At 58.7% G+C, this 41,707-nt stretch carries 36 protein-coding genes and 6 pseudogenes; 27 read left to right on the top strand and 15 right to left on the bottom strand.

The genetic code is table 11. The annotated features are described in order from the left end of the window. Positions 1–987 precede the first annotated feature (987 nt). Both NKI54_RS31685 and NKI54_RS31680 read right to left on the bottom strand, forming a co-directional pair. Positions 988–2,136, bottom strand: a complete 1,149-nt coding sequence (locus NKI54_RS31685; protein WP_352693560.1) for an ImmA/IrrE family metallo-endopeptidase — start codon at positions 2,134–2,136, stop codon at positions 988–990. Continuing rightward, a complete protein-coding gene (locus NKI54_RS31680) occupies positions 2,133–2,432 on the bottom strand; it encodes a hypothetical protein (RefSeq protein WP_183465383.1) in 300 nt (99 codons plus the stop codon). Before NKI54_RS31680 ends, NKI54_RS31685 begins: the two co-directional genes overlap by 4 nt. Before the next feature lie 187 nt (positions 2,433–2,619). Here NKI54_RS31680 and NKI54_RS31675 point away from each other — a divergent pair, with 187 nt between their 5' ends. The 8 genes from NKI54_RS31675 to thyX all read left to right on the top strand — a co-directional run bounded on the left by NKI54_RS31675 (position 2,620) and on the right by thyX (position 10,993). Then, positions 2,620–2,916, top strand: coding sequence for a hypothetical protein (locus NKI54_RS31675; RefSeq protein ID WP_183465384.1), 297 nt, complete (start codon positions 2,620–2,622; stop codon positions 2,914–2,916). Positions 2,917–2,921: 5 nt separating this feature from the next. Next, entirely contained in the window at positions 2,922–3,377 is a 456-nt protein-coding gene (locus NKI54_RS31670) for a hypothetical protein (RefSeq protein WP_192250289.1), read from the top strand. A gap of 104 nt (positions 3,378–3,481) precedes the next feature. Next, the gene (locus tag NKI54_RS31665; protein WP_352693557.1) at positions 3,482–3,925 is read left to right on the top strand and encodes a Mov34/MPN/PAD-1 family protein; all 444 of its coding nucleotides are present in this window, start codon (positions 3,482–3,484) and stop codon (positions 3,923–3,925) included. Then, a complete protein-coding gene (locus NKI54_RS31660) occupies positions 3,895–5,256 on the top strand; it encodes a ThiF family adenylyltransferase (protein WP_352693555.1) in 1,362 nt (453 codons plus the stop codon). Before NKI54_RS31665 ends, NKI54_RS31660 begins: the two co-directional genes overlap by 31 nt. Before the next feature lie 330 nt (positions 5,257–5,586). After that, positions 5,587–6,855: a metallophosphoesterase family protein gene (locus NKI54_RS31655; protein WP_183465388.1), complete on the top strand. Its 1,269-nt coding sequence runs from the start codon at positions 5,587–5,589 to the stop codon at positions 6,853–6,855. After that, positions 6,856–8,955, top strand: coding sequence for an ORC-CDC6 family AAA ATPase (locus NKI54_RS31650; RefSeq protein WP_352693552.1), 2,100 nt, complete (start codon positions 6,856–6,858; stop codon positions 8,953–8,955). Continuing rightward, on the top strand, positions 8,948–9,976 hold the full coding sequence (locus NKI54_RS31645) for a hypothetical protein (RefSeq protein ID WP_352693550.1): 1,029 nt from the start codon (positions 8,948–8,950) through the stop codon (positions 9,974–9,976). Before NKI54_RS31650 ends, NKI54_RS31645 begins: the two co-directional genes overlap by 8 nt. A gap of 78 nt (positions 9,977–10,054) precedes the next feature. Then, positions 10,055–10,993 carry an FAD-dependent thymidylate synthase gene (gene thyX, locus NKI54_RS31640; protein WP_352693548.1) on the top strand — a complete coding sequence of 313 codons (939 nt, stop codon included), beginning with the start codon at positions 10,055–10,057 and terminating at the stop codon, positions 10,991–10,993. Between the two features lie 37 nt (positions 10,994–11,030). Here thyX and NKI54_RS31635 read toward each other — a convergent pair whose 3' ends face one another. From NKI54_RS31635 to NKI54_RS31620, 4 genes are all read right to left on the bottom strand, one after another. Beyond that, positions 11,031–11,267: an integrase core domain-containing protein gene (locus NKI54_RS31635; RefSeq protein WP_023680083.1), complete on the bottom strand. Its 237-nt coding sequence runs from the start codon at positions 11,265–11,267 to the stop codon at positions 11,031–11,033. A gap of 97 nt (positions 11,268–11,364) precedes the next feature. Beyond that, the gene (locus NKI54_RS31630; RefSeq protein WP_352592363.1) at positions 11,365–12,738 is read right to left on the bottom strand and encodes an IS30 family transposase; all 1,374 of its coding nucleotides are present in this window, start codon (positions 12,736–12,738) and stop codon (positions 11,365–11,367) included. After that, on the bottom strand, positions 12,653–13,312 hold the full coding sequence (locus NKI54_RS31625; RefSeq protein WP_352693566.1) for an IS3 family transposase: 660 nt from the start codon (positions 13,310–13,312) through the stop codon (positions 12,653–12,655). Before NKI54_RS31625 ends, NKI54_RS31630 begins: the two co-directional genes overlap by 86 nt. Beyond that, positions 13,291–13,641: a transposase gene (locus NKI54_RS31620; RefSeq protein ID WP_023680086.1), complete on the bottom strand. Its 351-nt coding sequence runs from the start codon at positions 13,639–13,641 to the stop codon at positions 13,291–13,293. The genes NKI54_RS31625 and NKI54_RS31620 overlap by 22 nt, the downstream gene beginning before the upstream one ends. A gap of 938 nt (positions 13,642–14,579) precedes the next feature. On the opposite strand from NKI54_RS31620, the gene NKI54_RS31615 reads away from it, so the two are divergent. The 3 genes from NKI54_RS31615 to NKI54_RS31605 all read left to right on the top strand — a co-directional run bounded on the left by NKI54_RS31615 (position 14,580) and on the right by NKI54_RS31605 (position 17,845). Beyond that, positions 14,580–15,089, top strand: a complete 510-nt coding sequence (locus NKI54_RS31615; RefSeq protein ID WP_352693546.1) for a helix-turn-helix domain-containing protein — start codon at positions 14,580–14,582, stop codon at positions 15,087–15,089. Between the two features lie 46 nt (positions 15,090–15,135). Beyond that, entirely contained in the window at positions 15,136–15,999 is an 864-nt protein-coding gene (locus tag NKI54_RS31610; RefSeq protein WP_352693544.1) for a DUF3800 domain-containing protein, read from the top strand. 193 nt (positions 16,000–16,192) lie between these two features. After that, entirely contained in the window at positions 16,193–17,845 is a 1,653-nt protein-coding gene (locus NKI54_RS31605; protein ID WP_352693542.1) for a hypothetical protein, read from the top strand. Positions 17,846–17,889: 44 nt separating this feature from the next. On the opposite strand, the gene NKI54_RS31600 is transcribed toward NKI54_RS31605, so the two are convergent. After that, positions 17,890–18,783, bottom strand: coding sequence for a pPIWI-associating nuclease domain-containing protein (locus NKI54_RS31600; protein WP_352693540.1), 894 nt, complete (start codon positions 18,781–18,783; stop codon positions 17,890–17,892). Between the two features lie 166 nt (positions 18,784–18,949). Here NKI54_RS31600 and NKI54_RS31595 point away from each other — a divergent pair, with 166 nt between their 5' ends. The 5 genes from NKI54_RS31595 (at position 18,950) to NKI54_RS31575 (ending at position 24,362) form a co-directional block, all read left to right on the top strand. Next, positions 18,950–19,525 carry a hypothetical protein gene (locus tag NKI54_RS31595; protein ID WP_352693538.1) on the top strand — a complete coding sequence of 192 codons (576 nt, stop codon included), beginning with the start codon at positions 18,950–18,952 and terminating at the stop codon, positions 19,523–19,525. A 23-nt stretch (positions 19,526–19,548) separates the two neighbouring features. Next, positions 19,549–20,907: a 7-cyano-7-deazaguanine synthase gene (locus NKI54_RS31590; protein WP_352693536.1), complete on the top strand. Its 1,359-nt coding sequence runs from the start codon at positions 19,549–19,551 to the stop codon at positions 20,905–20,907. Then, the gene (locus NKI54_RS31585; protein WP_352693534.1) at positions 20,891–22,081 is read left to right on the top strand and encodes an ImmA/IrrE family metallo-endopeptidase; all 1,191 of its coding nucleotides are present in this window, start codon (positions 20,891–20,893) and stop codon (positions 22,079–22,081) included. The genes NKI54_RS31590 and NKI54_RS31585 overlap by 17 nt, the downstream gene beginning before the upstream one ends. Further along, entirely contained in the window at positions 22,056–22,727 is a 672-nt protein-coding gene (locus NKI54_RS31580) for a PIN domain-containing protein (RefSeq protein WP_352693532.1), read from the top strand. The genes NKI54_RS31585 and NKI54_RS31580 overlap by 26 nt, the downstream gene beginning before the upstream one ends. A 327-nt stretch (positions 22,728–23,054) precedes the next feature. After that, complete coding sequence (locus NKI54_RS31575) at positions 23,055–24,362, top strand: IS256 family transposase (RefSeq protein ID WP_352693530.1); 1,308 nt, start codon at positions 23,055–23,057, stop codon at positions 24,360–24,362. A 153-nt stretch (positions 24,363–24,515) separates the two neighbouring features. Here the strand turns inward: NKI54_RS31575 and NKI54_RS31570 are convergent, their stop codons facing one another. Genes NKI54_RS31570 through NKI54_RS31555 form a run of 4 tightly spaced genes read right to left on the bottom strand, consistent with a single transcriptional unit; the run spans position 24,516 to position 27,207 of the window. After that, positions 24,516–25,064 (bottom strand): hypothetical protein, encoded by a 549-nt coding sequence (locus NKI54_RS31570; protein ID WP_352693528.1) that lies wholly within the window; start codon positions 25,062–25,064, stop codon positions 24,516–24,518. 51 nt (positions 25,065–25,115) lie between these two features. Then, the gene (locus tag NKI54_RS31565; protein ID WP_352693526.1) at positions 25,116–25,418 is read right to left on the bottom strand and encodes a hypothetical protein; all 303 of its coding nucleotides are present in this window, start codon (positions 25,416–25,418) and stop codon (positions 25,116–25,118) included. A 44-nt stretch (positions 25,419–25,462) separates the two neighbouring features. Continuing rightward, on the bottom strand, positions 25,463–26,185 hold the full coding sequence (gene scpB, locus NKI54_RS31560; protein ID WP_352693524.1) for an SMC-Scp complex subunit ScpB: 723 nt from the start codon (positions 26,183–26,185) through the stop codon (positions 25,463–25,465). A gap of 5 nt (positions 26,186–26,190) precedes the next feature. Beyond that, a complete protein-coding gene (locus NKI54_RS31555) occupies positions 26,191–27,207 on the bottom strand; it encodes a DUF1403 family protein (protein WP_352693564.1) in 1,017 nt (338 codons plus the stop codon). Between the two features lie 168 nt (positions 27,208–27,375). Here NKI54_RS31555 and NKI54_RS31550 point away from each other — a divergent pair, with 168 nt between their 5' ends. The 3 genes from NKI54_RS31550 to NKI54_RS31540 are packed head-to-tail and all read left to right on the top strand — an operon-like array spanning position 27,376 to position 29,149. Next, positions 27,376–27,633: a type II toxin-antitoxin system VapB family antitoxin gene (locus NKI54_RS31550; protein WP_352693522.1), complete on the top strand. Its 258-nt coding sequence runs from the start codon at positions 27,376–27,378 to the stop codon at positions 27,631–27,633. Further along, positions 27,633–28,019: a type II toxin-antitoxin system VapC family toxin gene (locus NKI54_RS31545; protein WP_352693520.1), complete on the top strand. Its 387-nt coding sequence runs from the start codon at positions 27,633–27,635 to the stop codon at positions 28,017–28,019. The genes NKI54_RS31550 and NKI54_RS31545 overlap by 1 nt, the downstream gene beginning before the upstream one ends. Then, entirely contained in the window at positions 28,016–29,149 is a 1,134-nt protein-coding gene (locus NKI54_RS31540; protein WP_352693518.1) for a site-specific integrase, read from the top strand. Before NKI54_RS31545 ends, NKI54_RS31540 begins: the two co-directional genes overlap by 4 nt. 254 nt (positions 29,150–29,403) lie before the next feature. Here the strand turns inward: NKI54_RS31540 and NKI54_RS31535 are convergent. Further along, positions 29,404–30,447, bottom strand: a pseudogene (locus tag NKI54_RS31535) (tannase/feruloyl esterase family alpha/beta hydrolase); the annotation flags it as partial. Here NKI54_RS31535 and NKI54_RS31530 point away from each other — a divergent pair. The 3 pseudogenes from NKI54_RS31530 to NKI54_RS31515 all read left to right on the top strand — a co-directional run. Further along, positions 30,420–30,614: pseudogene (locus NKI54_RS31530) on the top strand (leucine zipper domain-containing protein); the annotation flags it as partial. The pseudogenes NKI54_RS31535 and NKI54_RS31530 overlap by 28 nt on opposite strands. A gap of 30 nt (positions 30,615–30,644) precedes the next feature. Next, positions 30,645–31,249, top strand: a pseudogene (locus NKI54_RS31525) (Tn3 family transposase); the annotation flags it as partial. A 408-nt stretch (positions 31,250–31,657) separates the two neighbouring features. Further along, positions 31,658–31,912: pseudogene (locus NKI54_RS31515) on the top strand (IS481 family transposase); the annotation flags it as partial. Between the two features lie 3 nt (positions 31,913–31,915). On the opposite strand, the pseudogene NKI54_RS31510 reads toward NKI54_RS31515, so the two are convergent. Together NKI54_RS31510 and NKI54_RS31505 are read right to left on the bottom strand one after the other, a co-directional pair. After that, positions 31,916–32,413: pseudogene (locus NKI54_RS31510) on the bottom strand (transposase family protein); the annotation flags it as partial. Positions 32,414–32,601: 188 nt separating this feature from the next. Beyond that, a complete protein-coding gene (locus NKI54_RS31505; protein WP_352644029.1) occupies positions 32,602–32,805 on the bottom strand; it encodes a hypothetical protein in 204 nt (67 codons plus the stop codon). Between the two features lie 199 nt (positions 32,806–33,004). On the opposite strand from NKI54_RS31505, the pseudogene NKI54_RS31500 reads away from it, so the two are divergent. Beyond that, positions 33,005–34,165 (top strand): annotated as a pseudogene (locus NKI54_RS31500) (IS30 family transposase). A gap of 50 nt (positions 34,166–34,215) precedes the next feature. Here the strand turns inward: NKI54_RS31500 and tyrS are convergent. Further along, the gene (gene tyrS / locus NKI54_RS31495; RefSeq protein ID WP_352693516.1) at positions 34,216–35,475 is read right to left on the bottom strand and encodes a tyrosine--tRNA ligase; all 1,260 of its coding nucleotides are present in this window, start codon (positions 35,473–35,475) and stop codon (positions 34,216–34,218) included. Between the two features lie 387 nt (positions 35,476–35,862). Between tyrS and NKI54_RS31490 the strand changes: the two genes are divergently transcribed. The 4 genes from NKI54_RS31490 (at position 35,863) to NKI54_RS31475 (ending at position 41,307) form a co-directional block, all read left to right on the top strand. Next, a complete protein-coding gene (locus NKI54_RS31490; RefSeq protein ID WP_023679089.1) occupies positions 35,863–36,129 on the top strand; it encodes a type II toxin-antitoxin system prevent-host-death family antitoxin in 267 nt (88 codons plus the stop codon). Then, positions 36,126–36,548, top strand: coding sequence for a type II toxin-antitoxin system VapC family toxin (locus NKI54_RS31485; protein ID WP_352480554.1), 423 nt, complete (start codon positions 36,126–36,128; stop codon positions 36,546–36,548). Before NKI54_RS31490 ends, NKI54_RS31485 begins: the two co-directional genes overlap by 4 nt. Positions 36,549–37,472: 924 nt before the next feature. After that, positions 37,473–39,539 (top strand): carbamoyltransferase family protein, encoded by a 2,067-nt coding sequence (locus NKI54_RS31480; RefSeq protein ID WP_352693514.1) that lies wholly within the window; start codon positions 37,473–37,475, stop codon positions 39,537–39,539. Positions 39,540–40,122: 583 nt separating this feature from the next. Beyond that, entirely contained in the window at positions 40,123–41,307 is a 1,185-nt protein-coding gene (locus tag NKI54_RS31475) for a glycosyltransferase family 9 protein (protein WP_352693512.1), read from the top strand. Positions 41,308–41,707: the final 400 nt, after the last annotated feature.

Here is a 41,707-nt window from a genome sequence, read left to right as displayed (position 1 = left end):
CGATGATGGCTCATACTGTCGCTCATAGGATTCTCCGCATGATTCATGCTGAAAATGAGCGATCAACCGCCTGCACGCTACGTGGGGATGCCTACGCGCTTACACCTTATCGAGCAGTGAAGGAAATGCATCGCACATTGCGCGGCGAACGTGCTCCGCAGGGATTTCCGGCAGAAGCTCTTGGTTGCGGTCGGGCCGAGCAAGGGGCGAGCTTCTTGCCGGGCCTGCGCCAACACCAGAGTGAGTTCGGGGCGGAGACAAGCTGTAGAACCTCGCCTGCTTCGAATGCTTCCCGTAACGACACGAAAACTCATTCCCGACCGCCTGTGCCGATGATCTCCGGGGATACGCCACGACGCCTGCTTGATTTATGCGGGAGTCTCCCGACTACGTTGCTAGATGGGTAGCACGCCACAACTTGAGACGGTTTTGATCGAGATGATTGTCCAAGCTGCAGATTTTCCGCCGGCCAGCTTCGATTCCGTAGCAGGCGACTGCGCCGATAAATCTGGAGGCCGAATGCTCTTCAATGTTCGCGTTGACAGCCATGTGGATGTTCAGCGAGTTGCGCCCTCGCGAGCAAATCTGACGAGGGAATGACTCCTTTGCTTTTTTCTGCTGTTGGATCGTACGGGGACGTCGATCAAGATCATGAGGTGCGGGTTGAGGACTACCCGTTGGTAGTCTCCATCGCCGATTGGGCCAATCAGCCCCTTCACTCGCAAGCCATTACCAGCGTCAATGTCGAGGTTACCCTGCTCCTGGACTCTGTCGCATCGGAAGCACGGCCGGATTAGCTGAATTGCGGACTCAGCCGATGTTAGCGGGGCCTACGCGTTATGAACGGGCCCGCACTCCTCCTGCTGCTTTGTGCATTCCACACTGCCTTTTTATGCGACTTTCGAAGCACAAAGCATGAACATGGAGGTCGCATAGGTGCTTTGACGGTCGACTGCTCTGGGGCCACTTTCGCGCCACCAATAGAAATTAAGTCGGAATTAGAGCCATCTTCACCTTGCCCCGACCAATCAGCTTGGAGAAACGACGATAGTCCGAATGTTCGAACCGCCAGCGGCCGGCGGCAATCGCGGGATGCACGCCAGCTTTCTGCGCCGCCTGCAACACCTCCTCCGTGCTGCTGCCCCTGTCGATCCCCTTCCACATGGCAGGAGGGATAAGAGCGTGCCGTGCAAACGAGTCCGCCTCCGCTTCGATGGTTTCCGAACTCGCCACATCCAGATCGTCCAGAATAACCTGTCGATCAGTGCTCAAGTGACGAACCACATGGGCGAACTCATGCAACAGCGTAAACCAGAAATTGTCCAATCGATCGTGACGCAAGGTTAGTGCAATCACCGGAACACCATCGCTGCGGCACATCGCTGCCCCGTCGAGAAATGTTCCCGGCAGGTGCTCCAATATGACCAATATTATTCCCATACGATGTAGCGCAGCGACGATCTGATCCTGCCAGTCAGCCAACAGGCTCAGCTGTGCCAGTTGCCGCGCCGCTTTCTCTTGATCGCCGATCTTAGTTTTTTTGACATTTATCTTTTCTGCACGAACTAATACGGCTGCGCACCATGCTTCGAGTGCCGTCATGTCCGTCTTGGCGTTGGTGCGCTCAGTCCTGGTCTTGCGCAACATGGCGATTGCCGGAGTAGAGGCCTTCGAACGCGATAAGAAGCCGGCGAGACTCTCCTTCGTTTTCATCACGCCAAGCGTACGAAGCTTTCCTTCGGCTGCTATCGAGGTATTCGACGAGCCGGCCGCAGGCTCGTGCTTCGACGAGCCAATCAGCGAAGTGACGGGAATGCTTAGATGCTGATGTAGTGCCCTGATCTGATCGACCGTGGGCTGTCGCTGACCGTTGAGTATCTCGGATACGCGCGATTTACTTCCAAGGTATGGAATCAGATCGCGTTGTGACAATCCCTCCTGCGCCATGCGAAACTTGATCGCTTGGACAGGCGTCGGTGCCTCAATGGGATGCCGGGATCGTTCCCAGCGTTCGATGACGGCCTGCAGCACTTCGAGCTCGTCGCGGTCTTTCGGGCTTTTGTGCCCGAACAGCGCAGTGGCACGCTTGAGTGCCGATTGGTAGTCTTCCTCACTGCGTATAGGTCGAACTGTCATGTCACCTTGCTCCCTGCCTTGGTCGTGGCGCGTGCCCCAGTAGTCGCGCCCGCATATTCGATGAGAACTATCTGCGCCTCGCAGTCAGCGACGAGATCGACCCGATAGTCAGCGTTGAGTGGGATTCGGACCTTGATGCCTTTGATCAGGGCTGACGGATAAAATTCCGCGATTTCAGCCATCGAACGCCATGACCCGGCCTCAAGTTCGGCAACGAGCGCCGGTACGGCTCCATCAAGGTCGCCACGGGTACGACGCGCAAGTTCGCGCAATCTCGATATCCCTATCAGCTTCATGGCAAACCGCGGCTCCAATACAAAATGGTTCCCAAATGTGGGACGACTATTGCACTTGACCTCACGCTATGCCATATCGGAATTAGTGGTTCCCGGAAGTGGGACTAACATGCAACGACGCTGGGGCCAAGGGGTTTGCTCCGCCCTCCCCTGCGCAGATTCGGGGCGACAACAATGGAGTTGGCGAATGTCTCAGGACAACAAAAGCCCCGGCGAGAATTCGGGAAAGGATCATAACGACGACGATGTCGTGCTCGAGATCGCAACGCCGAACGGCGTATTCCGCGGCACGTTCGACAAGAACGAAAAGGTGGAGAAAGTGATCAAGGAAGTGGTGAAGGACCGCGACCTCGCCGAAGGCGACGCCTTCGAGCTCTACTACGGGGACGTCCACCTCGAGCCTGTCAACCGTCCGCTGGTGAGCTTCGGGCTCAAGAAGGGCAGGTACAAGTTGACGCTGGTCGCCACTGGTTCCGGGGTCTGATCGTCATGAGCACCCCCGCTGCCCTGCTGGTGAAGGTTGAACTCGACGCGCTTAAGGAGAATGCCAGCCTTATGGGCTGGTCGATCGAGCAGATCGATGACCTGACCTTCGTCCTCGGGCTCCCTGCTAAGGACGGCTTGACCTACCACCTGCGCGTGAGGTGTGACGGCTATCCTGCCACACCTCCTGCCTGGCACTGGTTCAACCCGGCGACCGGCAGGATCGACAACCGGCCGGATACGCCGCGCGGCGGCAATTTCCTGCACGGTAACGGCGTGATCTGCGCGCCATGGAATCGCCTCGCCTACAAAACTGTCGATTCCCGCGGACCGCATTCGGATTGGCAGATCGGCGCCTGGCAGAACAACGCATACACGAGGGCGTGCCGCACCTTGGGTGCCATGGCCCTGCGTATCGCCTGCGAACTGATGAAGAGCTACGAAGGCAGGCTGGCAGCATGATCCCCGGTTGGCTCAAGCGTGTTCTCGGCCGAAAGCCAAAGAGCATTGCAATTTCGCCACAGCCGGCCAGGTTGCTGGTGACCACGGATGCGCTCCAAGACTTGATGGCCGCGCTGGTCCGGTCTCAACAGCAGCGGCATGAGGGGATCGCCTATCTGCTCGGCCGGACCGACGGTGCCGTCACTCTTGCCGTAGCGGTCTTCGCGCCGGAGGCGCGGACGACGGCGGGCAGTTTTCATGTTCCGCCTCGCGCCATGGTGTCCTGCATGCAGGCGGCGGCGCGGTTCGAGTTGCAGGTGGTAGCCCAGGTCCACACCCATCCGAGCCAAGCCTTCCATAGCGATGGCGACGTCGAAGGCGCCAAGATCCGTTACCCGGGATACGCCTCACTCGTGCTGCCTGATTATGGACGGTTTCTACCCTCGCTGGCTGGCGCCGCCGCCTATCTGTGGCAGAAGCCGCACGGCTGGATCGAGCTTTCGGACGACGACATCATTATCATTCCGGCAGGCGGGCCATGGACCAGCAACAGTTTTACGACCGATTGAACGATCGCATGCTTCGCTACGGCGCGTCGCCACTCGACCAAACGCAGGTCGTCGCGATCACCGCGTCGCCCGATTACCTCGCCAGTTACGATGGGCAAGTGGCAGCGCTCGTCGCCTGCAACCTGTTGGGACGGCTGTCACCCTCGGTGCAGGTAGGCTTCCCGGACATACCTATCCACCCGCGCCTTCCATGGGCCGGCCGTTCGCTTGTCGAGCATGCCCTTGATGGAATGAGAGCCGCCGACTCGTTCGGCAGCTACGGCACACGCCAAGTGACCGCAGGCGATTTTCGCTTCCATCTCGGACCCGACGGCCACAACACTGTGATCCACGGCTCTGGGTGGAACGCCTACATTGGTCCGGGGCCGTCGCCGCTATCCCCGATCGAATCGGATGTCGGAATAGGCGCGGCGCTGGCCGTGGTATTGGGTGCCGCGCATCTGTTCTGCACCCGCTTCGGCGCCATGACCGAGTCCTTCACCTGCAACGCTTGGGATTGGACCGATGTCCCCAAGCGGGTGGAATTCTCCCCAGTCGAGGTCTCGCTAGGCCACGTCATGACTGCAGGGCTCGGCTCGGTGGGGTCCGCCGCCAACTACTTTCTGGCGCTTGCGACGAGGGACTTCCGCGCAAGCCTCATCGATCACGACGGGATCGGAATCCATAACATCACCCGCTCACCCATCTTCACAGATGCCCATGCTAAGGTCGACATGGCCAAAGTCGACGCCGTCGCCGCCTTTCTGCGCCGAGCCGGTGTCGAGGACGTAGCGGTCGACGCGGTCGCCTTGCATGAGTCCGCGCTCTGGAGTCTCCGTCAGGCCGGTTCGACGGACATTCTGATCTCGGCCGCCAACGAGTTCAACGTGCGCTACCATATCGAGATGGGGTTCCCTCCGATCCAGTTCTACGCCACCACGGGTCGGAATTGGCAGGCGACCTTGATGCGGCATGTACCCGGAGCGAAAGCGTGTTCGCTCTGCGTGTTCCCGCCCGACGAGAAGTACGCTCCAACTACGTGCGCCACAGACGGGTCCACCGCGTCCCAGACGACGGTCGAGGAAAAGCGCACCGACGCGGCTCTGCCCTTCCTCTCCTTCGCCGCGGGTCTAATGACCGCAGCAGAGGTTCTCAAGCTAAACGCTCCCGGTTACCCGTTCTCGGCCGAACGAGTAATGCTTGGCCTCAAGGGCCGGCCGCTGTTGATCGGCACGCCGATTCCGCATCGTACTGGCTGCCTATGCGAGGGTCGTGACAAAAGCGTGCACAAAGCCGCAGTCGCGGGCTCGCGCTATGTTGTGTTCGTAGGCCAGGCGGAAGTCGGGCGATAGCCGCAGGAGCTCGAGGACCAACCGTCAAGAAATGAGCTGGGCCGATGGACGGCAACGGGATCTTGTGAAAAGCGGGCATTTTGGTCCGGGAGCGATGTCCACCGAGCCTCTCGGATAGACCTTCAAGAACGTGACGGGCTGCAAGTTTCCACGAGTTCTCGTTGATCCGTTCGCGGAGGCTCGATTCTTAGGGGAAGGCGGTATTGCTAGGGCCTTACCCCAAACCGCAACGTCGTTCGCCTCTTGCACTGAGAGAGTTTCAAGTTCCCGCCTTGACGTTGCAATGCACCGACAAGAACGATACTGCAGTCTTCGGGAGGGGGACATGCAGTGCTACCAAAAATTCGGCTTCTGCAGATCGGCGACATCCACCTAGTTTCCAACGCTGGCAATAAGGCCTTCGTGGACGATAAGGACACAACGTTTCCGCTGAACCTGAAGAACATCATATCGCGCAGCCCAATAAAGACCGTCTTCCGGCGCATCTTTGAGATCATAAAGGAACAAGATATCGATGCCGTCCTTTTCATGGGCGACCTGACCGACTATGGCAAGCTTGACGGCTACGCGGCCTGCGCAAACTACATCGCCAGTGCGCTGCAGATCGGGTCAAATGGCCTTTTTCGCGATATCCCGGTCGGGATTGTTCCCGGAAACCACGACATCAACCGCACTCTTGCCCTTAAACCAGGCATTAGTACCAAGTTCACGCCACTGGTGGAGGCCTTAATCGCGGCGGGGCTGCCCGCCTTGCCGATCAACAAGGCGATGCATCGATCGCTCGAAAAAGAGAATGCTCGCATAGAGCTTTTTCTTCTCAACAGTTGCTGGGGCTGCGGCGAAGAAAGCTACATTCCGCCCGAGTTTCGCTTCCAGATTGCCGAGGCAATTAAAACTGTCATGAGCGGGCCTGATTCGGACGCCGCGATGCGGGCTTACTACGATCGCCAGTTGGACACTCCTGCGATCTCCGAGGAAACGATCGAGAGTGTTGTAACGAAAATGGAAGCCCTATCGGGGGGCGCCATTCCGGTGCTCGTCGCCCACCACAATTTGCTTCCGCAAAGGCGGCCGCGTCTTGCGCCCTATACCGAACTCGTCAACGGCGGTGCGCTGCGTGGCGCTCTCGGAGAACTCGGGCGGCCGGCGATATATTTGCACGGCCATATCCATGAGGATCCAGTCGAGGTTTTGCAGCTTCCGGGCGGCTTCCCCGTTGTCTCGATCAGTGCCCCTGACATTCCGAAGGGCTTTAATTTGGTCGATATTCTTTTCGGCGAGAACACGGCTCCGCTTGCCTGTCACATCACTCCCTACCGGGTCGACAAATCAGGGATCTTGAAGCGGGAAACCGCCATATCGATCGCCCTTGGGCGTAGACGCAGCTCCGATCGCAACACCGGTATTATTTATGGAAAGGTGCTGGAAGTGGGGCAGATGTATTGGCCAGAGCTGACAAAACATTTTCTGAACGAGGCGAACGGCTTGGATGAACGACGACTGACGATCATCGTCGAGGAGTTGCAGGCTGAAAGTAGTATCACGATCGACAACTACGATCTTTCGCCGACGCATTGGATTTTAAGAGCGGAGAAGTAGGTGGCAGCCGTCGTGAACCCTTTCCGACCGACGCGGTGGGAGCACGAGAGCTCCGGCTCTCCCCTAATATGGTTTACGCCGACCGCGGCACATTTGGCCGCCGACAAATCGGTGTTCGTTTATGGAAGCCGGGGCAGCGGCAAGACTACGCTTCTTCGGAGCATTTGCTGGGAGGATCTGTTCTCCAATCCTTCACTGCGAATCCAGAAGACCATCTCGGACTTCAACCACATTGGCGTCTATATACGCCTGCCGGATCATGTTTCGGGCTCGATGGGCTATATGCGCTGGTCCGAGATCTTTCCGGACTCACCGCGTCCTGATTACGAGTTCTTCCGCTTCTATTCCCTCGCGCTCGAATTAATTGCCGTCGAGAAGGCACTTTCTGCAGCCCATACCTTACGCGTCGAGGACGTCTTGACGCTGTCGGCTGGCAGCGAGCTTTCAATTGTCGCAGACACGACGGCGGAGTTTCCAGAAATCTTGTCCTTCACAGAGCAGCCCCCAAAGACGTTTGTCGACCTTTCGCGAGCGCTTCGCAATATGGTCAGGCGAATGAACGAAGCCTGCGGCCGCGGTTACGTCAAGAGTCTGGTCGAAAAGCTTCCGGTCCGCGAGCCGCATGAACTTCTTTCCTTCGTGATCGAGCGTCTGTCGCAATCCATGGCCCACAGCAAGCTTACCTGCGGCCAGAGGCTCGGCTTTAAGTTTTGCCTCGACGATTGCGAGGTGATGAGCCCGCTTCAGAGAAAATCGGTGAATACGCTCGTGCGCAAAAGCAGATTTCCAACCTCTTGGGTCATTTGCTCGGTGGGCGAGGCGGTAGAGGCAGGCGAGACTTTCATCGATGAACAGCCTTTGACCGACGCTGATCGCCGTGTCGTATCGCTCGACGACAGAGACCGGCCAGAATTCCAGGCGCTCTGCGAGGCGGTCGCCAGTCTGCGGGTGTATTTCTCTTTGAGGCAAGATCGACGCCCCCCGGTGACGGGTTCTGAGGTCGAGCGCTATTTCTCGCTCAAAGGCCGGCTCGGGACGATTGTAGTGAACGACATCATCGAAACGATGATATCGCGCTCGACTAGCCCGCTTGCACGGCAGCTTCGCGAAGCTGCCGAGTTCCTTCATGGCCTGGATCTCGGTCAATATGGGCTTGATCGTACTCCAGCCGGAGCTCTCCCTTACTATCAGACCTATGTGCTTTGGCACTGGACTGGTCAAAAGGAGAATTTCTCGCCGATCTCGCGACCTGAGGATTTCAGTAGGATCTCAAAAAACGCAAAGGCGATGAAAGCCAAAAGCCAGCAGGCCTGGATACGGCGCAAGAGCGTCGGTGCAATGCTCCATATTGCAAACCGGCTCGGCTTCCGCAGATTGCCGATGTCTGGGGTGGGTGTGATCACGTCGCTGGCCGACGGCTCGATCCGCGACTTCTTGGAGATCATGGCCGAGATTTTCGACCGCTTTTCGAAGGACCGCGGCTCGCTTTCGGCCGAAGAAGTCCTGGAGAAGTTTGCTCGCTCGAGAACGAAGATTGCTGCCAAGACTCAGACTGATGGCATTTATGCCTCTAGCGAGGCCTTCTATGACGGCATCGGAATTCTTACCGACTCCAATGCCGAAGCAGTGATGCGATTCATCACGGTTCTCGGGCGCCTAACGCATCATCTCCAAGCGAATTTCGAAGATCCTTCGTCGCTGGCAACGACCGAGCGCGGCCTTTTCTTCATTGACCCAGCTCATAGCTACCCGGCAAACGCCACCCAGATTGAGCTTATTAACCAGATCATCCATCGCGCCGAATTGTCAGGGTATTTACGCGCTACGACATCAAAGCGGAGGGCGAAGTCCGGAGAGGACGATGAGGCTCCGAAGATCTCTGGTTTCCGGCTGCATCGACGCTTCGCGCCTCGCTTTATGTTCTCATACCGGGGTGCCTACGAACCTGTGAAACTGACCGAGGACATCCTCTACCAGATCTGCATCGGCTCACCTGAGGTCGACGCGGATGATTGGGCAAAGCAGTTCGCGCGACGACCGAATTCGAGCTCACAGCTGACGCTCCCCCTGGCTCACGAGGTTCCGAGTTTCGATGATTGACGAGATAGCGATCGGGACGCTCAGCATATCGCAGACGATCCTCAAAGATCACAGCATCCTGCGCGAACAATACGATCTCGTCATCGCGGCTGTCAGCTGGGAGAGCCGCTGCCACGCCTGTAGCCCGCTTCTCTCGGGGCGCAGCGACGAGAGTTTAATTATCCATTTCGCATCGTCTGATACCGAAATGGAGAGCCGCAAGAGCGGCAATCGCGCCACGATTGAGGGCGCGATGGCCGACTGCCGGATTTTAGATCTGGAACGGTCTGCACAATTTACAGACAACGCTGAGAAGATAGAGCAGGAGATTTTCGGGGTCGCGCGCAAGAAGGGCCACGCTCTCCGGGTGCTGATGGACATGACGTGCATTCCAAAACGCTATTTGCTTTTTTTGCTCGGATTGGGATTCCGTCGCGAACTGTTCACCTCTATCGACCTTGTCTATGCGGAGGCTGAGAAGTACGAGATGCGGGCCGCACAGATCGATGTCGCTGGCAAACCGCTTGGGCTGATATCAGAAGGCGAATGGACGACGTCGCAAATTCCCTATCTGGAGTCGGAAGACTACGTACCGGATCGGAGAAATCTCTATATTTCCGTTGGTGCCGAGCTCACTCAGGCGAGTCCCATCGTCGACCGTTTTGAGCCCAACGGCTTGGTGCTTTATCACATTACCGAAGGGCATCGCAGATTGCCTTCGTCGGTGATCGACCGGGAGCGGCCGGCGCTTCAGCAACTGGCGGCTTTTCCTGGCGTCAGGCAGGAGCAATTTGAGCTTCACGAAATTGCCGCTGTCGCCCTCAGCGTCCTTCAAAACCGTTCAGCCGGCACTACTTGTTTTGCGATCGGTCCCAAGACTCATGCTGTCGCATTCGCGATTGCGGCGCTCGCCGATGACCAGATTCAGGTCGTCTGCCGGACTCCAACGACCTATGTCGTGAATGAGGTGAAGGCTTCTGGGAATATCTATTTCTATCGCATCAACGACCGCTTCGATCCCGCCTCGTTCTGGAGCCAATGAAAGCGGCGAGCGTCTCGATTTTTCTTATGAGCCGAAGTGTAAAACTCGAGCGCACGCTAGCCCAAACTTGGAGACACGATGACCAACCTTACGGAAGAACAGTCACTCGAGATCAAGGAGGCGCGCGCTGCCTCGAGGGCGACACGCCGCGTTGTATCCGAGGGGCTTGAGGAAATTCTCTATCAAGCTGTTCCGGTTCTCGACCACGGGTTTGTACGTGTCGTCGACTATATGGGCGACGACGGTGCCGTCGTGCAGGCGGCCCGTGTATCCTACGGCCGGGGCACGAAAAAAATCTCTGAAGATCGGGGCTTAATCCACTATCTGCTCCGCCACTGGCACACCACGCCGTTCGAAATGGCGGAAATCAAGTTCCACGTAAAGCTGCCGATCTTCGTTGCACGCCAGTGGATCCGGCATCGGATGGCGAGCGTTAATGAATATTCGGCCCGCTATTCTATTCTCGATCGCGAATTCTACATTCCCGCCCCGGAACATCTGTCAGCACAATCGCTGCAAAATCGCCAAGGTCGCGGAGAGGTCGTGGGAGCTGCTGAGGCGGAGCGAGTACTGCGAATTCTCACAGACGATGCGCAACGCAACTACGATCACTATCTCGATCTGCTAAATCATGATGAAGGCGGCCAGCAGCTTCGTGATGACCAAGAAGGGCTAGCACGAGAGCTTGCTCGCATGAACCTGTCGCTCAACTTCTATACCCAGTGGTACTGGAAGACCGATCTGCACAACCTCATGAATTTTCTCCGGCTTCGCGCCGATCCCCACGCGCAGTATGAGATTAGGGTGTATGCGGAGGTAATTTTGGACATCCTGAAAAAATGGGTCCCGCTGACCTACGAAGCGTTTCGCGAGCATCGACTGGAAGCGGCGACATTTTCCGGGGAGGCCCTCAAGGCACTTCGCCGCATGCTTGCGGGCGAACACGTCGAGCAACTTGACACCTCAATGTCTAAGCGTGAGTGGGAGGAATTCTTAGCGAAGCTGGAACTAAGTTGATACGCATCTTGGAGTGCGCCCCTCGGACCGGACAGGGTCAAGCCGCAGTTTTGACCATCTGCCGGGCGTGTTGGTCCTCGAACTGTTGCGGGCTGAGATAGCCGAGCGCTGAGTGCAATCGGCGGGTGTTGTAAACCTCATCAATGAAGCGGGGAAGGTCCTCAGCGACGTCGGCGAAGGTTTCGTAGGCCATCGGATAGACGGCTTCGACCTTCATCGTCTTCATGAAGCTTTCCGCTTTCGCATTATCGTAGGGATTGCCGCGCCGGCCCATCGATCCAATAAGATCGTGCTCGGCGAGAACGTTGCGGTAGAGGAGTGCGGCATATTGGGCGGATTCAAGCGGTCGTCGCAACAGCGATTGTGTTCACTCATGGCAGCAACTCGTCAAGCGCCTCTGCCGGCGTTCTCCAACCGAGGGTCTTTCTCGGCCGGGCATTGAGGGCCGCTGCCACGGCGGCGATCTCGTCGGCGCTGTGGATGCTCAGGTCGGTGCCTTTCGGGAAGTACTGACGCAGCAGCCCATTGGTGTTCTCGTTGGTGCCGCGCTGCCATGGGCTTTGCGGATCGCAGAAGAAGACCTGGACGCCCGCATCGATCGTGAGACGATCGTGCTGGGCCATTTCGGCTCCCTGATCCCAGGTCAGCGAACGGCGTAGTTCTTCGGGCAAGGTGATGATGGTGCGCGTAATTGCGTCGCGGACAGCTTCAGCTCCATGTCCCGCGAGCGCAGGCCCGTTCTTCGCGCGCGGAGCTTCGCCATGCCCCGCCAGCCGGGGAAGATGCAGCAGCATCGTGAAGCGTGTCGTACGTTCAACCAGCGTGCCGATCGCCGAGCTGCCAAGACCGAGGATGAGGTCTCCCTCCCAGTGACCCGGCACCGCGCGATCGGCCGCTTCGGCGGGGCGTTGACTGATCATGATCTCCGGCGAGACAAAGCTCTTACCTCGCCTGCGTACGCGCGCCCTGGGGACCCGCAGCACACGCCCCGTTCGCAAGCAGGCCGTCAGCTCGCGGCGCAGCACTCCGCGGCCCTGAACGAAGAGGGCCTGATAGATGGCTTCGTGGCTGATGCGCATCGTCTTGTCGTCCGGGAAGTCGATCGGCAAGCGTCGGGCAATCTGCTCAGGGCTCCAGGCCCTGGCCCATCGCCGATCCTTTCGCGGGCCATGCCGGCGGCCCTTCCACGGAACGGTGGGACCATGAACGGGAGCGCCGCTCGGGGCCACGACAACGCCAGCAAGTCTCTCCTCTACATAAGTGCGCAAGGTTGCGTTGAACGCAAGCTTGGTCGGCCTGGGCCGACGGGCCGATCGATCCGCATGCCACTGGGCAGTCGTCGCCCGATACTCCAACCCGCCGCTGCGGGTGGCCGCGTTGCGCCGCAGTTCACGGGAGATTGTCGAGGCGGACCGACCGAGCCGGCGCCCAATCTCCTGCATGGAATGGCCCTGTACCCTGAGAAGTGCGATCTCTTCGCGCTCCACCAATGACAGGTACCGCCCGGAGAGCGGCTTCGCCGAGGATCTGAACATCGCTGGTGGCATACCGCCCGCCTTTCGGAACCATCTGGTTCCTACAGGCTGCGACACTCCGGCTTCGAGCGCAGCATCTTCGCTGCTCAGCCCCGCGGCGATCGCCCGCCAGAATCTAATCTGTTCATCGCGCCCCGCCAAAGGTGGCCGTCCTGGTGAAGGTAATGGCGCTCGTCCAGACCGTGCCGATCGCCGCTTTCGAATGCTCATCGCAACCTCCAACTTCAGAGTGTTGCGACGACCGCTTGAATCCGCCTTGCGACCCTCGGTCCGAGTGATGGACGCAGCCCGGCGGGGGTTTTCGTCGTTCGATTGCCGCCTTCAATGCTGCAACGGTCAAGCGCGCGTCGATCGACCGACCGATGGCGTAACCAACGACCTTGCGTGACCAGGCATCCAAAAAGACCGCGACGTAGACGAAGCCCGCCGCAATCGTCACGTATGTTATGTCGCTCACCCAGAGCTGGTTCGGGCCGTCGGGTGTCACGTTCTTCGCCAGGTTCGGGAAGATCGGCAACTCGTGATCGCTGTCCGTAGTGGCGATGAAGCGCCGCCTGATCCTGGGCTGCAGATCGTGCTCGCGCATCAACCGTCTGACCTTCTTGTGGTTGACGACGATGCCGCGCTGCCGCAGCGCCGCCTGCATGCGGCGATAGCCGTAAGCTTCGAAGCTGTCGGAGATCTCACCCATCGTCTCGACGAGCGCTGTGTCATCCACGGCGGTTTCGGGCTGATCGTAGTAGGTTGATCGCGCGATCCCCATCAGCCGGCATCCTTCAGCGATGGAGACACCGCCGGGCCGGTGATCACGGATGTAGTCCCGCTTCTCGGACGTGGTGCGCTTTTCAGAGCCCCCTTTAGAAACTCAATTTCCAAGGCTTGCCGGCCTACCAGCCGCTCCAGCGCTGCGATCCGCGCCTCATAGGTCTGCATCGTGTCGGCCGCCGCCACGTCTTCGTCGAAGGAGCCGGCCTCGTATTTCTGAACCCAGATGCGGATCAGGTTACGCGGCAGTTCGTGCCGCTTGGCGAGACCATGCAGCGTCTCGCCGGACAGGAACTCCTGCACTACCTGACGTTTGAACTCGATGCTGTGCGTGCGATAAGTCACCATGGGCTTCCATCCTTCGAAAGCCCGGCTTCCAAGTCAATTCTGCTTGTTCATCCCGTCCGGTCCGAGGGGCGCACTCCACTATTCTGGTAAAGTGTCACGACTGACCGTCGCCTGCCTGAAAGCATCTTCGGGCTAGCTTTGGTCGCCATGCTCCTCTTCATCGCCGTGATGACGAAGCATGTGTTCGAGCAGTGAGAGGCTTGGTCGCAGATCGACTTCATGAGGGGCTCAAAACTGGACGCCTATCCTCCCGTCTAGGGGGTCACAAATTGCACGCCGATTCACTGCTGGGCGCAGTCAGCGGATCGGAACTATCAAACCTGAAGGTCTCTGTGACGTCGTCATTTTGGTCTGTTGCATAACGCTACCCTCGATCCCGTCGAAATCTGTAAGCGCCCTTCACTGCGGTCGTTGCCCGATTGGCGGAACCTGGATTGAAGTCCGGAATGACCGTCGTGCTCTCGCGGTCTCGGATTTCAGACGGCTTGGCCGCAAGATATGACCGGTTGAGTGAACCATGGCTGCCACATGCCCTGACGCTGTACCCCTTTGGGGATAGCATCGAGAAAAGGGGCAGCAACCTTGAAGCTGGTCAAAGGCAAACCGTTCGTCGCCCTGCTTCTCATTGCGGCCACGGCCGGGCATTGGCCGCAATGAGCCCCGGACAGGGACACCATCAGACAGAATAAGACTGATTATCGGAAAAACTGGCACTCCCACTGGTCATGGGCGCCTGGTGCGGAACTACTACTCGTTTATGTGCAATCCGCTTTCATCTGCGATTAGACGATACGTCTTTCTTTACCAGCCATCCTTGACTGGTGACCTAGCGACACTTATGTCTGGTCCCTAAAGACATATACGTCCGGTTGCGCGCCCTTGCGGACAGCGCCAACACTGCGCATTTGTGTCCCAGAAGCTGACAAAAGGACATTACCATGACCGCAATTCCTCCACAAGAAGACGACGCAAAGCCGGCGCCGACGATCAAAACCAACAAAGCCTCCGCCGATAAATGGGGTCAACAGGTGATCGAGCTGGGCTTCTGTCTCGTCCCCTCGCTTTTGCTGCGCGCGCAGCAGCGCATTGGGCTCAATCCCACCCAGCTCGCAGTTCTACTGCAATTGTGCGATTTCTGGTGGGACAAGGAGCGGAAACCTTTCCCGAGCAAGGAGACCCTCGCACAGCGGTTGAGCCTGAGTGAACGCCAGGTGCAACGATACATTGCAGAACTCGAGCAGGCTGGATTGGTTCAGCGGATCGAGCGTCGCAGCAGCAACGGCGGCAAGCTCAGCAATACCTACGACCTGAGCGGTCTGGTGAAGCGCCTTCAGGAACTCGAACCTGAATTCCGCGAAATCGAAGAGTCGGCCAAGGCAGCCCGTAAGGCGGTGACGAAGCGTGGTTACAAGGCGGCAGCCAAACCGAGCGGCGAGGCCGCACGGTGATCGCCTCGAGTCCGGCGGATAAGAAGAACACGAGCGAGGGATTGGCATGAGTTGGGCGCTATTTATTGACGAGTCAGGCCAAGATCGCAGGAATTCGCCGTATGAAGTGCTGGCAGGCGTTGCGATCGAGGACCGAAAGATATGGCCCCTCATCCGGCAACTGTCCGACGCTCAGCAGCATATCTTCGGGATGCGTCTTTATCAGGCCTACGGCCAGGAGGCGAAAGCCAAGGAGCTGCTCAAGCCAAAAGCTTTCAGACACGCTGCACAATTGCCAGCCTTCGAGCAGAACACCCGCAGTCGCCTTGCGCGGGAAATCCTTCTTGATGGAACAGCAGTGACACGCGATCGGTTGACTGCGCTTGCTCAGGCAAAGATCGCCTATTGCGAGTTTGCGCTCAACCTTGCTCGTAGTCACGGCGCACAGGTCTTCGCGACTATGATCCCGCAATCAGCACCGCGGCCGCCGAGCGATGACGCGATGCGAAAGGACTACGCTTTCCTGTTCGAGCGCTTCTATTATTTTTTGAATGGAATGCCGGACGATCCGATGGGATATCTCGTGTTCGACGAGCTCGACAAAGCTCAAAGCCATGTCCTGCTTGGGCAGGTGTCGAACTACTTCATAAGAACGCGGAACGGCAGGGTGCGCTCCCGACTCATTATCCCGGAGCCCTTCTTCGTGCACAGCGATCTAACGACGCTCATTCAGCTGACCGACATCGTTGCGTATGTGATCAGTTGGGGCTTGCGATTGAATGGCATGACCCTGCCCGCCAGACCCGAACTGGCGGGACTAGCTGATCGCGTGAAGCGAATCCGATTCAGTCGCGAGACCGAAGGAGGTGAAAAAATCTGGGGGATCAAGCACATTCGGGATTTGAGGCCAATTCCCCTCAACCCGGCATAAAAAAAGGCAATGCCCACGTTTCCGCGTACAAAGCCTCCGAGGAGACATCTATGTCATGGGGGCGCTAATGTCAACCTTACCGCAGATCGCCCAGGATACCGACGGCGAAACCACATAACCTCCGCAGGGTACCGCAGATCAAACCTTGCCTCAACCATGCGCGCGACGGCGCTGCCATTTCACGGGCCGCTATATGATAGTCTTCAACGACCTCAAACAGGATTTGCTGGAACCGCACGGCGACGTCTCGGTGGCGCCTACGACGTTCGCGGCGACGTTGGAAGCCCATGGTCTCTACAGCACCAAACAGTTCGTGCTGCGCTTGAGCCCGCGTGTTCATGAGCTGGTCGACGCCCTTGCCTCGGGCGACTTTGAGAGTCATGACCCTGCGGACCTCATCCAAGCCTACTCGACCTACATCCACGAGACTGTCCACTGGTGGCAGCATGTGGGCTCGACCGCAGGCCTTATTTTCATCCTTTGCTACCCGGCACAATTCTCAAGCAGCCTCGAGCATCTTCAGAACGCTATCGCCGCGATTGGGCCAAAGAAATCGCTAAAACGATGGGCTGATGATGCGCTTCGCTACGGCACGGCGCCTTCGGCCGAGGCACTTGCCGAGGCGAACATTGCCGTCAACAATGCGCTGGACGTCGAGTTCTACAAGTGCTTTGCGCATAGCCCAAATCTCTCCTTCCAGCTGCAGCAGATCCAGCATTTTGAAAGTGTCGGTCATTCATACCGTATCGCCTACAGCAACACGCTGATGGCACTCCTGCAGTCTTGTGATCTCGCGCCCGATAGCTTGCCTGACCCGGAGCGATGGCAAACAGAGTTCGACCGCCTCACAGTTACGCGCCACGAGGGCTTCTACCACGGGTCGCCGATCGCCCGCGGTAACGTGGGGCTCCACGCAATCTTCGAGGGCCAGGCGCGCTTCATCCAACTTCAGTTTCTCGCTGCGTCTGGCGGTCCGTCGACGTGCGCGGCCTACGCCGCTGATGGCTATCTAAGCGGCATCTACGTCGATGCGTTTACAGAATTCCTTGGCCTCAGTGAATCCGAATGGCCCGACACGATCGACAGCCCCCTCGTCGGGCTGTTTCTGCTGATCTGTGACCTCTCGATAAACCCGACCCGTGGCTTTCCCCTCGATATCGATCGTTTCGAGGATTTCATTTCAGACGTCGATCCTGGCACGCGCTTCGCTCTGCTTTGTCAGGCCGCCCGAGAGCATCCTGAAGTGAAGCAAGCGATCCAGGCCTATAGCTTTGAAGAATACGCACTCGTTTCGCGCGTCCTCACCAACCGCTGCGGCTACGATGATCCAGTTGTCGCCCTGCAAGCAGTTATAGCCTTGTCTGAGACGGCATCGGGCCAAGCCCTCATGGCCGAATGGGCGAGTTTCGCGTACTCGACCGGCAATCTGCCGATCCGCGTCATGACCTCACATTTTGTGGATTTCTGTAGGAGCAAACTCACCCGTCCACACTTCTTCTGCTGGGCGGGCAAGGCCTTAGCTCTGGGCCATACCACTCAGGTGTTCCAAGAGCTTTTCCTGCGACACTTGTCGCTCTTCACGGATCGCGCTGACACACAGCAAATCTTCACCCGTGCGTTTGCGGGCCGAAAGGGCACCGCGCTGAAGCGCATGCTCGATACGTTCATGGTGTCGACGGTTCTCTACGACCTAACATTTCAATGGGTTCTTCGAGACGGACCTTTTCACTACGATTTTCAATCGCTGACCGGCAACGTTCAAAACGAAGCCATGGAAACCTGGGCTAAGAATGGCTTCAAGGCGACGTTCGGCCACCACCCAGACGATTTCGAGCAGCTGACCTAGATCGATGTTTCTAGCGGGCACCTGATAAAGAGCCAGACAAGTGCCTAGTAGTCCGTGATCTTCGCGAAATTGTCGTCCTCGCTATCCCCGTCGTCATACCAGCTCGACGTGTCGATTGACGGGTTTGGGTCCTGAAACGCCTTCAACGCGCTGACTGGCGCCGACATGGTGAGCAGAAAGGGGAAATCCGTGCGGATCTCAGCTCCCATGTCCCTCTGGAAGTCACTTTTCGATCCGTAAGAAAGTTCGACATAGACATCGCCGGTCAGGCGATAGTTGACCAGGGCTGGACCAATGGATGTAATTTCTAGGCTTCCAATCTGAACTCCATCGACGGCGGATCGGGTCGAAAGAATGTCGATCTCGCTGAACATCTCCTGAGTAAATACTTCCAATGCATGGTCATTGACGGCATATTCGACGGCTCTTCGCACCCCCCTGCGACATTCCTCCAACGTTTCGAAAGAGGCCACAAACGTTGCAACGGCATCGCACGCGAAGGCCTCTGCTTCGTCGGGGGCAACCTCGATGGTATTGGGACGTACGTGAGTGAACTTGCTGAGCTGGTCTATAACCGCGAGCATCTTGCCATGGACGTCATTCGATTCTACGCCTAAGGCTGCTACCGCCGCGTCTGATAGGCCTCCCTGGAGGCCAAATCTGATTCTCTGACGACGACTGGGACGACCATCTTGTGTCTCTGCGGAGAACCATTCGCAGCTCTTCACCTCGTCGTCTGGGGCCACAGTATGGAGTGTGTGGCCATATAGTTCTCGAAGCCCGGCGGAAAAGTGCGAAAGCCTCAATGGATTCGCCGTCACCCCCAAAGCCATCATCGAGCCTGATAGGACGTGAGTAGAAAACTCATCGGTCAGCAGCTCCTGGAGTCTGGCCGCGAGTGTTTCGAGCTTGCTAGCCTGCGGCTGGCCTTGAGCCATGGATCGTCCCCCTGTTCGACTACCGATCGGAAGTTAGCACTCAAACCTGTAGGCGCGTCACGCGAACTGGCTCTTCCTCGACTTCGCGGGGGTGATGTCAGAACTTGGAACCAATATATTGACTTTGTCAGCTCCTTCACCTACTTTCCCGACACGGGAGGTAATCATGACCGATGGACCGTTCAGAAATGCGGAATTGCCCAGCCGCTGGAAGCGGTACGGCCAAGAACTGGTTAGCGATGCCGCGAGCCTCGAAGAGCGCACGATGCATGCCTGCCACAGCATGGTTGGTGATGTGGACATGAAGGCATTCAGTCCTCTTTTCGACGAACTCAAAACCCACGCAGTGCGCGCCCAAATGGACCTGGACCCGGTCACGATGGTCGAAACGATTTTCGAGAACCATGCGCCATCACCTTTGGCGGACACCTTTCAACGGCATTTGATAGCCAACCTCCGCGATCAAATATCTCCCGACAGGGCACTTAGTGAGGCACTCGAAACCACGGCGAAAGAGTGGATCGGCACCACCAAGAACCGGCTCGACGAGGAATGCATCCGTGCCCGTGAACTCGGCGATATGAGTCGGGAAGATTACCGCAAAGGAATCGAGCGGAATCGCGAGACGTTCGCTGCGATCAAGTCCAGCGAGCTCAGTGATGCCTTGGCAACCGGCAACAAGCGCGCTTTCCGTCAGGCGGTTCAGAAGAATGGCGGCGTGGATGTAGGGCCGGAAGAGTGAGAGCCGATCCGAAAATGTCACCAATGACGGATAAGCGTCTCTTCATTATTGAGGAGAAACAGGATCTGGGTCGCATGCTCCCAAAGGACGCTGTGATCGCGGTAGTCGGCCGTCATATTCATTTTAAGGCGGCGGTCCTCGACACTTTCGACGTGAAGGGATGCGAGTCGCGGCACTACGACATGTTCGTTCTCAGCGCCGCGATCGAGTTCGCTGACCGGCGTTGGAAGCGCCCATTGGGATGGCGCCGCACCTTGGATGTGACCGTCCCAGTCACCGACCTTAATACTTGGCAAAAGCCGGACGTTCTAAAGACCCTGCACAGTGTCTTGAACCACCTGACCGGCGACGCGTGGCGATTGACCTTTGTTCAGGCGAAGAACCTGTCGCCAATCGGCGCACGGCAGATTCCGTTGGACTTCGGCAAGGCCAAGACCTTCGCCGTCGCTTACAGCGATGGTTTGGATTCGCGTGCCGTCTCCGCTCTGAGCGGGAACGAGGACGAGGCGCTGTGCATCCGGGTCGCCGGGAATCGTCAACGCCGGAAAAAGGGAGATAGCTATTTCACGCAAATTCCGTTCAAGGTGAAGGGGTATCGCGGTAACGAGAGCAGCTTCCGCTCGCGGGGATTTCAGTTTGCGGCGGTGACGGCGATTGCCGCACAACTCTCAGGTGTGACGCGTATCATTGTTCCGGAGAGCGGCCAGGGCGCACTCGGGCCGGTGCTGCTTCCGCTGCACAACATCTACGCCGACTATCGCAACCATCCGACGTTCTTCCGGAAAATGGAGCGATTCACCAAGGCATTGCTGGGCCACCGGGTCCGGTTTGAGCAGCCACGCCTGTGGTCGACGAAAGGCCAGACGTTGCGCGCGTTTTTGGGCATAGTCGGAAAGTCCGAACAGCACCTGACGAGTACCCATTCTTGCTGGCAAACGCGCCGCATCGTCAATGTAGGCGGCAGGAAGCAGTGTGGCCTGTGCGCTGCATGCTTGCTGAGGCGCCTCAGCCTGCATGCCGCTGGCGTCAACGAAGCGTCCGGTACGTACGTCGTGTCCAACCTTGCCGCTTCTGACGCATCCAATGCTTTGTCGGTCATACCCCAAAAGGCCGATCGGGACATCATGGTCGAGTATGGAAGCGTTGGCGCGCGGCACCTGCAGCATCTTGCGGAAATGGCCGACCTGCCGGACGACGCCCTTCGCGTTCACGCCTCGCAAATCGCGGCCGCGACTGAGGCAACCTACGAGGAAACTCTGAAGAAACTGAGGACGATGTTGGTGACGCATGCCGCGGAATGGCGGGTATTTCTATCCGCACAAGGAGATCAAGGGTTTTTGAATAGCTGGATGGATGGAGGGCGCTATGGCCGATCTGAATGAGCTGAGCGCACGGGAGATAGGACGCCGCTTGCGGATAGCACGGGAGAACGCAGACATCCGCCAGGATGACGCCGCCGAGGTCATCGGCATGTCCCGTCCCACCCTCGTATCCATCGAGAAGGGTGTGCGCCGTGTGCGTATCCAGGAAATCCAGATGCTCGCCCGCCACTACGGCGTATCGGTAAATGCCCTTCTCCGCCGCGAGGCAGTGCATACCGATTTGATGCCGCGCTTCCGCAAGCTGCGCGAGACCGAGGACACGCACACCATTGAAGCCGTTAAATTATTCAACCACCTGATCAAAGCCGACGTTGAAATGGAGAATATCCTCGGAATCCAGCGGCGGCGAAATTACCCTCCAGAGCGCGGCATCAACGACGGCGACGTTGTGGCTCTCGCCGAAAAGCATGCCAAGGAATTGCGCGACTGGCTGGGCCTCGGCCCGGGACCGATTGCCGACATCTTCTCGGTCATTGAACTGGGTCTCGGCATCCGGTTGTATCAGCGCCGTCTCTCCTCCAGTTCAAAGGTTGCCGGCCTCTTTAGCCACGATGAGAGCGTCGGCGCCTGCATTCTTCTCAACGCCAATCATCCATTGCCGAGGCGCATCCAGTCGGCGGCGCATGAGGTCGGCCACTTCTATGGTACCCGCCAAACTCCCGAAGTGCTCGAAGACGATGAGAAATTCCTCTCGCGCGATGAACGCTACGCCAACGCCTTTGGCCGTGCATTCCTGACGCCAGCCGAGAGCTTCTCAGAAAGCTTCCGCCAACTGAAGGAGATCACCGGCAAAACTACCCGGCGCCTGATCATTCTCCTCGCCCAGCAATATAATATCTCGCGCCAAGCATGCGGGCTTCGGCTTGAGGAACTAGGCCTGGCCAAGAAGGGTACCTGGGCATGGTTCGAAAACAACGGAGGCATCACCGATGACCATGTCAGAGAAGTTATGGGCGAGATGGCCGATCGGCGCGATTCGGCGAAGAGCGACGCGGACCGAACCATTTCCCACCGCCTGAGCCTGATGGCGCATGCCGCCTGGAAACGTGAGCTGATGTCAGAAGGACAATTGGCGGAGCTTCTGAAGGTGGGCAGACTGGAGCTCCGCGGTATTATCGACCAGATCGAGCTTGAGGAAAGAGGCACGGATGAGTTGCTCAAGCTCCCTGATTAATATCGCGGATCCGCTGGTTCTCGACACGAGTGTTCTGATCAACCTTCACGCTTGCAAATATGGCGAGCGCATCCTCTCGGCCATTCCTAACGATGTCGTCGTGCCGGAGATCGTAGCTGGAGAACTGGAGCACGAGACGAGCCGCCGGAACGGCGAGCATCTCTTTCTGCATGGCCTCGTGACAGATGGAATCGTGACGCTCGCTACTATGACCGACGCGGAGTATGAAATTTTTCATGAGCTCACATCCACCTCGCCCTCCCTCGACGACGGCGAGGCCGCGGCGATCGCCATCGCTGAGGCTAGAAATTTTTTGCCCGTTATCGACGAACGGAGGGGGCGACGGCGCGCCAGCGCCCTTATGAACACGCGAACTGTTGGCTGGTCGTTAGACCTTTTCCATCATCCGACGGCAATTGCCGTCCTCGGCGATCAACTTGTCATCGAAGCGCTCTACCTCGCCCTTCGCGAGGGACGCATGCGAGTCCCATCGGAAAGTGTGGACAATATCATCGCACTTATTGGCATGGAACGTTCGTACGATTGCACCTGCCTTCCTGGGTATAGAGACCGCTTTGTCCGTGTGAACAATAGATCCAGCGATGTGCGATCTATCGCCATCGCAAACTTACAGAACAATGAATGATCGATTGATCTTCCGCCTACCCAGTCGATCATAGGACGCGCCAGTGAGCCCGTGAACCTGGCATCCAGCTTGAGGCAAAAGTCCAGTGCTTGGCGCCGCATCTCGCCCTTGAATAACTGAAATCGAATGAAGGGGGATTTCCAGCAGCGCACTCAAATCGCTCACTAGTTCCCAGTGATGTCATAGCGAGGCGTCATGCGCACGCGCCCTCCCCGCTCTCTGTTGGTGAAGTCCTAAACTTGCTGGAAATTGAGGGCGGGTTGCATCCTTTGCTGAGGAATCAGAAGCCCATGCCGGTTGGCGCCGGCACCAGCAAGGAGGCACCCCATGACGACGAGAATACCGGCATCGATGCGCACGCGCCAATCCCTTTCCGACCTGATTGAAGGGCGTCTTTCCACACCGGCGGGTCGCTCGGAGCTGATGAAGCTTGCGACCCGCCTGATCGTGGAGGAAGCACTGGAGGGGGAAAGCCGGGATACGGTCGGGCGGGACTATTACGAACATGGCGCCGAGCCTGGCCAGGGTTACCGCAACGGCGTGCGCAGCGGGCACCTGAAGACGGCGGAAGGCTTTGTGGAATACTCGGCCCCGCAGGTGGCGGGCCGCGATGAGCCGTTTCGTTCCGAGATCCGCGAGCATCTGAAGGGACGCACGGAGGCGCTCGAGGACCTGGCGGTGGAACTGCTGGCACGCGGTCTTCCGGTGCGCGACATCGAGGACGCCTTCCGCGACGAGACGGGGCGGCTGCTCCTATCGAAGACTGCGGTCAGCGAGATCGGCGAGCGGCTATGGGCAGACTACCAGGAATTCGCCACGCGCGATATTGGCGAATATGAGATCGCCTATCTGTTCGTCGACGGCATCGCCGAACGCATCCGCCCCGGGCAGAAGCGCGAGCCGGTGCTGGCCGCCTGGGGTTTTACGGCATCTGGCGCCAAAGTGCTTCTGCATCTGATGGCGGGCTCCAAGGAGGACGCCGAGACGGTGAGCGCCTTCTTCCAGGACATGCGCGGTCGCGGGCTCGGCGATCCGCTGCTCGTCGTGTGCGACGGGGCAGCCGGCATCATCAAGGCGATCGAGACCTGCTTTCCGCGCTCGGAGCGTCAGCGCTGCCTGGCGCACCGGATGCGCAATCTCGCCGCCAAGGTGCCGGAAGACCGCTGGCCCGAGTTCAAGGCCCGTGCCACCGCCGCCTATCAGGCCCCCTCGCGCGCCATTGCCCGCGATCTCGCCGCCGGTCTGGTGAAGGACTACGAGGCCGAGCTGCCGACCGCGGTCGCCTGCTTCATGGACGACTTCGAAGCGGCAATCGCGCATCTGAGAATGCCGATCACTCACCGCCGCGCCATCAGGACCACCAATCTTCTGGAACGTCTGTTCGTCGAGGAGCGGCGCAGGCTAAAGATCATTCCCAATGCCTTCGGCGAGAAGCCCGTTCTCAAGCTCATGTTCGGCGCCATGATCCGAGCTGCCGAGCGGTGGCGGGCAATCAGGATCACCGACTTCGAGCGCCGCCAGATGACCGCCGTCAGGCAGGAACTCGATCAGGAATACGAGGCCCGAAACAGCCTCGACAAGAAAGCAGCGGCAAAGGAGCCCCGCCAGAATTTATCCAGCAGTTCCCGGACTTGACCTCTGTTCAAGGTCAATTGACCCCGCTCGGATGTGCTACCGTACGGGGTCACTTTCGTATCAGGGCGGAGCGATCACCGATCTGACCCCGATCGGGACGCTCCTTTAGGCTATCTTTTGCCCACCGCGACGCGCAGCCGCTGCTTAGACACGTCATCGAATGAATTGCCCGGCAACGTTGTCACGGTTCGCTGTCGCATTACGCCAATGGAGCTCATCCAGCCATTTGGCAGTCGCGAACCGGTTGACCACGAACTGGTGGCTGATCCAAAGCCCGCCCCACTCTGGCAACAGGTTCGTATTGATCACCGACGTGACCGGCGAGTGCCCCAGCGCGAGAGCGGCTGGACGCTCGCCCTTTTCCTGGTTTATTTCTTCCAACCACTCTCGATGTTTCTCCGTTGCGAGCTTCGAGACAATGAACTCGCCACCCTGCATCAGGCCAACGACCTCGAAGATGCCCTTCCCGAAATGTCGGTACATCGGGATATCATCATCTGGCCCGGAGCGGCCTATGACCAAGCCCCCCTGGCGTGCATCGAGCATGCGTCCCTGCTCGAGTTCGATGAAGAACTCCTCGAAGGTCACCCGATGAGGAGCGTCTGTTGAACAGCCCGGGCACGCAGCCGAACTGAGCGGGATAGCGGCGCCACATGTCTGGCAATCCGTCTCCGATCCGATTTCGAGCCGAAACTCAGCCATCTCACCCAGCCACTTTGACCATACATCCTCTCATTGCTGCGTCGGATCCGCTCACCAACCCGATTTGAAGCCGGCGGCAATGGGACTGGGCGGAGCGACAAAGTGCGCAGGATCGTCGATCCAGAGCTGGGCAACCTGCACAAGCTGCTCTGTTTCGGTGCCCGAGAACTGGAACTTCTTTACTATATCGCCCATGAAGCGCTTGCTCGATGGGTGTCGCCCATCCCCGGCCTCAATGGGATCGATGTCGACATAGAGCCGCTCCGGTCCCTTCTTGCCCTTAAGCATCTGGGCATGGTTGGTATCATCGTCGATCCATGTGTGAATCCTGTAGCCCTTGTAATCGATTCTCATGCAAAACCTCGTGTGGCGCGTTAACCGGTCGTGGTTGATGTCACTCAGCTGAATTCGTCGTCGGCTCTCATTTCGGTTTCGACTGCCGGCAAGATGTCGCCCGCCAGCAGCTTCTCCTTCGACAGCAGTCCAGCATCCTCGAGCGCCTCGAAATCCGGCAAGTCGCGCAGCGTGTCGAGCCCGAACTCCAGCAGGAACTCTTTTGTGGTGACGTAGGTGTAGGGCGCGCCGGGCGTCGGGCTACGCGGCCCGGAGGCGATCATGCCGGATCCGCGCAGGTTGCCAATCAGGTCGCGAGAAATCTCTTTCCCAAAAATGCTCGACAGTTCTCCACGCGTGATCGGCTGGAAATAGGCGATGCACATCAGCACCAGCACGTCCGACTGCGTTAGCTCTGCTGCACGCCCGCTGCCGCCGGCGGCGGTGCCAAATGCATTGCCAAATGCACTGCGGATGGCGTCGGCATAGGCTGGTCGGGTGAGGTGCTTCCAGCCGCCGGCGACGGCGACCAAGTCGTAGGGCCGGCCGCTCAGCTCCTCACGAATGTCATCGATGAGTAAGTCGATGCTGCAGCTTTTGCCGACGATCCGCGCCAACGTCTCGCGAGTTACCGGTTCGCTGGCGGCAAAAATGGTTGCCTCGACCCGATGCATCCATTCACGCCAGCGCGCTTCCGGCGGCAGGTGATCCAACTCCCGGTCAAAGAGGCGGTCGCCTGATCGTCCGTCATCTGGCCGGCCCCTCCCTCGCCTCGTTGCTTCCATCATGGTCGTCACAGCCCGTAGATACGGAAGGTCGGACGGCCGGACAGTTCACGCACCGCGCCGAGTTCGACCAAACGATCGAACAGGCGGCGCAGCCCACGGTCGCTCATGCCGGCAATATCTTCCGAGGCAACGATCGCATCGTCGGACAGCAGCTTGTCGACAACAGCGCCCGCTGCCTTGGCCCTGAGTTTCGGGGCAACGGCAAGCAGCCGGTCCGCACGGCGCTCGAGCTCCGCGGAAAGATCAATCGCGCGCAGCGCAGCGCGCGCCTGCACGGCAAGCAGACCTTTCGCATGCTCAGGGTCTGTCCCAATGCTTATCGCCACGGAGCTGGCTGCCGATCGACGCGGGCGGGCGCTTGCGCCCAAGGCCGCTTCGGCGCCCAGCAGCGGCACCGCATGAACCCAACCCAACCGTTGCGCCAGCAAAGCGTCGGCGAGCCAGGCTCCAAGAGCGCGCGCAAAGCCGTGGCGTACGGCGATCGCGATGGCGCCGGTCAGCATTCCGACCAACCCGGCGCTGGCGCTGAGCTGGCGAAGATCGTCCGTCAGGTCGCTCACGCTCGCGTCGTCGCGCGCTAGACCTAGATTATCCAGCATCGCGCCGATGCCAGCCTTGGTCAGCAGTTTTTCCGCAGGCATTCCGGCCAGCCGGCGCCAGGCGAGGAGCAAAAGACCGGCGGGCCCGACATTGTCGCCCGGTCGCGTGAGCAGCACGGCGTCGCGAAGTGCTGCTTCATCCTCGACGCGGCCGGCCTGCTTCGCCGTTACCGCGGCAGCCGTTAGCGCCAGGCGCTGCCGCCAGGCGCCGGCCCACCGCTCCTGCCGGCGGACCACCATATCGAGCGCGCCGATGATGGCGCCCGCGGCGAGTGCGACGTCCTCAAAATCTTTTCCAGCAAGGCTTTGCGCATCTGGGATGGCGCGGCGCAGCCACGTCGGCATCGTTGCCATCGGCAAGGTCGAAGGGGAACCGGCAAGCGTGGCGTGGTGGCGCGGAGAGGGCTTGGGACGCAGAATCATCGACAGCACGATGAATCATGGCGGCGCTTTTGGCAACCGAAATACGGAACAACCGCCGCGCCTGTCGTACACGGACAACGAGCGATAATGTTGCATTATCGTTCGTTGTTTACGAGCCTTCGGAGCCATGGTAGAATACGCCAGAATGGTAGACTTTTGGAGTCTTTCGTGTCCCTGAACATCAAAAATCCGGCCACCGTGGCTCTCGCCGACGAACTCGCGCGCCGCCAGGGCATCAGCAAGACGGCAGCCATTCATCAGGCCCTGAGCGAGCGCTTGCATCGCTTGGGCTTTGGAGAGATCGCTCAGGAGCGTCTGCTGACAGAATTGCGCGCCATCCGAGAAAGAGTGGCACGATTGCCTGAACTGGATAATCGCAGCGACGAGGAGATCATCGGGTATGACGAGCATGGAATCCCGAACTGATGGTGATCGATACCTCAGCTGTTGTAGCGATCCTTCGGAGCGAGCCTGAGGCAGCAAGGCTGGAACGAGCGCTGATCTTGGACCCAATCCGTCTGGTCCCGGCAACCTGCGTGCTCGAGGCACGCATGGTGCTGGTCAGCAGGCGCGGCGAACACGTATTGGCCGAGATCGATCTTTGGCTGCGCAAAATCGAGGCCGACATCATTCCTGTCGACTCCGAATTGGTTGATCTGGCGACCCAAGGTTGGCTGACCTACGGCAAAGGCCACCACCCGGCGGCGCTGAATTTTGCCGATTGCCTCTCCTATGCTTTGGCAAAGCGTGCAGATGAACCGCTGCTTTTCATCGGCAACGACTTCTCCCAAACGGATATCGAAGCGGCATGAGCATGGCTGGCGACGCGCAACGATCATCCGCTGCTTCCGGCGATGACGACATGCCCGACATCGTCGATATCGTCATGCAGATGGGCGATGCCGACCTAGCCTCGTCCCCTCCCCTTCCAGCCATTGCCAATCCCAGCCTGCCTGCGCATCTTGAGGCGCTCGCCGGCCGCGCGCGCGATTATATCGAGGCGGCGAGTTCAGCCAACACGCGCCGCGCTTACGCAGCCGACTGGAAGCATTTTTCGAGCTGGTGCCGGCGCCAAGGCATAGAGATGTTCCCGCCCGATCCTCAGGTCGTCGGACTCTATATCGCCGCCTGCGCGTCAGGTACGGCCACTGGCGACAAAAAGCCCAACACCGTTTCAACCATCGAGCGCCGGCTTTCGTCGCTCTCGTGGAATTTTTCCCAGCGCGGTCAGCCGCTCGACCGCAAGGATCGGCATATCGCCACGGTGATGGCTGGCGTTCGCAACACCCACGCCTCCCCTCCCCGGCAGAAGGAAGCGATCCTGCCAGAGGATCTGATCGCCATGCTCGAGACCCTCGACCGCGGCACGCTGCGTGGTCTGCGCGACCGCGCCATGCTGCTTTTGGGCTTCGCCGGCGGCCTTCGCCGTTCCGAAATCGTCGGCCTCGACGCCGGCAGGGATCAGACCGACGACGGACGCGGCTGGGCCGAGATTTTTCCCGAGAAGGGTCTGCTTGTCACATTGCGCGGCAAAACGGGCTGGCGCGAGGTCGAAATTGGCCGCGGCTCCTCCGACGCCACCTGCCCTGTGGTCGCTCTGCAGACCTGGCTAAGACTGGCGCGCATTGCGCACGGACCGCTGTTTCGACGCGTTGCTGGTCAAGGCAAAGCCGTCGGTGCCGATCGCTTGAACGACCAGGAGGTCGCACGCCTGGTCAAGCGCGCGGCCCTGGCCGCCGGCGTGCGCGGCGATCTGTCGGAGGGCGAACGGGCCAAGAAATTCGCCGGCCACTCCCTGCGGGCCGGCCTCGCCTCGTCGGCCGAGGTCGACGAACGCTATGTGCAACAGCAGCTCGGTCACGCCTCGGCCGAGATGACTCGAAAGTATCAGCGCCGGCGCGATCGTTTCCGCGTCAATCTCACCAAGGCGTCCGGGCTCTGAAAAGCCCCCTCCCCTGCCCCGTTTTGTCCGCTGGGATGAGGCGGTCAGATCTCAGGCGATAACAATACCTCATCGAGCACAGCGAGCGCTGTATCCAGACTATCGGCGGCCGACGCTTCGTAGTCAGGCATGATCATCAACTGCGTTATGGCACGGCCCACAAATTCCGGGTTTAGCTTTTCCAACCGATCCTTGGTCCGGGAGACCTGTTCCGGGAATGCGCGCAGATTGAAGCGAACAAATGACGAGGTCTCTTATCCCCGACACGAATAGCTCGCGATCTCATCGGGATTTCCCTTACCGTCATAGGCAGCTTGAGTGGGATAAGCGCAGATCGGCTGGTGCTTGCCAGGGAATGCCTTGCTGCCAGCCGCGAGAGAGTCCGGAGCCTTGTCTTGGTTTATCCAGCCCTCGATGGCGGCCAAAGGATCAAAGTCGTCGAAGGCTTGGCCATCGCCGCAGTGGGTCATCCCCGGGATTATGAACATGCGCACGAAACGGCGAGTCGCTTCCAAATCGCCGCCGCCTGTGACCTCGACGACTTGCTTGTACCAGCGCACCAGATCGTTGGCCGAGAAGACCGGATCGGAAAGTCCCTGAAACAAGAGCAGCTTTCCACCGTGGGCAGCGAAGCTGGCGAGATACGTGCCGGTCGCATCATTGAGCTTGGCCGTATCCGCAACGCGTGCCGGATCCTTGTCGAAGTCGAACTTCAGGGGGTCAAAATTCGGCGCCGGGGGCGTCATGAAGTAGTATTGAAGCGAGCGGGCTCCCAGAACGATGTTGTTTGCATCCGACTGGGAAGTGGGGGATTTGCCCAGCTTCCACATTCTCCAGTCCGCGCCCGCAACGCCCGTATCATATGGCCAATCGCTGTAAAGCTTTTCGCCATCGGAGCTTTCCGGACCCGCGAACGCGCGGCTCATGGCCTGCACTTGACCAGCCGTGAGGCAGCTGTCCGTCTTATCGCCTTGGCAGGACAGGACCTTTGGGTCGAACCGGCACTGCTGCCAGGCGTTGATGACGCCATCCTCAATGCCATCGCGGGCATCACAGGCAGCGAGAACCGCGTTGGCGACGAGGTTCAGATCCTGCTGGGAGAAGGCGCGGGATAGAATGGGATGGCCGGCCTCATCCTTGGGAGCGATGCTCATGTACTCGCGAGTATCCCAGGCTTGGGCAATGTTGGCGGCACTGAGACGAAAACCCGGGCTACCTGCAACAATCCCGTCGAACTCGAGCGGATATCGCTGAGCGCCGGTGGGACCGGATGAACATCCATAAGAGTACCCGTGTGACGCCGCTCGGTCGAGAGCGAATTGTAATGCAGGTCGAGAGCGGACAGACGCCTGAGGCCGTCGCCAAAGCCGCAGGCGTCTGCCCGCGGACGGTTCGCAAATGGCTCGACCGGTATCGCGCCGAGGAAATGCCAGGATTGCGGGATCGCTCATCTCGCCCTCATCGGCTGCGCCGGCCGACGCCTCAGGCGGTTATTGAGACGATCGAGCGGCGCGGTACCCGTGATCTGCGGGATTGGCTTTTCGATCAGGCTGAAGATGCCAGATCGAACGAGGACCTTGCTCGCGTTTTGTCGCGCGGTGGAGGGAGACTTTGACTATCTTGCCAGCCGTGTCGACAATCGAGCGCTTGTGCGCGGACGCCCTGGTCGACGCCGAGCGCCGGATCGAAACGCGGATTGCGGAAAAGCTGGATGCTGGTGCGCGCGAGCGGTTGGATGGGCTTCTGACCGAAATGTTGGCCGGTAACATAAGCCGCTTCATCTTGCTTCGCAAGTTCGAGCTCGGCAACAATTCCGCGGCGGCAAACCGGCTGCTTGACCGACTGGAGTTCCTGCGCGGTGGGTCTTGATCCGCAAGTGCTCGCCGGCATCCGCAACACCGCATCGCTCGCCTGCGTCGGCAGGGTGAGCGCTATTTCACCGATGGCTTGCGCGATATCAGCTCGGATCGACGCTGGGCGATCCTTGCCGTTTGCGCCGTGGAATGGGAGGCGGCGGTCGCCGATGCCGTGGTCGAGACCCATGACCGGATCGTAAGGAAGACCTGGCGAGAGACTAAGGAGGAAACGGGCTTGACGCTGCAGAGGCTCTATTCGGCCGACATATGCGAGCAATTCTATGAAGCGGACCGCGACGCCATTAGCCTCCTGCCGGTTTTCGTGGGTTTCGCGGGGTCGACAGAGACGGTGCGACTGAATGCCGAACACAGCGAGTTTCAGTGGGTCCCCTTCGATCAAGCGGTCAACATGGTTCCGTTTGCCGGGCAGCGGAACGTGCTCAGGCACGTCCAGAAAGAGTTCGTCGAGCAAGAGCCAAATCGCTGGCTGTTAATTCATCCGCCACGCTAGGCAGCCGGGACGACGCGAGCGGCCGATTCCCACCCCTCCGGGCCGTCAGGGAAGGTGGAAAATCGACCCAAAGCGTCCTCCAAGCGGCGAATTTCGAAGTAAGTTTTTCCGCCTTGCTGGAACCCTGCACCTTCATAGAAGGCGGGCAAGATGGCGGTGGCCCGATTCCTTCGCAACCTGATCGCGACCGTGCCCTATGCCATCCATACCATTCTGACCGACAACGGCATTCAGTTCACCAACCGGACCTGCGAGCGGCATGCCCTTCAGCACATCTTCGACGGCATCTGCGACGAACATGGCATCGAGCACCGGCTCACAAAGATCAACCATCCCTGGGCGAACGGCCAGGTCGAGCGGATGAATCGGACCATCAAGGACGCCACCGTCAAGCGTCGGGTGCAATTCCGCATAGGCGAATTTCGACGTCCGATCGATGGCCACGAAAAGGCGCAGCTTGCCCTCGGCGGTCTGCACCTCGGCGAGGTCGATATGGAAATAGCCGAGCGGATAAGCGTTGAACTTCTTCCTGGCCGGCTTGTCGGCGTCCTGCGGCAGCCGCGAAATGCCATGGCGCTGAAGGCAGCGATGCAACGACGAGCGCGTCAGATGCGGGATCGAGGGCTGTAGGGCATAGATGCAATCATCCAGCGCCAGCAACGTGTGCTTGCGAAAGGCGACGATCACCGCTTCCTCTTCGAGCGACAGCACTGTCGATCTTGGTTTCTTCGGGCCGGTGGGAAGATCGGCGGTCGAGGTCCGGTTCCTCCACTTTCTAACGGTCTTCTGATCGATGCCGTAGCGCTTGGCCAGCGCTCTCAGGCTCTCTTCACTATGCTGTATCGCTCGACGGACTGCCTCTGTCGTCGTGGCGCGGCGGTGTAGAACCTGTCCCATAGCGCATCCTTTGATTCGGACGGCAATGATGCGCCATTAAAGTCCGGGATCAAACAGCTAGGTACTACCACCGGGCATGCCTCGCCCTGGTGCCAAGCTTTTGAAATGTACCATGAGCGGAATTTTGCCTCGGTAGGGTGCAGTGGCGAATGCGGCCTTTTCGGGAACGATTTCCTGCCAGTCCCAATTCAATTGGTATCCTCGCAAATAATGCGTCCGATTCCACAGCTAGCGTTGCAGAACTGGAAAACCTCGCGCGCAGCGTCGACCACCGACGCGTACCTGTTCAACTCGTTGCGCAGGTCGACAAGGAAAATGCGGTCGCCGCCAATGCCGATCACATCAAAGGAAACGGCCCGCCCATTGCCGCATGGAAGCGTGACAATGCTCACTGCTCGACCTCCTACATGTTAATGATATAGTAGCCAAGCACCCACCCGGCCAGTTTGCTGCCTTTGCCCGGCTCTAACTACCCCCTGAGGAATGTCTCTCGACATTCCTCAGGAACTCGACGCGAATGTCTGCACTATCCGGTGGGCTCAACAGGTGAACGCAACACACTAGTCTTTTGTCAAAGATGGAGTGTGGGGCATGAAGCAGCGACGTCGCATCTATTACTCTGCAGCTCAGCGGTCTGAGATTTGGGATCATTGGCAGGCTGGCGAGTCGATGAGTTCGATCGGGCGACGATTTGATCGGGAGTCCTCGTCGGTCTTTTCGGTGATCTCGCCGACAGGCGGAATTCGTCCGGCCGCTCGGAAACGGGCAAGCCAAGCGCTCAGTCTTAGTGAGCGGGAGGAGATTTCCAGAGGGCTGAGTACCTTCTGTTCGCTGCGTTCGATTGCTCGCCGGTTGGGTCGCTCGCCATCCACGATCAGTCGTGAAGTCCGGCGCAATGGTGGTCCGGATAGGTATCGGGCCGCACGGTCCGATCAGGCTGCCTGGCGGCGGCCCTGCGCCCTAAACTCTGCAAGCTGGCTTGCCGCCCGTTTCTGAGGCGGACAGTATCGGCCAAGCTGCAGCGGAAATGGTCGCCCGAGCAAATTGCCGGCTGGCTCAGGCGCACCTACCCAGGGGAGCCGCATAATCACGTGTCACATGAGACAATCTATCGAAGCCTGTTCATCCAGGCGCGTGGGGTGCTGAAAAAGGAACTGCTTGAGCATCTTAGGGCCAAAGCGCACCATTCGTCGCTCCAAACACGCCAGCCTGAAGCGGAACGGGCTCGGCCAGATCAAGGATGCGGTCTCTATCAGCGAAAGGCCTGCATCCGTTGAAGATCGTGCCGTCCCCGGCCATTGGGAGGGTGACCTGATCGGTGGATCTAGGAACAGCTATGTTGCGACGCTGGTCGAGCGTCACTCGCGCTATGTGATGCTGGTCAAGGTCGCCAACAAGGATACCGAAAGCGTCGTCTCGGCACTGATCAAACAGGCACGGAAACTCCCCGGCGAACTGTACCAGTCGTTGACCTGGGACCGAGGCAAAGAGCTCGCCGATCACCAGCGCCTGACCTTGGCCTCCGACGTCGAGGTCTACTTCTGTGATCCGCGGTCGCCGTGGCAGCGCGGCTCCAACGAAAACACCAACCGATTACTGCGCCAATATCTGCCGCGCGGAACCGATCTATCCCTGCACAGCCAGACTAAGCTCAGCGCGATCGCACGGCAGCTCAATGAGAGGCCGCGAAAGACCTTGCTTTATCAAACCCCAGCTGAAAAGTTCGCGGAGTGTGTTGCAGGGATCAGTTGAACCCACCCCGCTAAGCGGGCAGAATTTCTGCGACAGCATTTGCTGAAACCCTACTTTACAACAGTGTGGCGCTTCCGGCCGAGCGAAAGCCGGATCGGGAGGTCTTGGGACGATATCATTGTATCAATCTCGACGACGTTGCCGTTGATCCGCACACCTCGTCCCGAGATCGCCCTTCGCGCTTCCCCTTTGGAGGAGGTCAATCCGGCGCGTACCAGCAAATCCACAAGGGCTACTCCGGCCAACCCCTCGGCGTCATTTAGATGAAGCGTCGGTAGCCCCTCTGCGGCTTCGCCCTGCCCAAATGCTTGGCTAGCCGTGGCCTCCGCCTGTTTGGCGGCGTTAGTTCCATGTGCCAGGGCCGTAGCTTCGTTGGCGAGACGTTCTTTGACGGCGTTTAGCTCGGTTCCTTCAGCCTGTCCAAATCGCTCGATCTCGTTCATCGGCAGATCGGTGAAAAGCTTCAGAAACCGAACGACATCAGCGTCTTCCGTGTTACGCCAGAATTGCCAGTAATCGTATGGCGAAAGGCGATCTTCGTTGAGCCACACAGCTCCGGCAGCCGTCTTACCCATCTTGACACCTGAAGAAGTCGTCAGAAGCGGCGTAGTCACTCCGAAGACTTCCTTTCCATCCGTCCGCCGTATCAAGTCGATGCCATTGATGATGTTCCCCCACTGGTCGGCTCCACCCATCTGCAAACGGCAACCGGTCCGGCGGGATAGCTCAAGGAAGTCGAACGCTTGGAGGATCATGTAGTTGAATTCTAAGAAGCTCAGATTCTCCTGCTTTTCCAGCCGCGACTTCACACTGTCGAAAGAGAGCATCCGATTGACGGAGAAATGCCTGCCGACGTCTCTCAGCATGTCGATCCAACGAATGCTGTCCAGCCAGTCGGCATTGTTCACCATCACGGCATCCATCGGGCCGTCTCCGAAGACAAGGAGACGGTCAAAGACCTTTCTGATCCCTTCAATGTTGGCGGCGATCCGCTCGTCCGTCAGCATCGGCCGCGCCTCCGAACGGAAGCTGGGATCGCCGATGCGGGTGGTCCCACCCCCAATGAGAACGATGGGTTTATGGCCAGTCTGCTGAAGATGACGAAGCGCCATGATCAGAAGAAGATGGCCGACATGAAGACTGTCAGCCGTCGCATCAAAACCAGCGTAAGCGGGTACGACGCCTGCTTCAAAGGCGGCATCGACACCCGGCAGGTCGGTCCGTTGATTTACATAGCCGCGCTCAATGAGCGTCTTCAAAGCGGCCGAACATGGTTCGGAATGGCCGGTTGATAAATCGGGAAGTGCCATAGGGAATCCTCCTGGTATTGCCGCCAGGGGGTCCTCTCAATGAACAAGCCGCCTGACGGCGGCTTGTTTCAAGGCATGATCGAAACGCGCCGCTCCTTATGGAAGCGTCGCATAATAGATTGCAGCGATGGGCGCGGACTTGATCATGTGCCGATGCATAAAGGACTTTATCCGCACCTGCAAGCAATCTGAAATGGCTACTTCGGGGAGCTGCCGAGCCTTTGTCGCGACGATTTTGCAACTGACTTTTGCACCGTCGCAGAACTCAACTTTTGCGACAACATCTCACCAAGGCGTCCGGGCTCTAGAAAAAAGTCCCCCTCCCCTGTTGCGGTCACTATGCATTTTTATATAGTCACCGTAGTCACAATGGTCACGGAGGCCAGAATGCAGTCTGCTCCAAAAGAGGATGCCAACTGGACCGTCGCTCGGGCCAAGGCGCGGCTGTCGGAAGTCATCGAGCGTGCGCAGGCGGCGCCGCAAACGATCACGCGCAACGGTAGGCCAAGCGTCGTTGTCGTCTCCGCCGAGGAATGGCAACGCAAGACGGTGCGCAAGGGTACGCTTGCGGAGTTTCTGCTGGAGTCGCCGCTACGCGGCGCGGAACTCGACCTTGAGCGTCAACGCGATGAACCGCGTGATCTGCCGCTGTGAGGCTACTGCTGGACACGAATGTCCTGTCCGAGGTGACAAGGCCGGCGCCGGACGCACGCGTTCTGGAATGGCTGGACAAGCTCGACGAGGATCGCTCGTTCATCAGCGTGGTGTCGATCGCGGAAATCCGGCGCGGCGTTGCTCTCATGGGCGAGGGTCGGAAGCGTGAGGCGCTGGCCGAATGGCTTGCCCGAGACCTGCCTCAGCGTTTCGAGCAGAGAGTCCTCCCCGTCGACGAGCCGGTTGCTCTGGCCTGGGGCGATCTGATGGGTCTTGCGAAGCGCCGCGGCCGCGGGCTGACGTCAATGGACGGATTGATCGCAGCCACAGCGATTGCCCAGGAGCTCACTCTGGCAACGCGTAATATGAAGGATTTCGAAGGCTTCGGAATAGAGCTCTTCGATCCGTGGACTGCGTGAATCGCCCAGCACCTCATCCCGAATGCTCGAAGCGAATTTCGAAAAAGAAGTGTGGGTTTGCTCTCATACCCTTTGCTGAAATGTTGTGACAGAGCGCATGGAATGCCACGCGCTTCAAATCGGAGTAGCCATCCAGGAAGCCTGAAGCCCTTTGAAGCGCATGTCCGTCAGCTATTCATAGCGTGGATGACTTTGATCGAAACAAACGATTTCATAACTCTTCGGAAATCTTGCATGGACAAAAGCACGTCCGCACCGATCACCCATCCAAGGAGAAAATCTTCCATGCGCCCTGACGTGCAGTGGAGGTCGTGCCGAGAAGTGAGTTGCAACTGGCCGACCATGTCGGCGGTTCGACGCTAGTCGTCCCCAATGTTCCTGAGCTGCGAAGTCTTGCAGGCGAGCCCGCTGCCCAGCGCGATTCTGCTTGTGGGCGGGCTTATTGCCGCAGGCAGATCCGGTCGGCTCGTCTGGGCAGCGGATTGGAGACCCGGCCGGCAGCGCTACCATACAACATCACCGCACTTTACATCTACGCGGTATTGCCGTGCTTCCAGTCGGTGCCATGTTTGGCCGACGCATGACGCGATGCGGCCTCCTGCACAGCCGAAGGCGTTATCGGATGTGCGACCGGGAAGCAGGTGGACAGTGCAGCACGTGTCACTCGCTGTGCGACGGTCTTTCGGGGAATGAAATCGGGCCAGTTCACGGCGCGGTGATCCAGCCAAGCTCTCGGCGTCATGGAACGGCAGGCGCCACGATCGAAGCATCTCATGTTGATTCAGGCGGACCCTTATGAGGCGTTCTTTGATGCCGGGTATGCCTGACAGGCGGTTGCAGCTGCAAGCGACAACGCGGCCTATTTAGTTGGAAACGGTCTGAGGCAGGCCAATTTGGCTTGTCCGTCACTATGTGGAGAAAGAAATGCTGTGTCTAGGAATTAGCGGCGGACTTGACCAAGTCCATGAAAACCGATTCGAGCTTCGGAACGCCTTTATGCACGATGGCGCCGCGGTGCTCGTCCGAGACGGACGGGTGATAGCAGCCGTCGAAGAGGAACGCCTCAATCGGATGAAACACTCCAACAAGCTCCCAATTCGTTCGATTCAATACTGTCTGTCAGCGGCGGGGGTTCAGCTCAACGACATTGATCGTGTCGCGCTCTACGCCAGCGAGCCCTATGCCAACGCCATGCTTGAAAGTATGTCCGCATCCCACCCGGACATTCTCTCCATTCCGTTGAGTGCTAAAACGTTGGTGCAGGATCTGTTAACGCGTGAGTTCGGCACTAAGTTGGACAGTTCGCGTATTTCATTCGTAAGTCATCATCAGGCGCACGCCGTGAGCGCCTTTGCAATGTCGGGCTTCGAACAAAGTCTCATTCTAGCGATTGATGGCTCTGGTGATTTCCTATCGGGCCTCGTGGCGGTAGGGTCTGGCACAGAAATTACGCAACTCGAGGCTTTCCCCGAGAACAATTCTCTTGGGCTGTTTTATCTCGAGACGATCCGCTATCTCGGCTACGGCTTGTTCGACGAGTATAAGGTAATGGGACTCGCGCCCTACGGCGACCCCGCTCCCTATCGCGAGCTCTTCGAGCAGTTCTACGAGCTCTCCGCCAACGGCGGTGGCTACCGTGTTCACCTCGACCGCATCGGTCCGGCGTTGCTCCGCAATATCGAGGTCAGGCGAAAGGGAATGCCCTTCACCCAGCAGCATCGAAATGTGAGTGCGTCACTGCAGGAAGCGCTTGAGCGGATCGTGTTCCACATTCTCCGGCATCACCGTGAGGCCACGGGCATGAAGCGGTTGTGCCTGGCGGGGGGGGTGGCCCACAACTGCACGATGAACGGTAAGCTGCTGTATTCAGGGCTTTTCGAAGACATCTTCGTGCAACCCGCGTCTCACGACGCTGGCTGCGCATTGGGAGCTGCGCTGATAGTCTCTAACGAGATGGGCCGCCCCGCGCCGTGTGAGCGACTGCAGGAGGTCTATTGGGGTCCTGATCTCGGGAGCGAGCGCGCCGTGCAACAGGAACTGAATGCATGGGCCGGACATCTCGAGGTTGAACGCTCTGATGACGTGGCAAGCAGTGCAGCCGACTGGATCGCCAACGGCGCCGTGATCGGCTGGGTGCAGGGTCGTTCGGAGTTTGGGCCACGTGCGCTGGGCAACCGCAGCATTCTTGCCGACCCTCGGCCCGCCGCAAACAAGGACCGGATCAATGCGATGGTCAAGAAGCGCGAAGGCTATCGGCCCTTCGCGCCATCTGTGCTGGAGGAGGATGCGAGCGAATTTTTCGACCTCCCGGACGGTAGGCACGAATTTCCATTCATGAATTTCGTCGTTCGCGTGCGTGACTCAAAGCGCGCCTTGCTCGGTGCCATCACGCACGTCGACGGTACCGCTCGCCTGCAAACAGTATCGCGCAACGCCAATCCCGCGTACTGGGAGGTCATCAATGCGTTCAAGAAGCGCACAGGCACTCCAATTCTGCTCAATACGTCCTTTAACAACAATGCCGAACCGATCGTGGATTCGGTTGCAGACGCAATTGCCACCTTTCTGACGACAGAGCTGGATGGACTTGTCGTCGGGCCCTTCCTGGTAAAGAAGCGGGCTGCAACGCTGCAGGATTGGACTGCGCTTGCGGTTTCGTTGCCGCCCTATGTGTCCCTCCATCAAACCCGCGCTTACAAAGCGCCAGATCGTCGGGAGACTCACTGCGAGATCAGCACGACCCACTTCAGCAGTGACAGTGTGCGAATTTCGCACGACTTGTTTAATCTGCTGATGCGGATTGAGGGCGAAGCCATGTTGGGAGATCTCCTCAATACAATTGCGCCGGATCAGGCTAAGCGTGACGCTGTGATGGAGGGCCTGCGACGACTGTGGGAGCAGCGCCTCGTTCGGTTGCATCCCTCACAAGCTGCTCGCATGGATCAAGACTGCGATCAAACGCTGGACCAGCATAACAGGCTCTCAGCGTGATAGCGATGCCGCTATCCAAGCTCGGCGAATAAAGGTGTTCATCGACGCCGCCGGCCACCTCACCGCGGGGCGGGGGTGGGCGTAAAAACAAGGTTTCTTAGTGCACTTCATGTTTGGCGACCCCGCCGCCCAGAAAAAAGCGCCTGCGGCGGGTCCTTTGTTAACCACCATGATGCGGGACCATAGCGACAGGGCGTGCCGGAGACGGTCAATCCGGCCGGCGATGTCGTCGCCGGCGGCGACGGTCTCATTCAGGATCAGCATCGACCAAAGAGCGAGGCCACTGCCGTTATGCTCGAGATCTGGGGACGGCGGCTTGGCGATCGCCGTCTACTCGGCGTTTCTCGAACTCACTGCATGCAAGACCGTGACGAAGCCCTTCACATTGCGGGTCGGGACATAGCTGGCTTCTTGGCGCGCTACCACCGCTAGAGATGCAGACTTCGCCCGACAGCTCCTGCTGGAGCGCGGCTTGGATCTGATGGCAGAATTCTTGCGGAGACGCGGACAAGTGGGGAGCACTCCAACCCTACACACGCGTCACTGGGCTATCAGTGTTGACCGTATAATCTTCGGAATGGCAATGGCATATTTTACAAAGCACGACCGCAATCAAATTATATACCGCAGCTGGGAAGAGCCGGAACAGTCAAGCGCAAGGATGAGAATTTTGGTCCTCAAGCTTGATCATGTCGGCGACTTTTGGATGTCTCTAGGGCCCCTAAAGGACCTTCGTCAGCGTTTTGCGCATGCCCACATTACGCTGGTGGTGGGAAGCTGGAACATCGCTACTGCAAAACAGTTCGACCTCGCCGACGATCACATTGCTTTTGACTTTTTTCCTCGCAACCCGAAAGTCAAAACGCGCAAAGAAGCCGCCGACATAAGGCCGCTGCTGACCGGCGAGTTTGATCTTGCCATTGATATGCGTGTTCCGGAAGAAACAAGGCCCATCTTGCTTGAAGTCCCCGCCAGGCACCGTGCGGCGATAGTTGATCCGTACAGCATGCATCAGATCGATATTGCGATAGCGCCATTCAATCTGAAACTGCGCAGAACCATCTTCTACAAGCTGGTCCAAAAAATAGGGCTTGCTAACAAAATCCCTCGTAGATGGCTTGATTGGTTCATTGACCGCAAGCAGGTGCGTCTCCAGCATGTGTCAGAAATCCTCCTCTTTCTGGTCGCAAAGGCAGCTGCCTATTTCGAAAGCGGAGCGGGTCACCCACAGAATTCGACTACAGGCAATGCCCCGATTGTCGTGGCTCCGTTCTCCAATTCCAGCCTGCGAGATTGGCCGATTGAAAGTTTTGGCAAAGTTGTCGCTGCTCTTTCGACCCGTGGTGAGGTGGTCCTCGTTGCCCGTGGCGAATGCCTGGAAGCGCTTGAGGAGGTTGCGAACATAGCTCGGGATCGTGGAGCCGCGAACATTCGGACGGCTGTCGACTTGTCGGAATTGGAATTCAATTATCTCGTGAATTCGGCCGCGCTCGTCGTTTCGAACAATTCAGGCACCGGGCATGTCGCTGCCCAGCTTGGCCGCCCTACTATCGGCATTTTCACGGCGTCACATCTACCGGAGATTTGGGGGTTTCGAGGTCCCCTGGTCAGCATGCTTATGAGTGTTATTGAATGTCGCGGGTGTGGTCTGGACCAAGTGCGGCATTGTCCGGTCAAAGTCCGATGCAAGTTCGACATCACGCCGGATCTCGTGATTGCCGAGGTAAACGCCTTGATGAATCATTGTAAGGGTACGGCACAAGCTTAGTGGCTCGCGGTCACCATAACCGCGATTGCCCGGATCTTGGTCGCTGATTCAATCGCTACAAACATCTAAAGGCCGAAATTCAGAATTGAATCGACTTGGTCGAAGGACCGCAGTGGCGATGTCACCCCCTGGGCCGGGCGACCATTTCGTTTTCGTTCGCATGCCCGTCCATAGCGACAGCGCCACTAACAGCAGATGAACCACACAAAGTGAGGGAGACCCCAATTAAGTGCCAAGCGACAGCTGGCCCAAGGCGCCTGGCTGAAGGCGCATGAAAACCTCGTCATCACCGGGCAGCCCGATCCCACGACATAATGCACACCTCGCTATGTTATTGAAAAAGCTGGATCTGCTGATCCTGTGATTGTGATAATGGACTGTGTCCGCTCCTGCCGGAATG

The sequence above is a fragment of the Mesorhizobium sp. M0663 genome (genome assembly GCF_040320585.1).
Taxonomy (GTDB): Bacteria; Pseudomonadota; Alphaproteobacteria; order Rhizobiales; family Rhizobiaceae; genus Mesorhizobium.
The sequence above is the reverse complement of the archived record's forward strand: the minus strand, read 5'-3'. Positions and strand labels throughout refer to the sequence as shown.

Excerpts from the sequence above, each read along its gene's own strand:
- NKI54_RS31685 (WP_352693560.1), bottom strand. The coding sequence starts at position 2,136 with ATGACAGTTCGACCTATACGCAGTGAGGAAGACTACCAATCGGCACTC.
- NKI54_RS31680 (WP_183465383.1), bottom strand. The coding sequence starts at position 2,432 with ATGAAGCTGATAGGGATATCGAGATTGCGCGAACTTGCGCGTCGTACC.
- NKI54_RS31675 (WP_183465384.1), top strand. The coding sequence starts at position 2,620 with ATGTCTCAGGACAACAAAAGCCCCGGCGAGAATTCGGGAAAGGATCAT.
- NKI54_RS31670 (WP_192250289.1), top strand. The coding sequence starts at position 2,922 with ATGAGCACCCCCGCTGCCCTGCTGGTGAAGGTTGAACTCGACGCGCTT.
- NKI54_RS31665 (WP_352693557.1), top strand. The coding sequence starts at position 3,482 with ATGGCCGCGCTGGTCCGGTCTCAACAGCAGCGGCATGAGGGGATCGCC.
- NKI54_RS31660 (WP_352693555.1), top strand. The coding sequence starts at position 3,895 with ATGGACCAGCAACAGTTTTACGACCGATTGAACGATCGCATGCTTCGC.
- NKI54_RS31645 (WP_352693550.1), top strand. The coding sequence starts at position 8,948 with ATGATTGACGAGATAGCGATCGGGACGCTCAGCATATCGCAGACGATC.
- thyX (WP_352693548.1), top strand. The coding sequence starts at position 10,055 with ATGACCAACCTTACGGAAGAACAGTCACTCGAGATCAAGGAGGCGCGC.
- NKI54_RS31635 (WP_023680083.1), bottom strand. The coding sequence starts at position 11,267 with ATGGGCCGGCGCGGCAATCCCTACGATAATGCGAAAGCGGAAAGCTTC.
- NKI54_RS31630 (WP_352592363.1), bottom strand. The coding sequence starts at position 12,738 with ATGAGCATTCGAAAGCGGCGATCGGCACGGTCTGGACGAGCGCCATTA.
- NKI54_RS31620 (WP_023680086.1), bottom strand. The coding sequence starts at position 13,641 with ATGGTGACTTATCGCACGCACAGCATCGAGTTCAAACGTCAGGTAGTG.
- NKI54_RS31615 (WP_352693546.1), top strand. The coding sequence starts at position 14,580 with ATGACCGCAATTCCTCCACAAGAAGACGACGCAAAGCCGGCGCCGACG.
- NKI54_RS31610 (WP_352693544.1), top strand. The coding sequence starts at position 15,136 with ATGAGTTGGGCGCTATTTATTGACGAGTCAGGCCAAGATCGCAGGAAT.
- NKI54_RS31605 (WP_352693542.1), top strand. The coding sequence starts at position 16,193 with ATGATAGTCTTCAACGACCTCAAACAGGATTTGCTGGAACCGCACGGC.
- NKI54_RS31600 (WP_352693540.1), bottom strand. The coding sequence starts at position 18,783 with ATGGCTCAAGGCCAGCCGCAGGCTAGCAAGCTCGAAACACTCGCGGCC.
- NKI54_RS31595 (WP_352693538.1), top strand. The coding sequence starts at position 18,950 with ATGACCGATGGACCGTTCAGAAATGCGGAATTGCCCAGCCGCTGGAAG.
- NKI54_RS31590 (WP_352693536.1), top strand. The coding sequence starts at position 19,549 with ATGACGGATAAGCGTCTCTTCATTATTGAGGAGAAACAGGATCTGGGT.
- NKI54_RS31585 (WP_352693534.1), top strand. The coding sequence starts at position 20,891 with ATGGCCGATCTGAATGAGCTGAGCGCACGGGAGATAGGACGCCGCTTG.
- NKI54_RS31580 (WP_352693532.1), top strand. The coding sequence starts at position 22,056 with ATGAGTTGCTCAAGCTCCCTGATTAATATCGCGGATCCGCTGGTTCTC.
- NKI54_RS31575 (WP_352693530.1), top strand. The coding sequence starts at position 23,055 with ATGACGACGAGAATACCGGCATCGATGCGCACGCGCCAATCCCTTTCC.
- NKI54_RS31570 (WP_352693528.1), bottom strand. The coding sequence starts at position 25,064 with ATGGCTGAGTTTCGGCTCGAAATCGGATCGGAGACGGATTGCCAGACA.
- NKI54_RS31565 (WP_352693526.1), bottom strand. The coding sequence starts at position 25,418 with ATGAGAATCGATTACAAGGGCTACAGGATTCACACATGGATCGACGAT.
- scpB (WP_352693524.1), bottom strand. The coding sequence starts at position 26,185 with ATGATGGAAGCAACGAGGCGAGGGAGGGGCCGGCCAGATGACGGACGA.
- NKI54_RS31555 (WP_352693564.1), bottom strand. The coding sequence starts at position 27,207 with ATGATTCTGCGTCCCAAGCCCTCTCCGCGCCACCACGCCACGCTTGCC.
- NKI54_RS31545 (WP_352693520.1), top strand. The coding sequence starts at position 27,633 with ATGGTGATCGATACCTCAGCTGTTGTAGCGATCCTTCGGAGCGAGCCT.
- NKI54_RS31540 (WP_352693518.1), top strand. The coding sequence starts at position 28,016 with ATGAGCATGGCTGGCGACGCGCAACGATCATCCGCTGCTTCCGGCGAT.
- tyrS (WP_352693516.1), bottom strand. The coding sequence starts at position 35,475 with ATGGCACTTCCCGATTTATCAACCGGCCATTCCGAACCATGTTCGGCC.
- NKI54_RS31490 (WP_023679089.1), top strand. The coding sequence starts at position 35,863 with ATGCAGTCTGCTCCAAAAGAGGATGCCAACTGGACCGTCGCTCGGGCC.
- NKI54_RS31480 (WP_352693514.1), top strand. The coding sequence starts at position 37,473 with ATGCTGTGTCTAGGAATTAGCGGCGGACTTGACCAAGTCCATGAAAAC.
- NKI54_RS31475 (WP_352693512.1), top strand. The coding sequence starts at position 40,123 with ATGGCATATTTTACAAAGCACGACCGCAATCAAATTATATACCGCAGC.